The following is a 56,524-nucleotide window of genomic DNA, read 5'->3' as shown; positions in this document are numbered from 1 at the left end:
CATAAAAAAACGCCGGTTATTAACCGGCGTTTTCTTTTCGAATATCAAATAGCGGGCAACGGACAATCAGTCCAGCAGGGTTGCCCAGCTTTCTACCTCGTCACCGCCCCATTGAGCTTTCCACTCTTTCAGGGTTTTGTGGTTGCCACCTTTGGTTTCGATGACTTCACCGTTGTGCGGGTTCTTGTATTGCTTGACCTTGCGCGCGCGTTTAGTGCCAGTGGTTTTCACGGCGCCACGCGGCAGTTTGCTCATCTTGGCATCAGGGTCGAGCAGGGCAATGATGTCACGCAGCGATTTGGAATATTCGCCCATCAGGGTGCGCAGTTTGCCTTCGAACTCCAGTTCTTTTTTCAGCTTGTCATCCTGAGACAGGTTGGCCAGGCGGGCCTGAAGTTCCTTGATGGCTTCTTCGGTGGCACGGTACTCGTTGATCAGGGACATGGAGTGTTCCTTAATGCGTGTTCGGGAATGTGTGGAGCAATAGTAAACAGGCAACTCTCGCAAGTAAACATATGATTGATGTATTAACAGTTGGTTAAGCTGTGACAGTATTTCTCCAAGTGAACAGAAATTTACATAGGTTGCCGTTTCATCCATAAATCTTGTCAGAAGATTCCCCACGGGTAGGCCCAACGGCCCTATGCAGCACGTCGCAATCATTACTGCGTTTTTCTCAGCGTGCCGCTAGAATGAGCGCCTTTGCGAGTTCTGGAGTCTTATTCATGCGCACCTACCGTCTGGTGATCGCTTGCCCCGACCGTGTCGGCATCGTGGCGAAAGTCAGTAATTTCCTGGCCTTGTACAACGGCTGGATCACCGAAGCCAGCCATCACTCCGACGAGCAGACTGGCTGGTTCTTCATGCGTCATGAAATTCGCGCCGAGTCGCTGCCCTTCGGCATCGAGGCTTTTCGCGAGGCGTTCGCGCCCATCGCCGAAGAGTTCTCCATGACCTGGCGCGTGACCGATTCTGCCCAGAAGAAGCGGGTCGTGTTGATGGCCAGCCGTGAATCCCATTGCCTGGCTGACCTGCTGCACCGCTGGCACAGCGATGAGCTCGATTGCGATATTCCCTGCGTCATTTCCAACCACAATGACCTGCGCAGCATGGTCGAGTGGCACGGTATTCCGTTTTTCCATGTTCCAGTAGACCCCAAGGACAAGGCCCCGGCGTTTGCCGAAGTGTCACGCCTGGTGCAGGAACATGCAGCCGATGTGGTTGTGCTGGCGCGGTACATGCAAATTCTGCCGCCGCAACTCTGCCAGGACTATGCTGAGAAGGTGATCAACATCCACCATAGCTTCCTGCCATCGTTCGTCGGCGCCAAGCCGTACCACCAGGCGGCGCTGCGTGGCGTGAAACTGATCGGCGCGACTTGCCACTATGTGACCGAAGAGCTGGACGCCGGCCCTATCATCGAGCAGGACGTGGTGCGGGTTACCCACGCCGACAGCATCGAGGACATGGTCCGCTTCGGGCGTGACGTGGAAAAAATGGTCCTGGCCCGCGGCCTGCGCTATCACCTGGAAGATCGGGTTCTGGTGCACGGCAACAAGACAGTGGTGTTCGACTGATCGCAGGGCTACTCCCAGACCTGTCCAGCAACGTGAGGATCGACCCATGGGACGGCGCGGTACCCCTACAGCCTCACCTCCCCCTGTAGTGGGTCAGGGTTGCCTGGCCCGCTACGATCCCGACGCCTTGCAGGACACCGACGGTACCGACTTTCCCGGTGCCGCGGCGCTTTGGCAAGCGCTCAACCCACCTGACGGCGCCAGCGCTCCAGCAGCGGACGCGCCAGCAGGCACACGAACACCGGCCCTCCGGCGAGCAGATACAGGTAGTAAGTGATGGCACGCCAGATCAGGATCGCTGCCGCCGCCGTCGAGCTGCCCACCATGGGTGTCAGCAGGCTGGCCGAGGTCAGCTCGGCAGCGCCTGCGCCCCCGGGCATCATGCTGAACTGACCGGCGCTGAGCGATAGCATCTGGACCAGGAAGCTGGGAATCCAGGCCAGCTCCACGCCCAAGCCCCTGACCACGAGATACAGCACGCTAAAGCGCAGTCCCCAGTGGACGCATGTCAGGCTGAACACCAGAAACAAAGTGCGCTTGGGCAACTGCCAGGTTTGCGCCAAGGCCTGCACGAAACGAAGCAGCTTGCGTGCCCAGCGTCGTTTACGCGGTGCGCTGGTGCCCAGGCGCTGCAACAGCCGGCCGTTCAGACGCATCACCTTGCGCCGGTAGCGCAGCAACATCACCACGCCTGCCAGCACCGCGCATAGCAGTGCTGCACTGCCTAGCAACATGCTTTCCTGGCTGCGCCCAAGGCTGTGAAACAGCGCATAGCCTGCGATCGCCAGCATGGCGCAGAAGAAAAAAACCAAGTCATTGAGCTGATCCATCGCGAACACCGCGCCGCTGCGGGCTGCACTGATGCCCTCGCGGGCCAGCAAGGCCATCAGGGTCAAGGGGCCGCCGCCGCCACCTGGAGTGGTGCAGATGGCGAACTCGGTGGCCATGACCACACCCAATGTGCGCACCCGCGATACACGCGCTGCCTGATCGCCCAGCAGCAGGCGCATCCGGCAGGCGTTGATCACCCAGCACAGCAGGATCATGCCCACCAACGTCATGAGCAGCTGCGGATCGAAACGGCTCAGCTTGGGCAGCAGTTCGCTGCCGCCCAACAGTGCAGGCACCAACGCTGCGCCCAACAGCGCCAAGCCCAGCAGCAGCCAGCGGTTCACGCTGCCACCTGCCGCTCCAGCCAGGCTGACTTGGTCAAAGGTTCACGCCCGTCTTCGATCAGTTTTTCAAGGGTGCGCAACCAGTAGTCCCGTGAGTAGCGATGGCGCATGTCCACCGGATGCAACCCGAGGCGCAGGGTGTTGGCGCCTTGCCAACGTCGACATTGCCAGTCACTGAGCACCCGCGACACGCCACGGCGCCAGGCGCTGCGCGCGCTCCAGACCAGGCCGGGTGCATCGATGGCGGTAAAGTCCGGCAGGCGATAGAGGTGCTGCGGGGTGCTGGTGTACTTCAGCGGCAGTTGGCGCAGTGCTTGTCGTGTGCCCTGGCTCATCAACCAGGCGGGGGCCACGAAGCCAGCCACGGGCCAGCCTTGACGGTCGAACAGCGCCAGACCGTCTTGTAGTCGGGCGATGGCCTGGTGTTCGTCCAGCGCGTAGAACTCGCCTTCATGGGTATAAATCCGCCGCATGAAGTAGTCCAGGGGCGTGCGCGGCGTGGGACCTTCATCGGCATGGGCGTAACCATGCAGGGCCAGCTCGTCACCCGCGGCCAGACGGCGATCGAGCAACTGGCAGAAGCCGGGAGACTGAGTCAGCAGGTTACGTCGATGAAAATCGGGTACCACCAGCCAAGTCATGGGCACGTTACCCAATGCATCGACCGCCTGCACGAACGGCTCGTAGTCTGGCCAGGTCTCTGGGGCCACGTCATGCAGCACCAGCATCACGCTGCGGGAACGGAGAGAGGCCTCAAGCATGTGCCCGCACCTGCTGTTGGTGGCCCAGTACGGCCTGGTAATGCTCAAGCAGGCCGTTGACCACGTTGTCCCATGAGTAATGCTGCTCTACATGGCGCCTGGCCTGGGCACCGAGCTTGCGCGCACCCGCTTCGAACGCCTCGCGCACGGCCAGGGCCATTGCCCTGGCGTCGTTGGGTTGGCACAAGCGACCGCACTGGTCGTTGACGATTTCGCCGAAGGCGCCGGCACGCACTGCAACCACGGGCGTACCACTGGCCATGGCTTCGAGGATGACCAGGCCGAACGTTTCCTGGTCGCCGGCATGCACCAACAGGTCGGCGCTGGCCATCAGGCGAGCCACCTGGTCAGGTGGGCAGAACTGGCCGATCACGCTGACGTTGTCGGGCACATTGGCGGGCATATTGGACCCCACCAGCAGCAGGTGATAACCGCGCCCCAACTGCCGCATGCATTCAAGCAGAACGGGCAGGTTCTTCTCCCGTGAGCCACGGCCTGCATAGATCAGCAGCCGGCAGGTGTCGGCGATGCCCAGTTCGGCTCGCACCTGTGGATCGCGGCGTGCAGGATTGAAGGTTTCCAGGTCTACGCCCAAAGGCTGCACGTGGACATCACGTACTCCCAGGCGACGGAGCTTGTCTGCCATGACCTTGCTCGGTGCGAGCACTCGGTCGAAATTGCCATACAACTTGCTGACATAAGCCTCGACGTTGGGCGTGAACCAATTGCCCATGCGGTTGCTCACCAACAGCGGCAGGTCGGAGTGATAGAAGCCAATGACCGGCACGTCCAGCTGACGGCGAGCTTCCAGCGCCGCCCAGGCGGTCAGATACGGATCGCCGACTTCGATCAGGTCTGGCTTTAGCGTGCGCAGCGTGTTGCACCATGGCGCCAGGCGTACCGGAAAGCGGTAGCCTTTGCCAAAGGGCAGGGGTAGTGCAGGCACATGATAGACACCGCCTTCATGCCGAGCGCTGGCGCCGGGGATCAACAGGCTGTGACGGACACCTTGCACGGCATCCAGGCGGTGGTGTTTGGCATCAAGGTAAGTGCGTACGCCGCCGCTGGCCGGGGCGTAGAACATGGTGATGTCGGCAATGTGCACGATCTGCGTCCCTCCGGGATCGTCTTTCGGGTCTGTCACCGCGCGGTAACGAAACCGGCGTTGACATGCCATGAAGTTGACCTTTCAGAAGGGTAGTTTGTTCGATCAGCTTGTGCGGTTGGCCGCCCGGCAGCCGAGCGCTAGGCAATAGCGCTCGGTGGGTCGGTGCCGGGGCTGGGCCGGCTTCAGATACGGAAGGTGCCGACCAGGTGTTTCAGGCGGCTGGCCTGCTGCTCCAGGTCAGAACAGGCACGCAGCGTCGCCTGCAGGTTTTCCACGCCTTCCTGGTTGAGCATGTTGATTTCGTTGATATCCATGTTGATGGCTTCGACCACGGCCGTCTGCTCTTCGGTGGCCGTGGCCACGGACTGGTTCATGCCATCGATTTCGCCAATGCGCACGGTGACACTTTCCAGCCGCTCACCTGCCTGGTTGGCGATCTGCACGCTGTCCAGGCTGTGACGCTGGCTCTGGTCCATGGTTTCGACCGACTCGCGGGCACCCACTTGCAGCTCCTCGATCATGCCCTGGACCTGCTGCGCGGATTCCTGGGTGCGATGGGCCAGGTTGCGCACCTCGTCGGCCACCACTGCGAAACCACGACCTGCTTCACCGGCGCGCGCGGCCTCGATGGCGGCGTTGAGCGCCAGCAGGTTGGTCTGCTGGGAGATGCTGGTGATCACTTCGAGAATCTGGCCGATGTTGACGGTCTTGCTGTTGAGCGTCTCGATGTGGGCGCTGGACGTTACGATCAAGTCGGAAAGACGGTTCATGGCGGCGATGTTGCGATCGACCACCTGCTGGCCTTCTTCTGACAGGCGCCTTGCAGAGCTTGCGTGCTGGGACGCCTGCGCCGCGTTGCCGGCGATCTCCTGGGCGGCAGCGCCCAGCTCGTTGATGGCGGCCGCCACGCTGTTGGTGCGGTTGGACTGTTCGTCGGAATTGGCCATCGACGAGTTGGACGCACTGATGACACGCAACGCGACTTCGTTCACCTGCTCGGTGGCCGAGGACACTTCACGGATCGAGCCGTGGATACGCTCGACGAAGCGGTTGAAGGCGTTGCCCAGGATGCCGAACTCGTCGTGGTGGTGGATGCGCAGGCGCTTGGTAAGGTCGCCTTCACCCTCGGCGATGTCCTCCATGGCCCGTGTCATGGTGTGCAGCGGCTGCATCAGCACACGGATCAGCAGCCCCAGCAGGGCGATGATGATCACCACGGCCACCACGGTGGCAATCACGGCGGAAGTGCGGAATGTGCTGAGCATCGCGAAGGCCTTATCCTTGTCCAACGACAGGCCGATGTACCAGTTGGCCGAAGGCAAGCCGGTCACCGGTGTGAACGTCAGCAGGCGGGCCTGGCCGTCACTTTGCACTTCGGTGAGCTCGGACGTGAGCTTTGGTGTGCGCTCGGGGAACAGGTCTGACAATGATTTCATCACCAGGCCTTGATCCGGATGGACCAGGATCTTGCCTTGGTCATTTACCAGGAACGCATAGCCCATGCCGCCGAAATTCAGCGAGTTGATGATTTGCGCCAGGCCGTCCAGTGCCAGGTCACCCCCGACCACGCCCACCGAATCGGCCACCTTGTCGAGGATGCCGATGACCATCTTGTTGGTGGTCATGTCGATGTAGGGTTCGGTCAGCAGGGTGCTGCTGGCACTCATGCCATCCTTGTACCAAGGGCGTGTGCGGGGGTCGTAGCCGTCAGGCATCTTTGCATCCGGGCGTACGCTGAAGCTGCCATCGACCCTGCCCAGGTAGACGGTTAGGAAACTCGATATCAGCGCCTGCTGGCCCATCAGGGTTTCAGCGTTGGCCGGTTGCTGGGCAATATTCTGCGCCAGGTTTTCGACCAGTTTGATACGCCCCTCGAACAAACTGCGGATGTTGGTCGAAGTGGAAGCGCCCATCTCAGTCAGGTAGTCCTGAAGGTCCTCGCGAATCGCATTACGCTGCAGATAATCGTTGTAGAGGGTGAACAGGCTGAATGCGAGGATCACGATCAGTGATGCTGCCAGCAGAATCTTGTGGCTGAAACGAAGGCTTTTGTTCATGAAATCATCGGGTCCGCTAAGGTTTTGTATCAGGCGTTCGCAGCTGTAGGGCCCAGCCAGTGCAACATCCCGAAAAGTCCTTTTTCGGTTGTTCTCTCTGAGTAAGGCGAATATCACCCAGAGGTATCGGCCGGAGTAAGACAAAGCTTGAGCAGAGGATTAAAGAGATGTCGGAATCTTCATTTATCGTTGTAGGATCGAGCCCTGATGGCCAGCCCGTAGGGCAGGCGATGCGGCTTGCCAACCGGCACGGGCTGGTGGCAGGGGCCACCGGTACCGGCAAGACCGTGACCCTGCAACACTTGGCCGAAGCGTTCAGCGATGCCGGGGTGGCGGTGTTCGCGGCCGACGTCAAGGGCGACCTGTGTGGGCTGGGCGCCAAAGGCGCGCCCGAGGGCAAGGTGGCCGAGCGCATCGCCGGGATGCCTTGGTTGCGCCACCAGCCACAGGCCTATCCGGTGAGCGTGTGGGACATTGCGGGCCAGTCGGGTCATCCGTTGCGTACCACGATCAGCGAAATGGGGCCTTTGCTGCTGGGCAACCTGCTTGAGCTCACCGATAGCCAACAGTCAGCGCTATATGCCAGTTTCAAGGTGGCTGATCGCGAAGGCCTGCTGTTGCTGGACCTCAAGGACCTCAAAGCGCTGCTTGGCCACTTGAAGGACAACCCGCAGGTGTTGGGCGAAGACAGTGCGCTGGTGACCGGCGCGTCCGTTCAGGCGTTGCTGCGCAGGCTGGCCACCCTGGAGCAACAGGGGGCAGAGGCGTTGTTCGGTGAACCGGCATTGCAGCTCGAGGACATTCTACGGCCCGACCCGGATGGGCGAGGGCGCATCCATTTGCTCGACGCCAGCCGACTGGTGCATGAGGCACCCAAGGTCTATGCCACGTTTCTGCTGTGGCTGCTGGCCGAACTGTTCGAGCAACTGCCCGAGCGTGGCGATGCCGAAAAACCGGTGCTGGCGTTGTTCTTCGATGAAGCGCACCTGCTGTTCAAGGACACCCCCAAGGCATTGCAGGACCGCCTGGAGCAGGTGGTGCGGCTGATTCGCTCAAAGGGGGTAGGGGTGTATTTCGTCACCCAGTCCCCAGCGGATCTACCCGATGCAGTCCTGGCCCAACTGGGTTTGCGAATCCAGCATGGCCTGCGGGCTTATACGGCCAGGGAGCAGAAGGCGTTGCGTGCCGTAGCTGAGGGCTTTCGCCCCAACCCTTCATTCGATGCGTTGTCTTCGCTGACCGAACTGGGCATCGGGGAGGCCTTGGTCGGCACGCTTGAGGACAAGGGAACACCTGCCAGGGTGCAGCGGGTGCTGATTGCGCCCCCGCAATCGCGTATCGGCCCGTTGAGTGAGTCTGAACGCAGTGCGCTGATTGCGCGTTCACCCTTGGTTGGCCGTTATGACAAACCCATAGACCGGGACTCGGCTTACGAAAGGCTCAACCAGCGCAAAGGCGAAGCGGTGGAGCCCGCGCCGCAACCCAAGGCCGATGACAGCAGTTTTGCCGAAAAGGCGGGCGAATTCCTGCAAGGCGCGGCCGGGCAGGCGATCAAGTCGGCGGTGCGTCAGGCTGCCAATCAACTGGGGCGGCAGCTGGTGCGCGGGCTGATGGGCTCGTTGCTGGGCGGGAAGAAGAAGTAGCTGCGCGGTGTGAAGCCATCGCCCATAAAAAAGGCGCCCTACGGCGCCTTCTTATACGGACTGAGGTCAGCCGATTGCCTTGGACGCCAACCAGAACAGGCCGGCTGCAAGACCCATCGAGGCAGGCAGGGTTAGCACCCAAGCCATCAGGATGGTCTTCACCGTGCCGCCCTGCAGGCCGCTTTTGTTGGCGACCATGGTGCCGGCAACGCCGGAAGACAGTACATGCGTGGTGGAAACCGGCAGCGCAAACACGTTGGCCATGCCAATGGCGCAGGCCGCGGTGATCTGCGCCGACATGCCCTGGGCGTAAGTCATGCCCTGCTTGCCGATCTTCTCGCCGACGGTCAACACCACGCGGCGCCAGCCAACCATGGTGCCCAGGCCCAGGGCCAGGGCAACGGCCACGATCACCCAGAACGGGGCGTACTCAGTGGTGGCGGTCAGGTCCTTGCGCAGCTTTTCAAGGTCGGACTTTTCACGCGCGTCCAGGCCTGGCAGCTTGCCAACCTTCTTCGCGGTGTCGTCCAGGCACAGCAGGTAACGGCGTACTTCGACACGCTTGTCCGCGTCCAGGGCCCGGTAGTCGGTCACGCCCTGCAGCGAGGATTGCAGCGCGGCGATGGTCGGCTCGGTCTGCTGCGGATTGCAGCTGAACTGCTCAGGCAGGTCACTGGCCTTGGCCTTGCCCAGCGCCAGGAATTCACCCAGCGTGGCAGCGTTGCGCTCGTAGAACTGGCTCATGTGCAACGTGGCATCACGGGTGCGTTCGATCTGGTAGGTGGTGCTGTTCAGGTCGAGCACGAACTTGGCCGGTACGATGCCGATCAATACCAGCATGATCAGGCCAATGCCTTTCTGACCGTCATTGGAGCCGTGCACGAAGCTCACGCCCATGGCCGAAATCACCAGCACCAGGCGATTCCAGAACGGCGGGTGCTTCTTGTCGTCCAGTTTGCGGCGTTGTTCAGGCGTCTTGTGCATCTTCGACAGCGGGCGCCACCATTTCAGGCCAAGCAGGACCAGCGCAGCCACGGCAAACCCGGCAATCGGCGAAACCACCAGGGACATGGCGATATCGATGGCTTTCTGCCAATTGACGCCGTCACCCAGCGGAATGCCGTTGATAAGCGCGTTGGCCAGGCCCACCCCCAGGATCGAGCCGATCAGGGTGTGCGAGCTGGACGCAGGAATACCGAAGTACCAGGTGCCCAGGTTCCAGGTAATGGCCGCGGCCAGCAGCGAGAAGACCATGGCCAGGCCATGCCCGGTGTTCACATTGATCAGCAACTCTACCGGTAGCAGGTGCACGATGGCGTAAGCCACCCCGACCCCACCCAGCAGAACGCCAAGGAAGTTGAACACGCCGGAGAAGAACACGGCCAGGTGTGGCGGCATGGCTTTGGTGTAGATGACGGTGGCTACCGCGTTGGCGGTGTCATGAAAGCCATTGATGAACTCGAAGGCGAGCACGAAGGTCAAGGCGAGCAGCAGGCTCACCAATACCCAGGCATCCAGTCCGCTGAATAAATCGATCATGAAGGTTGTCTGGCGGTCGTAGGGGGGCCGGATTATGCCAGAAAACGTTGGCAATCGATGCACCCACCGCAGCCGCTGATCATGTCGCGCAGGTCAGAAAACGCCATTCGCAGCCGCAGGTGGGCCGGCATCATCTAAGGCAAATGCATTCAACGTCAGCGAAAAATCAACAAAATACGCGAAAAGGTGATGCCTTTATCGTTTTAAACGGCTGTATGAAATTTGTGAAATTCCGTTACAACCACTGCGCCAGAGCAGTCAGGCGCTTTGGGCACCCCTTGCGCAACTTGACGACTGGGCAAAGCACTCAAGGTGCGGCGCTGCGCAATTCCTTCTCCATGCGTTCCAGCTCCTGACTGAATGCCTGGTCGCGCATGTTGACACGTTTACGCCATGGTTTGCGTTCCGGTTCCGGCTGCGCCGCATAGGTGGTCACTTCGCCGCCATACACATCCTTGAAACGCTCGGCCTGGCGCTCGAGTTCTGCGCGCAATTCTTCTTTTGTCACATGCAGTACCTGAATTGATTTGAAAAGAGGACCGCCCTGTCGGCGTAACCGTTATGCGGTATCGACACGTTAACATGCCAGCGGGATCTACATCGGCGAGTCGTCCAACAAGACGATCGGAGTATATCAACACGCGAACAAGGCTAGCGCGATGGGATTGGCGCGATGGGCAATCAAACACATGTCGAAATTAAGAAAACCTCAACGTATGAAAGTTCGATACCCAACGATGCGAGTCGCACAAACAAAACGGCCCCACCAATTGGCAGGGCCGTTGCCTGGGACTTCTACGGTGGGTACCTGACCAGTCTCTCCAAAGAAGCCACAAGTGGCACTGGAAAGGTATAAGCAAACGTGTCGCCGGTCAATTGCGATTATCGGCCGGTTGTTCGATAATCGCACAAGTCGGCGATTTTTTTGAGGTGTGCGATGAAGGACGTTAAAACAGCCCGTGACGGTGGCCTGCCCGAAACAGCGCGCAGCCCGGCGCCAGCCCTGGCCCCGCCGATCGTGGCATCACCGGCCAAGCGCATTCAGGCGTTCACCGGCGATCCTGACTTCATGACCTCCTTAGCGCGCGGGCTTGCCGTCATCCAGGCATTTCAGGAACGCAAGCGGCACCTGACCATCGCGCAAATCAGCCACCGCACTGAAATCCCCCGGGCAGCCGTGCGCCGGTGCCTGCATACCCTGATGAAGCTGGGGTACGCGACCACCGACGGACGTACCTACTCCTTACTGCCCAAAGTGCTTACGCTCGGCCATGCGTACCTGTCATCGACACCCCTGGCCATTTCCGCGCAGCCTTACCTGGACCGAATCAGCGACCAGTTGCACGAAGCGGCCAACATGGCGACCCTCGAAGGGGACGATATTCTGTACATCGCCCGCTCGGCGACAGTAGAGCGCCTGATCTCGGTGGACTTGTCTGTCGGTGGGCGCCTCCCGGCGTATTGCACGTCCATGGGCCGCATCCTCCTGGCGGCCATGGACGACACCAGCCTGCGCGAATACTTCGACCGCGCCGACCTCAAGGCGCGCACCAGCCGTACCCTGCACGACGCCCCGTCGCTGTTCGCCTGCATCGAGCAAGTGCGTAGCCAGGGATGGTGCGTGGTCGACCAGGAACTCGAACAGGGGCTGCGCTCGGTTGCCGTGCCCGTCTACGACGCCTCAGGCCAGGTGCTGGCGGCGTTGAACGTCAGTACTCACGTCGGGCGTGTGCCGCGCAGTGAACTGGAACAACGGTTTCTTCCTGTTCTGCTGGAGGCTAGCCAAGAGTTGAGCCATCAGCTGTTTGGTTGAGAGTGCATGCTTGCCTGCGGATCATCAGCCCAGCCTGCCTGACAAAAGCGTTCGATAATCGCCCATTTCAGCCTTGAGCCAATTGTGGTGGATCCGCCTTTGTCCCTAACCTGATGCCCATCCGGCGGACAGGTTGCAGTGACCGATTGTGCCTCTATCCCCGGCGCCCATGGTCATTGCAGGAGAGGCAAGATGCGCGAGGTGTATATCTGTGATGCCGTTCGTACGCCCATTGGCCGATTCGGCGGTGCCTTGGCCGGCATACGGGCTGACGATCTGGCGGCGGTACCACTCAGGGCGCTGATCGCGCGCAACCCCGGTGTGCACTGGACGCAATTGGACGAGGTGTTTTTCGGCTGTGCCAACCAGGCCGGCGAAGACAACCGGAACGTGGCGCGCATGGCGCTGCTGCTGGCCGGGCTGCCGGAATGCGTGCCAGGCGTCACCCTCAACCGCTTGTGCGCTTCAGGCATGGAGGCCGTTGGCGCGGCGTTCCGCGCCATCGCCTGCGGCGAGATGGAGCTGGCCATCGCGGGCGGCGTGGAGTCGATGTCGCGTGCGCCATTTGTCATGGGCAAGGCACAAAGCGCTTATTCACGCAGCATGCAACTTGAAGACACCACCATTGGCTGGCGTTTCGTCAACCCGCTCATGAAAGCGCAATACGGTGTGGATGCCATGCCGCAAACGGCCGACAACGTGGCTGACGACTACGGTATCTCCCGCGCCGACCAGGATGCGTTTGCCTTGCGCAGTCAGCACAAGGCCGCAGCGGCGCAAGCTGCCGGGTTCTTCGCCGAGGAAATCGTGCCGGTGTGCATCGCGCATAAAAAGGGTGAGACCTGGGTAGAGCATGATGAGCACTTGCGGCCCAATACCACCCTTGAGGCCTTGGCCAAGCTCAACCCCGTCAATGGCGTGGGCAAAACGGTCACGGCGGGCAATGCATCGGGGGTCAACGATGGCGCGGCAGCGATGATCCTGGCATCTGCCGAGGCCGTGCACACCCATGGCCTGACCGCTCGCGCCAAGGTGCTGGGCATGGCCAGTGCGGGGGTAGCCCCGCGGGTCATGGGCATTGGGCCGGTGCCTGCGGTGGGCAAGCTGATCGAGCGACTGGGCATTTCCATCAGCGCCTTCGATGTCATCGAACTCAACGAAGCCTTCGCCAGCCAAGGGCTGGCCGTTCTTCGCGGGCTGGGGGTGGCGGACGATGCGCCCCAGGTCAACCCCAACGGCGGGGCCATCGCCCTGGGCCACCCATTGGGCATGAGCGGTGCGCGCCTGGTGCTGACGGCGCTGCACCACCTTGAGCGCACAGGCGGGCGCAAAGGCTTGGCCACGATGTGCGTAGGTGTCGGCCAAGGGCTGGCGCTGGCAATTGAACGCCTTTGACGAAACCAGCCCGCAGGTGCCTCAGGGATCAGGGCAGCCGCCAGCGCCTCGCTGCGCCGGGTTGCACACCACGCGGAACGACTGTGTAACCAGGTATGTCTAGACTTACCTTGTATCCTCCAGGAGCACGACTGACATGACCACCCCTCACTACACCGGCGAGGAGCGTAGCAAACGCATCTTCGCCATCGTCGGCGCCTCTTCAGGCAACCTGGTGGAATGGTTCGACTTCTATGTCTACGCCTTCTGCGCCATTTATTTTGCCCCGGCGTTCTTCCCCTCCGATGACCCGACCGTGCAGCTGCTCAACACCGCCGGCGTGTTTGCCGCAGGCTTTCTGATGCGGCCTATCGGCGGCTGGATCTTTGGACGCCTGGCCGACCGCCACGGTCGCAAGAACTCACTGATGATCTCGGTACTGATGATGTGCTTCGGGTCCTTGGCCATCGCGTGCCTGCCCACCTACGCCAGCATCGGTACCTGGGCCCCGGCATTGCTGCTGCTGGCGCGCTTGATTCAAGGCCTGTCGGTGGGTGGCGAATATGGCACCACGGCGACCTACATGAGCGAAGTGGCCCTGCGTGGCCAGCGGGGCTTCTTTGCATCGTTCCAGTACGTGACCTTGATTGGCGGCCAGTTGCTGGCAGTATTGGTGGTGGTGATCCTGCAGCAGTTACTGACCGAAGACGAGCTGCGCGCCTGGGGCTGGCGAATTCCTTTCGTGGTCGGTGCGGTCGCTGCCGTTATCTCCTTGATGCTGCGCCGCTCGCTGCACGAAACCAGCAGCGCAGAGACGCGCCAGGACAAGGACGCCGGGAGTATTCGCGGTCTGTTCGGCAATCACCTGGCGGCCTTCATCACGGTGCTGGGCTATACCGCCGGCGGCTCGCTGATCTTCTACACCTTTACCACCTACATGCAGAAGTACCTGGTCAACACGGCCGGCATGACCGCCAAGCACGCCAGCTACGCAATGACTGGGGCGCTGTTCCTGTTCATGGTGATGCAGCCGTTGTTCGGCATGTTGTCCGACCGCATTGGCCGGCGCAACTCCATGCTGCTGTTCGGCGCGCTGGGCACGGTGTTCACGGTGCCATTGCTCATGGCGCTCAAGACGGTCAGCAGCCCATTCATGGCGTTCGTGCTGGTGAGCCTGGCGCTGTGCATCGTCAGCTTCTACACCTCCATCAGCGGCCTGGTGAAGGCCGAGATGTTCCCACCCCAGGTACGGGCATTGGGCGTGGGGCTTGCGTATGCGGTGGCCAACGCCATGTTTGGCGGGTCAGCGGAGTACGTGGCTTTGGGCCTCAAAACCCTGGGCATGGAGAACACGTTCTACTGGTACGTGACGGCAATGATGGCCATTGCCTTCCTGTTCAGCCTGCGCTTGCCAAAACAAGCCAAGTACCTGCACCACGATCATTGAGGGCCGACACAGGACGTCAGGCTCGGTGGGCCGTCTGCTGTAACGGGACGGCCTGCCGGCGATGTCAGTGTCGCATGGCCTTACGCACCGCCACGGGGCCGGCGGCGCGCTCGACCTGACGCTTGAGCGAAGGGCACAGGCCCATCAGGAACGCCGCCTCGGCCACCACGAACAGCGGCCCGATGATCAAGCCGCTGATGTCATCGACGAACGCTGGCTTGCGCCCCTCGTAGTGGTGACCGACGAACTGAATGATCCAGCCCACCACGAACGCCCCCACGCCTACCGACAGCCACAGCGCCGTGGTCTGCACCGCCAGCAGGTGACCCAGCCACAGACACAGGCCCAGCAGGACGCCCATCACCAGCCCGAAGCGAAGCTCAAGACGCAGGTAGAACCAGGTAGCCGCCGCCGAGACAAACAGGGCAGGGGATAACCAGATGCCGCCCAGGGACACGCCTGGCCGCGACAACAGAATGGCCACGGACAGGACGATCAAGGGTATGCCGACGAAATGGGTGACGATATTGCGTGGGTCGCGATGATAGCCCGCGTAACGGATCAGGTGCTCGGCGAGGGTGTTCATGGTGCTGCCTCCTGGTGGGCTTGCCGGGGTGTGCCCGATATAGCTCAGGATAGCTGTGGTCACCATCATCATCAGCCTGGCGAATGCCAAGGCCGCGCCTTGCTCACCACCCACCGCGTCTGTTGGGGCCTGGCCGGTGGTGAGCAAGCGGGCGGGTATCAGCCGCGGGGCGTCTGTACCGAGGCCTGTTGGCTGGCCTGCCCGGTGCGCTCGTACCAGCCACCACCGAGCGCCTTGTACAGGTTGACCTCGCTGGTCAACTGCGAAAGGCGGTCACCAATCAGCGCCTGCTGCGCACTGAACAGGTTGCGCTGGGCGTCGAGGAAGGTCAGGTTGCTGTCGATGCCGATACGGTAACGACGCTCGGCCAGGCGGTAGTAGTCCTGGTTGGCTTGCACCAGGTCTTGCTGGGCCTGCAATTGCTCCTCGAAGGTCTTGCGCGCGGCCAGCCCGTCGGACACTTCCTGGAACGCAGTTTGAATGGACTTCTCGTAGCGGGCGACGTTGATGTCCTTCTGGATTTTGGCGTAGTCCAGGCTCGCTTTCAGGCTCCCGGCGGTGAAGATCGGCAGGTTGATCTGCGGCTGGAACAGCCAGGTGCCCGACCCCCCCTTGAACAGCCCGTCCATGTCAGTGCTCAAGGTGCCTGCATTGGCCGTGAGGCTGATGCTGGGGAAGAAGGCCGCGCGGGCAGCGCCGATGTTGGCGTTGGCCGCCTTGAGCAGGTGCTCGGCCTCCTGGATGTCAGGGCGGCGCTGCAACAGGTCCGACGGCAGGCCCGCCGGTACCTCGGCCAGCTGATCGGCATCCAGGCGCAGCGGCTCAGGCAGGTTGGTGGGGATGCTGGTACCCAGCAGGACGGTCAGACTGTTCACGTCCTGGGCAACCAGGCGCTGGTACTGCGAGTACTTGACCCGGGCACCTTCGACAGCCGTGCGGGCCTGGCTCAGGTCCAGCGCCGACGCCACGCCCACCTCGTTGCTGCGGCGGGTGAGGTTGTAGCTTTCCTGATAGTTCTTCAGGGTTTCCTCGGTCAGCTTGAACAGCGCCTGGTCGGCCTGCCAGGTGTAGTAGGCGTTTGCCACGCTCGCTACCAGGCTGATCTGGGTGGAGCGACGCGCCTGCTCGCTGGACAGGTAGGTCTCCAGCGCCTGCTCCGACAGGCTGCGCACGCGGCCGAACAGGTCGAGTTCATAGGCACTGACGCCCAGGGTCGCCGAATACTGGCTGGTGATGTCCGACTGGCCCGTCTGCGACATGTTCGCCGGGATGCGCTGGCGGCTGCCGCTGCCGTTGGCCGATACCGCCGGGAACAGGTCCGCACGCTGGATGCGGTACTGAGCGCGGTAGGCGTCGATGTTCAGCGCCGCGACGCGCAGGTCCCGGTTGTTGACCAGTGCGGTCTGGATCAGTTGCTGCAGCGCCGGGTCGTTGAAGAACTGCCGCCAGCCCTGTTCGGCGGCAGCGACGTCCGCCGATTGGGTAGGCGAGTAGGCCGGGCCTTGCGGCCACTGGGCAGCCACCGGTGCTTCCGGGGTCTGGTAGTCGGGGATCAGCGAGCAGCCGCCGAGAATGAAAGCGGTGACTGCCAGGGACAACAAAGACTTGGTCATTGCCCAGCCTCATAACGTGGAGTTTCAGGGGTGTCATCTTTTTTCGGCTCTTTGCTGCCGAACAGCGACGACACTGCGACGAAGAACAACGGTACCCAGAAGATGGCTAGTACGGTCGCACTGATCATGCCGCCGATCACGCCGGTACCAATGGCGTGCTGGCTGCCGGCGCCGGCGCCGCTGGCGATGGTCAACGGTACCACGCCGAGGATGAAGGCCAGCGAGGTCATGATGATCGGACGCAAACGCATGCGGCACGCCTCGATCGCCGCGTCGTACAGGCTGCGGCCCTGCTCGTGCAATTCCTTGGCGAACTCGACGATCAGAATGGCGTTCTTGGCCGCCAGGCCGATGGTGGTCAAAAGGCCGACCAGGAAGTACACGTCATTGGACAGCCCGCGCAGGCTGGTAGCGATCAACGCACCAATGATGCCCAGTGGCACCACCAGCACCACGGCGATCGGGATCGACCAGCTTTCGTACAGCGCTGCCAGGCACAGGAACACGAACAGCAGCGACAGGGCGAACAGGGCCGGCATTTGCGAACCGGAGAGCTTCTCCTCGTAGGACATGCCCGTCCAGGAGAACCCTACGCCGCTTGGCAGTTCACCCGCGATGCGCTCGACCTCGGCCATGGCCTCACCGGTACTGTAGCCAGGTGCAGGGGCACCGAGGATTTCCATGGCTTCCACGCCGTTGTAGCGCGAAAGCTTGGGCGAGCCGTAGGTCCATTCACCTTTGGCGAAGGACGAGAACGGCACCATTTCGCCGTCGGCGTTGCGCACATACCACTTCTGCAGGTCTTCCGGGCTCATCCGGGCATTGGCTTCGCCCTGGATGTAGACCTTCTTGACCCGGCCGCGGTCGATGAAGTCGTTGACGTAGCTGGCACCGAAGGCAATCGACAGGGTGTTGTTGATGTCCGAGATGGTCACGCCCAGGGCGCTGGCACGCTCGTCATCGATGGTCAGCTGGTACTGCGGCTCGTCGTTCAGGCCGTTGGGGCGTACACCGCTGAGCACCTTGCTCTGCGAAGCCTTGGCCAGGAACTGGTTGCGAGCCTCCATCAGCTTGGCATGGCCGACACCGCCGCGGTCTTGCAGGAATACGTCGAAGCCGGTGGCGTTACCCAGCTCGAGCACCGCTGGCGGGGCGAACGCGAAGACCATGGCGTCGCGGAAGCTGAAGAAGTGCTGCTGCGCCCGCTGGGCGAGGCCGAATACGCTGTTTTCCGCCGTACGCTCACCCCAGGGCTTGAGCATGATGAACGCCATGCCCGAGCTCTGGCCGCGGCCGGCGAAGTTGAAGCCGTTGACGGTGAACACCGAGGACACCGTGTCGGCTTCGTCCTTGAGCAGGTATTCGCGCATCTGGTCGACCACTGCCTGGGTACGCTCGGCACTGGAACCGGCCGGCGTCTGGACCTGGGCAAACAGTACACCCTGGTCTTCCTCGGGCAGGAACGCAGTCGGAATGCGGGTGAACAGGAAAATCATGCCAGCCACGATCAGGGCATAGGCCAAGAGGAACGGAATCTTGTTGCGCAGGATGGCCCCCACGCTGCGCTCGTAACCGTTGACGGTGCGATCGAAGTTGCGGTTGAACCAACCGAAGAACCCGCCCTTGGCCTCATGGTGCTGGCCCTTTTTCAAAGGTTTGAGCATGGTGGCGCACAGCGCCGGGGTGAAGACCAGCGCCACCAGCACCGACAGGCCCATGGCCGAGACGATGGTGATGGAGAACTGACGGTAGATCACACCGGTGGAGCCGCCGAAGAACGCCATGGGCAGCAATACGGCCGACAACACCAGGGCGATACCCACCAGCGCGCCCTGGATCTGCTCCATGGAGCGCTTGGTGGCCTCCTTGGGTGGCAGCCCTTCTTCGGACATCACCCGCTCGACGTTTTCCACCACCACGATGGCATCGTCCACCAGCAGGCCGATGGCCAGCACCATGGCGAACATGGTCAAGGTGTTGATGCTGAAACCAGCGGCGGCAAGGATGCCGAATGTGCCCAGCAATACCACCGGTACGGTCATGGTGGTGATGACGGTGGCGCGGAAGTTCTGCAGGAACAGGTACATCACCAGGAACACCAGCACGACGGCTTCGATCAGGGTATGGATAACCCCGCTGATCGATTCGGTGACCACCGGCGTGGTGTCATACGGGAATACCGCCTTGACCCCTGGCGGGAAGAACGGCTCCAGGTCGGCAATGGTCTGGCGCAAGGCCTTGGCCGTGTCCAGTGCGTTGGCGCCCGTGGCCAGCTTGACGGCCAGGCCCGAGGCGGGCTTGCCATTGAACTGGGCGCTGACGGCGTAGTTCTCGCCGCCCAGGCTGATCTGGGCGACATCACCCAGGCGGACCTGGGAGCCATCGTTGTTGACCTTGAGCAGGATCTTCTCGAACTGCTCGGCAGTCTGCAGGCGGGTCTTGCCGATGATGGTGGCGTTGAGCTGCGTCCCAGGCATGGCAGGCAGGCCGCCGAGCTGGCCGGAGGACACCTGTACGTTCTGGGCTGCCACGGCGGTCTTGACGTCCACCGGGGTGAGTTGGAACTTGTTCAACTTGGCCGGATCGAGCCAGATGCGCATGGCGTACTGGGCGCCGAACACCTGGAAGTCACCCACACCGGCCGTCCGCGAGATCGGGTCCTGCATGTTGGAGACGATGTAGTTGGCCAGGTCGTCCTTGGTCATGCTGCCGTCTTCGGACACCAGGCCGATCACCATCAGGAAGTTCTTCACGGCCTTGGTGACGCGGATACCCTGTTGCTGCACTTCCTGCGGCAGCAGGGGGGTGGCCAGGTTGAGCTTGTTCTGCACCTGAACCTGGGCGGTGTCGGGGTTGGTACCCTGCTCGAAGGTGGCGGTAATGGTCATGCTGCCATCGGAGTTACTTTCCGACGACACATAGCGCAGGTTGTCGATACCGTTGAGCTGCTGCTCGATCACCTGCACCACGGTGTCCTGCACGGTTTGCGCCGAAGCGCCCGGGTAGGTCACGGCAATGGCGATGGCCGGTGGGGCAATGCTGGGGTACTGGTTGATCGGCAACTTCAGGATCGACAAGGCGCCGACCAGCATGATCACCAAGGCGATCACCCAGGCGAAGATCGGGCGATCAATAAAGAACTTCGACATGGTTTACTCCGCTTTGGCGTCTGCTTTCGCTGCGTTGCCCTGGTTCGGGCTGTCCGGCTTCTTGACGTTGGTGGCTTCGCTGACCTTGACCTCGGCGCCTGGGCGCACGTACTGCAAGCCTTCGGTGATCAGGCGGTCGCCTGGGTTGAGGCCTTCCTCGATCAGCCAGTCGCTGCCCACGGTCCGGCTGGCCTTGAGCTGGCGCAGTTCGACCTTGTTGTCCTTGTTGACCACCAGCGCGGTAGGGGCGCCCTTGAGGTCGCGCGTCACGCCCTGCTGCGGTGCCAGGATGGCGTTGGCGTTCACGCCGGCCTTGAGCCGTGCATGCACGAACATGCCAGGCAGCAACGTGTGGTCAGGGTTGGGGAAAATGGCACGCAGGGTTACCGAGCCGGTGGTTTCGTCCACGGCCACTTCGGAGAACTCCAGGCGGCCTTCCTGCTTGTACAGGGTGCCGTCTTCGAGCACCAGTTGCACGGACGCTGCGTTGTCGCCGGCGCGCTGCAGTTGGCCGCTTTCCAGCTCGCGCCGCAGCTTGAGCAGCTCGGCGGTGGATTGGGTCACGTCCACGTAGATCGGGTCCAGTTGCTGGATGGTGGCCATGGCATTGGTCTGGCCGCTGTTGACCAGCGCACCTTCGGTTACCGCCGAACGACCGATGCGGCCACTGATGGGGGCCAGGACCTTGGTGTAGCGCAGGTCGATCTGCGCACTCTTGAGCGAGGCCTCGGCTTGCAGGCGCTTGGCATTGGCGTCGTCGTATTCCTGCCGGGAAACCGCCTGCTCCTCGATTAGCTGCTTGTAGCGATCAGCCAGAGAGCGGGTAGCCTGCAGGTCCGCCTGGGCCTTGCTCAGGTTGGCTTCATACACGGCCGGGTCGATCTGATACAGCTGCTGGCCCTGCTTGACCTCGCTGCCTTCCTTGAACAGGCGCTTGAGGATGATCCCGTTGACCTGTGGACGAACTTCGGCGATCCGGTAGGCATTGGTGCGGCCCGGCAGCTCGGTGGTCAAGGTGAAGGCTTGCGGCTGTAGGGTCACTACACCGACTTGAGGCGCCTGCTGCTGCTGTTGCTGCTGCTGCTGCGCGGCTTGGTCTTCTTTATTGCAGCCACTGAGCAGGGTTGCGAGGGCTACGGCTGAAACCAGGGCGGTAACGGCTGGCTTGAATTGCATGAGAATCCTCGGATCGCAGGAGCAGGGAGACGCTCAAGAGTAATGGAATGTCTTGATCTGGATAAATGGCTATCCGGTGGATAAATAGCTTGCTAAGGAATATACTTACATTCATGGTTGTTTGTAAATACCGCCGGGTTGTCCATGGCTACCGCCACAGCCCTTGATTAGCTTGATCCGCCAGGTGCCCCCAAGAGGCGCCCCGGAGCCTTCCCGCACGCGTCGCCGCGTTCGGGCCAGATGAGGTTGTACTGCCATGGTCCGTCGAACCAAAGAGGAAGCCCAGGAAACCCGCGCCCAGATCATCCAGGCGGCGGAAAGGGCTTTCTACAAGCGCGGGGTTGCGCGAACCACCCTCGCGGACATCGCCGAACAGGCGGGCGTCACGCGAGGTGCAATCTACTGGCACTTCAATAACAAAGCCGAACTGGTGCAGGCACTGCTCGACAGCCTGCATGAAACCCATGACCATCTTGCACGCGCCAGCGAAAGCGAAGACGAACTCGACCCGCTCGACTGCATGCGCAAATTGCTGCTGCAAGTGTTCAACGACCTGGTGCTCGACGCCAGGACACGCCGTATCAATGAGATTCTGCATCACAAGTGCGAGTTCACCGATGACATGTGCGAAATCCGCCAGCAGCGCCAGGTGGCGGTAGTGGACTGCCATACAGGCATTACCCTGGCCTTGGCCAATGCCGTGCGCCGCGGCCAACTGCCGGTGGAGCTGGATGTGGAGCGGGCCGCGGTGGCCATGTTTTCCTACGTCGACGGGTTGATCAGGCGTTGGCTGTTGCTGCCCGACAGCGTGGACCTGCTGGGCAACGCCGAGAAATGGGTCGACGCCGGGCTGGATATGCTGCGCTTGAGCCCGGCGATGCGCAAATGAGACTTTGTGAAGGTTTGTGAGGGCTTGATTCCCAGGGGACGGGCCAGTGATCTGCACCTGAGCCTACCTGCGTGCCACCTCAGTGCCCGCGCAGTGGCCGATCAGGCAGCAACACCGCCACCACCAGTGCAATGACGCCAACCCCTGCGCTGGCCATCAACAGATGCCGGAACGTGACCGCCAGGTGTGCCTGCAGTTCGGGGCTCACCGGGTTGGCCTTGAAAGTCCCTATCAGCGGATTGTCCAGCAACGCCAGCCCGCCTTGGTGCAGCAAGGCCAGCAACAGGCTCGACATGCACGCCACGCCCATGGCGCCACCGAGGGACCGAAACAGGTTGGTGGTGCTGGTGGCGACCCCCATGTCCTGGATCTGCACGGCATTCTGTGTGCCTACCAGTGACGTCGGGAACTGCATCCCGCACGCGATTCCTGTCAGCAGCATGAACAGTGCACTGGCCAGTCCGGCCTGTGGCGGGGTGATCGCCAAGGCCAGGATAGACACGGGCATCAGCAGGGCGCCAACCAGGATCTGCGGCTTGTAGCGGCCAAGCCGCGTTGTCAGTCGTCCTGCGGTAAAAGCACCGATGGGTAACCCCATGGCCAACGGCAGCAGATGCAAGGCGGCGCTGTCGGCACCGGCACCGGTGAGGCCTTGGTAGCGCAAGGGCATCAGCATGGTCAGGGAAATGGCCTGGAAACTGGCGAAGAAAATCACCCCCCAGCACAGCACCGCGGCGCGATTATTGAATAGCTTCAACGGCAGCAGTGGCTCGACGCAGCGACGCTCCTGGAGGATGAACATGGCCATGGCGACCACGGTGCAGGTGATCAGGCCCAGCACGCTGGGGGCCGTCCAGGCCTGCCCCTGGCCGACCAGGGTGATGCCGAGCAGCAGGCTGCCCAGCCCCACGATCAGCAGCAGCGCGCCCGGGTAATCCACTTGTGCGGGCCGATGCTGCACGGGCAGACCGGCCAGAGCGCGCTGGATAGCCCACAGCGCGGCGATGCCCAGCGGCAGGTTGATCCAGAATACCCAGCGCCAGGACAGGTACTCGGTCAGCCAGCCGCCCAGTACCGGCCCCGCCACGCTGGCCAGGGCATACATGCTGCTGAAATAGCCCTGATAACGCCCACGTTCGCGCGGAGGCACGAAGTCGCCGATGATCGCCTGACTCACCGATACCATGCCGCCGGCGCCGATGCCTTGCAGCACTCTGGCCAGGACCAGTTGCGGCATGTCCTGAGCCAGCGCACAGCCGATCGAGGCGACGGTGAATACGCCAATCCCGGTCAGGATCATGCGACGCCTTCCATAGAGATCGCCCAGCTTTCCGTAGATCGGCACGGCCACGGTCATGGCTACCATATAGCCGGAAATGACCCAGGCTAGCAGACCGACATCGTTGAACTGCGCGGAAATCGCAGGCAATGACACTGCCACGATGGTTTGATCCAGCGCGCCGAGAAAGATGGCCAGCATCAAGGCGGTCAGGATCTGGCGCAGGGCAATCGCGGGCAGGGCAGGGGGCACGGCAATTCCTTGTTTTTGAGCAGTTAAAGCATGGCAGTGTAACCTGAGTTACGTAGCTTCCTATGTACTCTGGGCATTGCCTATGCACGATCGGCATCAGAGCATTCATCCAGCAAAGGCTGGCCCCGTGATATCTTTGGTATGCCAATCCCGCTCTAAACCCCTGTTTGCACCAGCTTGGTGCGACCTCTTGGGGGTTAATCGGATTCCCCTGGCTCCTAAACCTTTATTCCTCTGCCTGCATGTGGAGCATGACCCCGAATTGAGTGGTCCATGAATTGTGCAGGTACGCCTGATACAGAGGCCGGTAGTTACCGTTCAGAAATTTCTACAATTGCGGAGTGATCATGCCCAAGGCTTCCCACCAAGATCTGCGTATTGCCTTCCGCGAGCTGCTCGCTTCAGGTTCTTGCTACCACACCGCCTCGGTGTTCGACCCCATGTCTGCGCGTATTGCCGCAGACCTGGGTTTTGAGGTCGGCATCCTTGGAGGGTCGGTGGCATCGTTGCAGGTACTGGCTGCGCCGGATTTTGCCCTGATCACACTCAGCGAATTCGTCGAGCAGGCCACGCGAATTGGTCGCGTAGCCCAATTGCCGGTACTGGCAGACGCTGACCACGGATACGGCAATGCGCTTAACGTGATGCGCACGGTCACGGAGCTGGAGCGCGCCGGTGTGGCGGCGTTGACGATCGAAGATACGCTCTTGCCGGCCCAGTTCGGCCGCAAGTCCACCGACCTGATATCGGTAGAAGAAGGCGTGGGCAAAATTCGCGCGGGGCTTGAGGCGCGCGTCGATTCGTCCCTGTCGATCATCGCCCGTACCAACGCTGGCGTGCTGAGCACCGAGGAAGTGATCGTGCGGACCCAGAGCTACCAGAAAGCGGGCGCTGACGGCATCTGCATGGTAGGGGTGAAGGACTTCGACCAGCTCGAACAGATCGCCAGCCACCTGACCGTACCCTTGATGCTGGTGACCTACGGTAATCCCAACCTGCACGACGACGAGCGCCTGGCAAGCCTTGGCGTGCGCATCGCCGTCGACGGTCACGCGGCTTACTTCGCCGCCATCAAGGCGACGTACGACTGCCTGCGCCAGCAGCGTGGCCAGCAGCACAAGTCCGATAACTTGAGCGCCACCGAGCTTTCGCATACCTACACCCAGCCCGAGGACTACATCCGCTGGGCCAAGGAATACATGAGCGTCGAAGAGTAAGCGGGCGCTTACAGGTCCCGGTCCCAGGCCGGTTCCTCCTCAAAGCGCTGGACGAGAAAGTCCAGCAGGGTGCGCAAGGTCGCCGGCATGTGCTTGCGTGAGGTATAGACCGCCGTCAGGTCCAGGGCCTGCGGCCTGGCCTCGGGAAGCAGGCGCACCAGTTCTGCGCTGCGCAGGGCGGCGGCCGCCTGGTAGGACGGGAGCAAGGCGATGCCGGCCCCTGCTGCTACGGCCCTTTGCAAAGTCAGGGATTCGTTGGCACTGATGTTGCCCTTGACCGGCACCGCAACCGGTTGGCCGTCGACCTCGAATTGCCACACGCCATTGCCGTAATAGCTGTGTGTCAGGCAATTGTGGTGCGCCAGGTCCTCGACCCGCTCGGGCGTGCCGTGTTCGGCCAGGTAGGCGGGCGCGGCGCAGATCACCGAGCGGCATACGCTCAGGCGGCGGGCAACCAGGCTGGGGTCCAGGTCATTGCTGTTGCGGATGGCCAGGTCGATGCGTTCGTCCACCAGGTTCACGGTGCGATCGAGCATCTGCAGATCGACTTTTACCAAGGGGTACTGGCGCACGTAGGCGGCCACGGCATCGGCCAGCTGCGCCTGTCCAAATGACGTACTGACGCTGATACGCAATGTCCCTCGCGGTGTCTGGTCTTGCTGTTGTACGGCCCCTTGCAGTTCGCTGGCCAGCTCCAGCAATTGCCTGCAGCGCGGCAGGATGTCCTGGCCCGCGGCAGTGAGGCTGAGCCGGCGCGTGGTGCGCTGCATCAACCGCGCCCCCACCCACGCTTCGAGCTGTGCCAGGTACCGAGAGATCACGGGCCGCGAGAGCAGCAGGTGCTCGGCCGCCGCCGACTGACTGCCAAGGTCCACGACCGTGACGAAAACGCGCATAGCGGTTAGACGATCCATCATTTGCCCGATTTTAGAAACAAACCATGTGCAAGCATGGCATTTTTCTGCAGGGTATCGCCCCTTAAGCTCCCAGGCATTCCCATTCTGACGGATGCCTGCGATGACACTGCTTTCTCCCTTGCGTGGCCTGGTGCTCGGATGCCTGGCCTGTGCCGCCCCACTGCTGGCAGCCGCCCCCCTGCAACTGGACGTTTACAACCCTGGCGCCGATGCGCCGTTCGCGGTCAGCTCCGTGATCGTAAGCGGTCAACGTGACGCCGTGTTTATCGATGCACAATTTGGCAATGACCACGCCCGGCAACTGGTGCAGCGACTGCGCGCCAGTGGCAAGCGCCTGACGACGATCTACATCAGCCAGGGCGACCCCGATTACTACTTCGGCCTGGCAACCCTGACCCAGGCGTTCCCGGACGCCGAGGTAGTGGCCTCGGCCGCCACTGTCGAACACATCCGCAACACCATGGAGGCCAAACTGGCGTACTGGGGGCCTGAAATGGGGGCGGACAAACCTGAACGGCTGGTGCTGCCCAAGGCGCTGGCAGGCAACCGTCTGCTGCTCGAGGACCAAGTGCTGGAGGTGCGCGGCCTCGAAGGACCGCAGCCAGACCGCAGCTTTGTCTGGATACCTTCGATCAAGGCAGTGGTTGGCGGCGTCGTGGTTTCGCAGAACATTCATGTGTGGATGGCCGACACACAATCGGCACCCTCGCGTGCCCATTGGCTGCAAACCCTGGCGGACATCCAGGCACTTGCGCCGCAAACCGTGGTGCCCGGCCACTTTGTCGGTGCCAGTGATTACTCACCGCAGTCCGTTGGCTTTACCGCCGATTACATCCGCACCTTCGAGGCGCAGGCGCGAGTGGCAAGGGATGCGGCGGCGCTGGTCGAGGCCATGAAACGACACTATCCGGGGTTGGGCGATCAGAGTGCGCTTGAGCTCAGCGCCAAGGTGGCCAAGGGCGAGATGCAATGGCCGCTTCAGTGACTGTGCGCATTACGCTATGCAGCGCTGCGGTGACCTCGTTGTCGCTACACCGCGCTTGACCGCAGCCGGGCCATGTCACGGATAGGCGGTGCGCCGTAAAGGCGGCTGTACTCACGGCTGAATTGCGACGGGCTCTCGTAACCCACCCGATAGGCCGCCACGGCGGCCTCCAGGCCATCGTTGAGCATCAGGCGCCGGGCTTCCTGCAAGCGCAGTTGCTTCTGATACTGCAGCGGGCTCATCGAAGTTACCGCCTTGAAACGATGGTGCAGGGTAGAAACACTGAGGTTGACCTCGCGGGCCAGGTCCTCGATGCGCAGTGGCCGCTGATAGTTGTCGTTGAGCCAGCTGATGGCCTGGCACACGCGGTGGGTCTGGCTATTGGCCAAGGCAATTTCGTACAGCCGATAGCCCTGCGGGCCGCGCAGCAGGCGGTAGAGAATCTCTCTGCGCACCAGCGGGGCCAGCATGGCGATGTCGCGTGGCGTGTCGAGCAGGCGCAGCAGACGCAGCAAGGCATCGAGCAGCGCGCCGTCGGTTTTTTCCACATACAGGCCGCGCCCATAGGGGCGATTGGGTACCAGCATCGGACCGCTGTCGGCGATCAGCTGGCTGATCTCGGCAGGGTCCAGGTCCATGCGCAAACCCAGGCTCGGGCTCTGCGGGCTGGCGTCGAGCTTGACCGCGCTCAGGGGCAAGGTGACCGACACCACCATGTAGTGCAGCGGGTCGTAGGCGTACTGTTCGTCCCCGAGAAACAAGCTCTTGCTGCCTTGGGCCAGAATGCACAGCGCAGGTTGCGCCAGGGTGGGTACGGAACGAATGTTCTCGGTGTAGCGCACCAGGAAAAGGTTGTCGATGGCTGAGGCCGGCCCATAGGGGTCGCCTGCATGGCGAGCGATCAAGTCGGCCAGCTCCTGGCGCTGAACCTCCAGGTGCGGATCTAGGGACGGGGCGATGGGCATGGGGCTTTCCTCTGCTGACCGACGCAGCATAGGTTTGGGCAATCGTCGAAGCTAGTCGAATACTGCAGATCGATTGCCTGATCCTGCCGCGTTGCAGAATCAGGCAATCGGTGTGCAGTAATGGCCTAACGCGCAGACGCGCCCAGGCCCTAGCCTTGCAAGCCAGGTATTGGACTGCTTGAGGGAGATTGTGCAATGAGGCTACAACAACCGGTCACCCACCTTGCCTTGATTCGGGCCAGCAGCGGGCGCTCGGCCGAACTCGGGGCACGCTTGCGCGACCTGTTGGCGCCGTCGCTGGATACCCCGGGTTGCCTGAGCTTTTCGGTGCAGCGCTCGCAGGCCGATGACGACTTATGGTTATTGAGCGGTAGCTGGCAGGATCAGCAGGCGATGAATGGTTACTTCGCTTCGCCAACGCTCAATGTGTTCGGTGAGTTGGTGCAAGCCCAGGTGGTGAGCAGCCTGGATCTGCACACGTTCGGCTGAGCCGGTGCTGCGGGCGCCCAGGCCAGTGATTGCCGCGTCAACGAGCCAGTGGGTACCATCTCGGTTTCACTCACAAGGCGTATGGCAAAGATGGCACGTAGAGAGTTTCCCCAGTACGAAGCCGTGTCGGCAATGGTGCCGGCCGAAGGCGGTGGCTACCACGCAGCCATTGCCGTGAAGGCCATGGGCATGGGCGGCGCACCGCGCTTTCACAAGGTGCTCGATGGGCAAGTGTTCAAGGGCGCCGTGGCTGCCGACGAGGCGGCCACGGGCCAGTTGCAACGCCTGCAAGGGGTCAGCGAGGCGGGTGAGCTGATCTGGTGATCAGGCTTTGGGCCTGGGCATCTTGAACAGGTTGCCCAGCTCGAAGTAGTCCGCCGGGCCACCGCCACGCAGGATGGGCTCGGCTGCCGCGGTGTCGTAGATGCCGTCCTTGAGCAGGCGCTCGGCGATGTGCACCGCCACCACCTCGCCCAGGATCAACCAACTGGGTACCAGTGCCTGGTCGGCGCGCTGCAGTTGCACGATCTGCGTCACCTTGCATTCGAACGCCACGGGGGTTTCCCCTACCCGTGGCACCTTCACCACGCTCGAGGGTGTGGCCGTCAGACCGCTGAGGTCGAACTCGTTCACTTCCGGCGCTACAGCAGAGCAGCTCAGGTTCATCTGCTCGGCCAGAGGGCGGGTGGCCAGGTTCCAGACGAACTCACCGGTTTGCTCGATATTGTTCAGGCTGTCTTTGCGCCCGACGCTGCAGAAACCGATGATCGGTGGAATGTAGTTGAAGGCGTTGAAGAAGCTATAAGGCGCGAGATTCAGACGGCCTTGCTGGTCCTGCGAGGATATCCAGCCGATCGGGCGAGGGCCGACGATGGCGTTGAACGGATCATGGGGCAGGCCATGGCCTTTGGCGGGTTCGTAGTAATACATCTGCGCTGGGCTTGCCGGCCCACCTCCTGGTTTGAGAGGCGACCAGTGTGCCAAGGCTGAGGCCAACTGGGAATGCTGGAGCCCGGCGAAAGCCGGGCTGGATACGCATGGTTGCTATCAGCTGATGCGATGAGCGTTGGTGCGGTCGAAGCCGTCTTCGGCGAAGCGCTGGCCGCCGGTGCGGTCGAAGCCGTCTTCGGCGAAGCGTTGGCCGCCGGTGCGGTCAAAGCCATCCTCGGCATAGCCGGTGGCTTGAGCGGGCGCTGCCGCGAAGGTATGCGCATGGGTGCGATCGAATCCGTCTTCGGCGGATGCGCCTGCGGCAAATGCGCAAAGGGCGAGGGTCAGGATGAGTTTGCTTTTCATGGGGATGCTCCAGTAAGTGGGTTGTCTCGATAAATTTAATGTTACGCCGATTAATGCGATTAAAAAGCGCTAAAAATAGTCATTAATGATCGGTTTATTCGATTGTTTTGGGTGCGCAGCTGGATTGGTATGTAGCCAATCAGTGGGTTCGCACAGCAGGTACTTGCGCTGGTGCTGAGGGATTCAATATGCCGGGGTGTGATTAATAGGCCATTAAGCCAAGCGCGTCTGATGAACGTCGTGCCAGTGCGGGCGGCGTGGAGGTGCAAGCTGGGCCTGCAAGGAAGGGCTGGCGCCTGGATAATCCAACCAGGCTCGGGGTGTCCAAACGCAATCGGGCGCCCTTTAGGCGCCCGAAGCAGTGCTAAGCGTGGGATGGCTTAGTCAGTGGTGATACGCGAATGCTGCTTGGTGTCCTTCATGGTGGCGTACACCAGCAGCGAGCAGGCGATGCAGCCTGTGACGTACCAGTAGAAACCGCTTTCCATGCCGGCGCTCTTGAACCACAAGGCCACGTATTCGGCCGTACCGCCGAAGATGGACACGGTCAAGGCGTAGGGCAGACCAACGCCCAGGGCACGGATCTCGGTCGGGAACAGTTCAGCCTTCACCACTGCGTTGATCGAGGTGTAGCCGCTGACGATGATCAACGCCGCCATGATCAGGAAGAACGCGCCCCACCAGGTCTGGATGGTATGCAAGGTGCTGAGGATCGGCACCGTGAACAGCGTACCGAGCACCCCGAAGGCAATCAGAATAGGGCGCCGGCCGATCTTGTCCGACAGCCCACCCACCAAAGGTTGCAGGCACATGAACAGGAACAGCGTCGCGGCAGAGATAGTGGTCGAATCGCTGATGCTCATCCCGACTGTATTGACCAGGTATTTCTGCATGTAGGTGGTGTAGGTGTAGAAGGCCAGGGTACCGCCCATGGTCAGGCCGACCACGGTCAGCAGTTCCTTGGGGTGGCGCATCAAGGTGCGCATCAGGCTTTCCTTGGCTTTCTCCTTCTTGGTGAACGACGCGGTTTCTTCCATGCCCCGTCGCAGGTAGAGGGCAACCACCGCACACAGGGCACCGATCACGAACGGCACGCGCCAGCCCCAGGCGTACAGTTGCTCGGTGGTCAGGGTCTGTTGCAGAACGATCAGGACCGCCAGGGCGATGAGCTGGCCCGAGATCAGCGTCACGTATTGGAAGCTGGAGAAGAAGCCCCGACGCTCCTTGCTCGCCATTTCACTCAGGTAGGTGGCCGAGGTGCCGTATTCACCCCCCACCGACAACCCTTGCATCAAGCGAGCGACCACCAGCAGGACCGGCGCTGCCACACCGATGGTTTCATAGCCGGGGGTGAGGGCAATCACCAGCGAGCCTGCGCACATCAGCAGCACCGAGGCCATCAGTGCAGCCTTGCGCCCCTTGCGGTCGGCATACATGCCCATCAGCCAGCCACCAATCGGGCGCATCAAAAAGCCCACGGCAAAGATGGCAGCGGTATTGAGCAGTTGAGCCGTGGAATCGCCGGCCGGGAAGAAAGCCTTGGCGAAATACAGCGAGAACGCTGCATAGACGTACCAGTCGTACCATTCGACCATGTTGCCGATCGAACCGCTGAAGATCGATTTGAGGCGACTGGCAGTGGTTCTTGGCGCGGCAGGCGTTGCGGCCGCCCCGTTAGGCAGGGAGGTAGCGTTATCCATCAGGGACACCTTCTCATTGTTGTTGTGAAAGCGCGCAGGGCGCAGCTTGCAGGGGCTTTTGCAGAAGGTGTGCCAAAACGAAGCGCGATTGCTTCATCCGGGTGCACGCTGACGTGGAACCCGTATGGATCATGGCGTTGAGCAGAAGTTGAGATGCACTCAGTACGGCGTGCGCGCAAAGGCGGTTCACCTATATAAGCAAGATTCCGCTCATCAGTGCGTAGATGTAGGCGAGTTTCCGCTTATGGCGCGTTGACGAATTCGTCCCGCACCAGCCCATGGCGCTGCATTTTCTCGTTCAAGGTACGGCGGGGCATTTGCAGGTCCTGCATCACCGCCTTGATCTCGCCGGCATGTTGGCGCAGGGAAGCACGCAGGCACTGCGCCTCGAATGCTTCCACGCGCTCAGCCAGCGACTGCCCGACAGGCGCCTGTTCTGGCATGGGCGAACCGAGCCCCAGCACGTGGCGCTCCGCCGCGTTGGCCAGTTCACGCACGTTGCCTGGCCAATCATGGGTCAGCAGTTGCGCCAACTGCTGACCCGACTGGGGCAGGGCTGTGCGGCCGATTCGGGACGCGGCTGCCTGCGCGAAGTGCTCGAATAACAGGACGATGTCTTCCCGTCGTTCGCGCAAAGGCGGCAGGCGCAACTCTGCAACATTCAGGCGGTAGGCCAAGTCCTCGCGAAAGCGGCCGGCCCGGGCTTCATCGAACAGGTCGGGCTTGGTGGCAGCGATGATGCGCAGGTCCACGCCGATGCTCTGGTTCGCGCCCAGGCGCTCGATCTTCTGGTCCTGGATCACGCGCAGCAATTTGGCCTGTTGCGCCAGGGGCATGCTTTCGATTTCATCGAGAAAGACCGTGCCGCCATCGGCGTATTCCAGCCTGCCGATGCGTTTGCCCTGGGCGCCGGTGAAGGCGCCGCTTTCATGGCCGAACAGCTCGGCCTCGAACAAGGCTTCGGGAATGGCGGCGCAGTTGAGCGCGACGAAAGGTTTGCTGGCGCGTGGGCCAAAGTCGTGCAGGCAGCGGGCGACCTGCTCCTTGCCGCTGCCGGTTTCGCCGCGAATCAGCACGTTCACCGGCAAGGCGGCCAGGTCCAGCACTTGCCGGCGCAACTGCTGCATACCCGGTGATACCCCAAGCAGCGTGGCTTCAAGCCGCGTCCTGAGGTCTGCCTGCTGATGCAGGCGTCGATTTTCCAGCACCAGCTGGCGCTTTTCCAGCGCGCGGCGAAGGCTGCCGAGCAGGTGCTGTGGAGTGAAGGGCTTTTCCAGGAAGTCGTAGGCGCCGCTGCGCATGGCCTCGACCGCCATGGGTACATCACCGTGACCGGTAAGCAGGATCACGGGCAGGTCCGGATCGTCGGCCTGCAGCCGTTCGAGCAGTTGCAGGCCGTCCATGCCAGGCATGCGCACGTCGCTGATGATCACGCCTGGATAGTCCTGGCCGATGTGCGCCAGGCCCTCATCGGCATGGGCAAAGACCTGGACTTCGAAGCCTGACAGGCTCAGCCATTGCTCGACGGCCGTGCGAATACTGGCTTCATCGTCTATGACCATCACTGAGTTCAACATGCAGGCTCCTGATCGCGAGGCAAGGTGATGCTAAGGCGCGCGCCGCCCGGTACGTTTTCGGCCAGCAGCTGCCCACCGGCGTCGTGCACGATGCCATAGGAGATCGCCAGGCCCAAGCCCAGGCCATCACCTACGGGCTTGGTGGTGAAGAAAGGGTCGAAGATCCTGGGCAGGTCCTCGGCCGCGATACCACCCCCCGAATCGAGCACGCTCAGGCGCCAATGCTGCGCATCGGGCTCGATGCGGATTTCCAGCCGCCGGTAGCGCCTGTCTGCCATCGCGTCCAACGCGTTGCTCAGAAGGTTGATCAGCACCTGTTCCAGGCGGATGGCGTCGCCGCGCACCCACGCCGGACGTGCCAGGTACAGGGCCAACTGCACGTCCAGGGCATGCAGGCGCGCCTGCAACAGGTCCAGCGCCTGGTCGACCACGCCGGCCAAGTCCAGGCGCTCGCGCAAGCCGCCTGGGCTGTTACGGGCAAACGTCTTCAGGTGCCCGGTCAGCGATGCCATGCGCGTCAACATCTGCTCCAGTGGTTCCAGGGCCTGACGAGCCTCGTCGTAGCGCCCGTGGTCCAGCAGCAGCTTCAGGGTTTCCAGCTGCATGCGCTGGGTCGTGAGGGGCTGGTTGATTTCGTGCGCCATGGCGGCGGACATCTGCCCCAGGGCCGCCAGCTTGGCCGTTTGCACTAGCCCCTCCTGAGCCGTGCGCAGCTCGCGGGTGCGTTCCTCGACCTGGCGCTTGAGCTCCTCGCGGCTGCGTTGGCGCAGGCGTGACAGGCGCAGGCGCTGGCTGACCAGCAAGGCGGCGAATACCAGGCTCAGCCATACCGCTGCAGCACCCAGGCCGGCATTGCGCGCGTCGGTTCCCACCTGGGGCTTGCGCAGCAGGTGCAGGGTCCATTGCTCGCTTTCCAGCGGCAGGCTTTCCCACAAGAACTCGGTCTCGCCTTGTGGGGCCTGCACCCGGCTGAGGGTGCTGTTTTCAGCGAAACGCGTCAGCACCTGGTGCATCAGCGGTATCAACGGGTGCTTGTCGTACTGACGGGTCTGCGCCAGTTCGGCCCGGTCAGCGCCATCCAATGGGCGCAGTTCCCGGTAACGCCAGCCGTCCTGGTTGGCGATGAAGGTAATGCCACGGGCATCGCTGACCAGCAATATGTCGCTGCCCTGGCGCCACTCGCGCTCAAGCTCGGGAAATTCCAGCTTGACCACCATGGCGCCGAGAAAGCGACCCTGTTCGTCGTTCACCGCGCTGGACAGAAAGTAGCCGGGTACCCCGCTGGTCACGCCAACGGCATAGAAGCGGCCATTACCCAGGCTGCGGGTTTGCTTGAAATAAGGGCGAAAGCCGTAGTTGGAACCCACATAGCTGGTGGGTAGCCGCCAGTTGCTGGCTGCCACCGCCAGCCCGTTGCGGTCGAGCAGTTCGAGGGTGGAAGAGTTGGCTGCACCGTTGATGCGCTCGAGCTTGCGGTTCAGGGCATCCTGGGTTCGCGCCTGGATCGGGCCGCGCAAAGCGTCGATCAGTTCCGGGTCCAGGGCCAGTACTGCAGGCAGGGCCCGATAGCGGTCGATGAGGGTGTGCAAGGCATTGGCATACAGCCCCAGTTGCTGGCTGGCCTGGCGGGCGTCCGCTTCCATGGCCTGGCGTTTGGCCTGGTGCATGGCCCAGCTGGCACAGAGGACGGTACCCAGCACGATCACCAGGGTGATCAGCCCCAGACGCAGGGCGCGAAAGGAAAAAGGCATTGGGAGCAGATCCGCGTGGGTGGGGAAGGAGCCTGCTTTGGCGAAACCGGAGCGCTGCACCGCCGCCCCAGTCTGTCCGCGAAAAGGCCGTCAAGGATCGACACTTACAGCAGTTCGAAGCCCTGCTGTTGCACCGCCTCGGAGTCCAGGCCCACCTGGACGTTGAACGCCCCGGGCTCGGCAACGCGCTGCAGCTGGCCATTATAGAACTTCAGGTCTTCTTCGCTAATGCTGAAGGTCACGGTCCGTGTTTCGCCGGGCTTGAGCATGAGCTTCTGGAAGTTCTTCAGCTCCTTGACCGGGCGGCTCATCGAGGCGGACACATCCTGCACGTACAACTGCACCACCGTCTCGCCGGCCACCTTGCCGGTATTGCGCACCACGATGCTGGCTTGCAACGTGTCCCCGCGCTTGAGCTTGTTGCCAGAAAGCGCGAGCCCCGACAGTTCGAACGTGCTGTAGCTCAGGCCGTAACCGAAGGGATACAGCGGCCCGTTGGGTTCTTCGAAGTACTGGGAGGTGTAGTTGCCGGGTTTGCCAGGTGTGAACGGACGGCCAATACGGGTGTGGTTGTAGTACATCGGAATCTGCCCGACCGAGCGTGGGAAGGTGATCGGTAGCTTGCCGGAGGGGTTGTAGTCGCCGAACAGCACGTCGGCAATGGCGTTGCCACCTTCGGTACCGGCGAACCAGGTTTCGAGCAGGGCATCGGCCTGCTCGCGCTCCCAGCCGATGGACAGCGGCCGGCCATTCATCAGCACCAGCACCAGCGGCTTGCCGGTGGCCTTCAAGGCCTCGATCAGTGCACGCTGGTTGGCCGGTACCTGCAGCGTGGTGCGGCTGGAAGATTCATGGGACATGCCGCGCGATTCGCCGACCACCGCCACGACCACGTCCGCCTGCTGCGCGGCCTTGACCGCTTCGTCGATGAGCACCGCAGGTGGGCGAGGGTCGTCGACGATTTCCGGCGCATCGAAGTTGAGGAAGTTCAGGTAGTCGAGAATGGCCTTGTCACCGGTGACGTTGGAGCCCTTGGCGTAGACCAGCTTGCCCTTGCCCTCGATGGCGCGGCGCAGCCCTTCGCGCACCGTGACCGAGTGGGTGGGGCGCCCGTCTGCTGCCCAGCTGCCCATCATGTCGATCGGTGCGTCGGCAAGGGGACCGACCAGGGCGATGGTGGCATCTTTACTGAGCGGCAGCGTCTGCCTGCGGTTTTCCAGCAGCACCAGGCTGCGGCGCGCCACGTCGCGCGCAGCGTCGCGGTGCAGGCGGTCCTCGCCGTAGTAGTCTTTGAGGTCGTTCTGCGCCGCGCCGATGCGCACGTAGGGGTTCTTGAACAGGCCCATGTCGTACTTGGCGCCCAGCACTTCGCGCACGGCCTGATCCAGCTCTGCCTGGCTCACGTCGCCCGCCTTGAGCAACCCTGGTAGCTCCTCGCCGTACAAGGTGTCGTTCATGCTCATGTCGATGCCCGCCTTGATCGCCAGCTTGGCCGCCTCGCGACCGTCGCGCGCCACGCCATGGCGGATCAGCTCCTGGATGGCGCCATGATCGCTGATGGTCACGCCCTTGAAGCCCCACTCCTTGCGCAGCACGTCGTTCATCAGCCAGGTGTTGGAGGTGGCCGGCACGCCGTTGATCGAGTTCAGCGCAACCATCACACCACCGGCGCCGGCATCGATCGCGGCGCGGTAGGGCGGCAGGTAATCGTTGTACATCTTCGGCAGGCTCATATCGACCGTGTTGTAGTCACGCCCGCCTTCCACTGCGCCGTAAAGGGCGAAATGCTTGACGATGGCCATGATGCTGTCCGGGTTGGCCGGGCTGCTGCCCTGGAACGCGCGGACCATTACCTGGCCGATTTTCGCGGTCAGGTACGTGTCTTCGCCAAAGCCCTCACTGGTGCGACCCCAGCGCGGATCCCGGGCGATGTCGACCATCGGCGCAAAGGTCATGTCCAGTGCGTCGGCAGCCGCTTCGATGGCCGCTGTGCGGCCGACCTTGGCGACGGCGTCCATGTCCCAGGTGGCGGCCATGCCCAGGCCGATGGGAAATATGGTGCGCTCGCCATGTACCGTGTCATAAGCGAAAAACATCGGGATCTTCAGCCGGCTGCGCATGGCCGCGTCCTGCATCGGCCGGTTTTCCGGTGCCGTGCGCGAGTTGAAGGTGCCGCCGATGCGTCCGGCGGCGATCTCCTCGCGGATCTTCTCCCGGGGCATTTCAGGGCTGATGCTGATCAGGCGCAACTGCCCGATTTTTTCGGCCTCGGTCATCTGGCTGATCAGATGGTCGATGAAGGCCTGTTTGTTCTCGAGCGGCGGCGCGGAAGTGGCGGCGACAGCCGCCTGGCTGACCAGGCCCATGGCCAGGCCCAGCAGAGACAGTTTCATCATGAATTCCGTAAGGGGGCCGATGCATGGTCAACGGTGACACATGCATGGGCGAGGTTTTCGGGCGGCTGTTGTTGTACGATTTGCACGCAGATCTTCCTGCGGCGGATTATGCCTGAATCCGCCGCGTGCTGACGAAGCCCCGTACACCGGGAAAACAACTATAAGAACGCTCACGAGAACACGGCATGACCCCGCTTGAACCCTACCAGCAGCGTCAGCTCGCTGAAGCCATGGCCGGTGTTGGCCGGCGCACGGATGTCGCGTTGCTGGCGGTGCTTGCCCGCCGCGCCGATGATTACGCCTATTTCCCACTATTCTGGTCCGCCGTGCTGGCGCTGGCACTGCCAGGCGTGCTGCACGCGGTGCTGGGCTGGCCCAGCGTGCGCGGCCTGATCGTTGCCAATGTGCTGCTGTTCGTAGGCCTCTGCGTGCTGTTGCGCAGCCCGCGCCTGGAACGCTGGACCGTACCGCGGGCTTGGCGCCGCTGGCGAGCGTCGCGCCTTGCCACTCGTCAGTTTCTCGACCTCGGCGCTCAGGCCTTTACAGGCGCCGGATGCGTAATGATCTTCGTCAGCGAGGCCGAGCAGTACGCACAACTGCTGATGGACAAGCAGGCCGCACTCTGCCTTGACGACGCGCTGCGCGTTACGCTCACTGACCGTCTGGCCAGCCAGGTTCGTCAGGGGCAAGCGCTGCAGGGCATGATCGAGTGCGTCGAGGCGTGCGGCCATCGCCTTGGCCAGCAGGCGCCACGCGCACTTGCGTGCAGGCATCTGCCCCAGCCGCTGGTAATCCTCGACTAACGCAACCCTGGCCGACTGTGCGGGGGTGTAGAATACGGCCCCCGCTATTGGAGATACCGTTTGCCCATGTCTGCCCTTTCTACTTCACCGGATGCGCGCGTCCAGTTTCTCGACCTGCTTCGCACCGGCCTGCAGGGCAACACCGTGGTCAAGCTGGTACTGGCGCGGCCTGTCGGCACCGACCCGACCCTGCAACGCATCATCGCCAAGCCCTTGCTGGTCAAGGGACAGGCGAACCTGTCCCTGGTCTACCGCCACCAGACCCGCGACATCACCCGCAACCTGCCGCTCGATGATGCTCTGCAGTGCATCGCCGAACTGTTGCCAGAAGGCTTTCGCAATGCCCACCTGTTCGATGCAGAGGGTGAGCTGCAACTGACCTTCAGCAAGAAGGGCAAGCCCATGCTGCAGCGCCATGGCGCCCAGGCGCCCCGGGAAACCGTTGGCAGCAACGGGCATGACCGTGAGAAAAAGCGCTACCTGGACATTGCCCGACCGTTTCTGCGTGACCTTGGCGTCACGGACGCCCAGGGCGCACTGATCCCGTCGATGTCGCGCAAGTGGAAGCAGATCAACAAGTTCATCGAGGTCTTCGACCACGCCCTGGCCAATGCCCCCTTGTCGAGCGAGCAACGCCTGCGGGTGGCCGACTTCGGCTCGGGCAAGGGTTATCTGACCTTCGCCATGCACGATTACCTGCGCAATACGCTGGGCCGCGATGCCCAGGTAACGGGCGTTGAGCTGCGCCAGGACATGGTCGAGCTGTGCAACGCCGCCGCCGCGCGGCTTGAACACCCAGGGCTGGAGTTTCAGTGCGGCGATGTGCGCAGCGTGGTGCCCGATGCCATCGAGGTGATGATCGCGCTGCACGCCTGCGACGTGGCGACCGACTACGCCATCCATACCGGCATCCGCTGCAACGCGGCAATCATCATGTGCTCACCGTGCTGCCACAAGCAGATCCGCCCGCAGCTGCAAAGCCCGGGCCTGCTGCAACCGATGCTGCAATATGGCCTGCACCTGGGCCAGCAGGCCGAAATGCTCACCGACAGCCTGCGTGCACTGTACCTGGAGGCCTGCGGCTACGAGACCAAGGTGTTCGAGTTCATATCCCTGGAGCACACCAACAAGAACAAGATGATCCTGGCCGTCAAGCGGCGCCAGCCAGCGGATCAGTCAGCCTTGCTGGAGAAGATAGAACAGCTCAAGGCGTTCTACGGGGTGAAGGCGCATTGTCTTGAAACGTTGCTGCGGGCGGATGGGTTGCTTTGAACCTGATGCGCCCCAGCCTTGGATATGCTCATCCTTGCTTCGCTGCTCATGAGCGCGTTTTTATGCTGCAGCCATGCTTGATCAACCAGCTTGGGCAATCAATCACACAGTCGTGCTTGCCAGCCCCAGCGGATGCGTCTGGGCGTCGAAGAAGTGCAGGGCCGTGTCCGGCATGTCTTCGAAGCGGCTGGTGAAATGACGCTTCTGGTTGATGACCGATGCCTCTCCCAAAGGGCGTATGGCAATCGCCAGGTGGCTGGGCCGGGCTGAGCGGATGGCGTCGAGCAGGTGCCGGTCGTTGCTGTCCAGGTGCTGACCGAACAGGCACATGCCCCGGTGTTCACTGGCCAACTGGCCCAGGCTCCAGCTCAGGTAGTCCGAACTACGGATGGCACGCAGCTTTTCGTCGCTGCGCTCTTCGTTGACGAACAGCGGCACTTCACCTGGCACATTCACGGCGAACCCTTCGAGCATTTCAACGCTGCTGGCACTGCGTTGCCGGGTAGTGCCGTCAGGCAGCTTGAGCAGGTGCATGCCACCGTGCAGGTGCAGCACCCGCGTGCCTTGACCCGCCGTTCGGCGCACGTCGAAAAAACCCTGCTCGTCGAACAGTTCGGCAAAGCCCTTCGGATCGTGCTGCACGGCCCAGACCAGCAGCAGGTCATAGTTGCTGGTATAGACGTTGCGGTAGCCGCGCAGGGCCTGGTTGAGGGTGCTCAGGGCGGCTTCGGGCATTGCCGACCAAGGCATGTGCACGGTGCGCACGGCGTGGATCAGCGCCTCCTTGATGGAGTAATAGCGGTTCAGCGGCGCGGTCGAGTTGATGGCCAGCGCAGCGTTGGTACGCACCGTGGTGTTGAGGGCGGTCAGCACTGGTTCGAACAGCTCGGAGCTCAATGACTTGAACAAGGCCTGATCGCTGATGGCCAAGCCCTTCTTACGCCCGGCCCGTTGCGCCTCCTCGTACAGCGAGAAATACCCGAACGGCTTCCAGAAGGCCCGGCTTGCGCCGTTACCGACCATGAGGGTTTCACAGGGGTACTGGTCGGCAAGGTCTGACCAGGGGAGAAGAGTGGCGTCTAGTGCGGGCATGCTGGAGTCCGTAAAGCGGGATCCGGCAGACTTTACCACGTCAAGCCTAGGCCATGAGTGCGCCGCGCCAGTGCTGGCAGCGCGTTGCAGGCTGCATCGGTGAGCTTGACGGCAACTGCAGGGGATTGAAAGTGAACACGAGCGGACTTGAATCCCTCCAAGGTCTTGAGTGGCCACGGGGCAGCGCCTAGCCAGCACCGGCCACACCGACACGTAGATCGTCATGTCTTTACCTGAACAGGAGATCTGTCATGGACACCTATCATGTAAGCCCTGCCAATGACGGGTGGGAACTGAAGAAGGCAGGTGCTGCGCGCGCTTCAAAGCACAGCGCGACCAAGCAAGAACTGGTGGGGTCGCTGGCCACATTCTTCGAGGGCAAGACAGCCTCGGTGAAGATTCACAAGGCCGATGGCACCATCGAGCAAGAGCGCACCTACCCTCGCTCCGCTGACCCGCGGCGCACCAAGGGTTGATACTGGTCAGCGCCGCGCTGCTTGGCATCGACATACACCAGTGCCATGGGCGCGGCCTCTATAAGTGGTTGCTTGCCAGCTTTCTGATCGGCAAGCGCATTCGTGCCAGTGTCGCGATCCAGGCCTACCGGCTGCTGGTCGATACCCATGGCCTGGACACCCCAGGCAAGCTGGCGAGGTGCCCGCATCACACGCTGGTGAAGCTTCTGGGTCAGGCCGGTTACGCCCGCTACGACGAATCCACGGCCCGGCGGCTGCATCGCTTGGGCAGTGGGCTTGAAGCGGAAATGGATGAGGTGTTGCTCAATGCGGCGGTGGACATGGCGCACGCCAATACATGGCTGCTGGGATTTGAAGGCGTGGGGCCCAAGACGCTCGAGATTTTTATGCGGGAAGCGGCGGTGGTACTGCAGCATCAACGTGTGCAGTGAGGATGGGCGGTAGAGGAAGCGTAAGCCATGTGAACGCTGGCTTGAAGATGGAGCGGGTAGAGGGAATCGAACCCTCAACTAAAGCTTGGGAAGCTTTCGTTTTGCCACTAAACTATACCCGCATCTGAGCTGCACTTTTTACCAGAACGTTCGGCAAATTAGAAGCCCGCGTTATAAAAAATGTCTTTTCCCTCCGTGCTCCTGCGCCTTTTCCCTACGTCACAAGGCTCACCTATACGGCAGCGATTTCCTCGAGCGTGAGTTCTCGGTATGCCCCCGGCGGCAGGTTCATGTCCAGCGCGATCGCGCCCATGCGCTCCCGGTGCAGCTTGACCACCTTGTTGTCATAGAACCCGAACATGCGTTTGACCTGGTGGTAGCGCCCTTCGACGATGGCGAGCCGGGCCAGGCGCGGCCCGAGGATCTGCAGGTCGGCCGGTTGGGTCGTCAGGTTTTCGAAAGCAAAGTGAAACCCCTCCTGAAACCGGGCCACATAGTGCTCGCCGATTTCGTCCTGGGTTTCGACCAGGTAATGCTTGGGCAGCTTGGTGGCCGGTTGGGTCAGGCGCCGGGACCACTGCCCGTCGTTGGTCAGGATCATCAGCCCGGTGGTATTGAAGTCCAGGCGCCCGGCGATATGCAGGCCCTGCGCGAGCGCGTCGGGCAGCAAGTCCATGACGGTTGGATGCTGGGGATCGTGGGTGGCGCTGACGCAACCGGGCGGCTTGTGCAGCATCAGGTAGCGTGGCGGGAGGCCCGCCTGCAGCACCTCATCGTCCAGCTCGACCCGGCTGAACGCCCGTACTTCCGTTAGCGGGTCGCTGGCCACTTGGCCATCGAGCCGCACGCGACGTTGAGCCAGCATCAGGCGCGCTTGCTGGCGGTTGCAGGTCGGTAGGTTGGCAAGAAAACGATCAAGGCGCATGGTCGTCACCTGCGGGCGATGCCAATTGGGCCTCGACGCCTGCGCAGCTTGGGCACAGGCAGGCACGGTCGCGCAGTTCGGCAGGCAAGGCCTGCAATACCGCCGGGTCGATGCGCACGTTGTAGCACCAGCAAGCCTGGGTGGCCTGCGCAGGATCGGCCAGGGTGCACCGGTTGAGGGCACCGCAGGCGGGGCAACGTTGATCGTCGTTCATTTCAGGTTTCACTGCAGACACGGTTGCGGCCAGCCTGTTTGGCACGATAGAGGGCGCCGTCGGCGCGGGTCAGTAGGGTGTGCAAGGTATCGCCTGGCTGCAGATGACTCACCCCGATGCTGGTGGTCAGGCGCAGGGGCTGGTCCTCGTAACTGAAGGTCAGTTGCTCGGCGCGGCGCCGGATCTTTTCGGCAGCCTCGTTCGCCTGGCGGGCATCGGCCTCACGCAGCAGCACGATGAACTCCTCGCCTCCCCAGCGGCAGAGTATATCGGACTGGCGAATGCTGCCTTGCAGGACATTGGCAAATTGGCGCAGCACTTCGTCGCCTGCCAGGTGACCATAGGTGTCGTTGAGGGCTTTGAAGTGGTCCAGGTCGATCAGCAACGCCACCAGCGGACTGTTGTCACGCTGGGCCTCGCGCAGCGCCTGGGCGGCCAGCAGGTCGAAGCTGCGCCGATTGGGCAGCCCGGTCAGGCTGTCGAGCGTGGCCAGGGCTTCGGTGCTGGCCTGGTGGCGGCGCACCATCGCATGCATCAGGGCTACCACCACAAGGGTGATCATGGCGCAGATCGCCAGGTTCAGGTACAGCGAATGACGGATCCGGTCCAGCGCCCCGGTCTCGCGTTTGTCCACCAGCAGGTACCAATCCAGTTCCGGCAAGTGGCGCACGTTCAGAAAATGGCTGTGGCCTTCAAGGTCGCGGTATTCATGACTGCCTTCGCCAGGCACCGGCTGGCGTGCCAGCACGCCGCCCAGGTCCGGGCTGTCGACCAGCGACTGGCCGACGCGCAGGCCCTGCGGGCCACCGCCTGAGCCTGTCATCAACACCTTGCCCTGGGCGTCGACGAAGACCACGGATCGCTGATAGCGGTGTTGGTACTGGTCGATCATCCTGACCACGGTGGAAACGCTCAGCCCCACCCCTGCCGCGCCGATGAAGCGATCCTGGTAGTCGTGCACCTTGTAGTTGATGAACACGGTCAGGTTGTCCTGATTGGCCATGTCCAGGTCTACATTGATCTCGTAAGGTGCCGCCTGGTCGCGCAGGCGGAAGTACCAGGCATCGCGCCAGGCCTGTGGCTGGACCTGCTTGAGCACGCCCTTGGCCTGGTAGTAGGTCAGCGTGTGTTCGGAGACGAAAAAGGACGTGAAGATGCCCTGCTTGCCCGTTACCTCGCCCAGATAGCGGGTCATGCGCTGGGCATCCTGCTCACCGGCCAACACCCAGTCTCGAAGGAAAGTGTCCTGGGCCATCATCGAGGCGATCAGAACAGGGCGGATCAGGTCTTTCTGGATTTCCGAATAGACCGTGTCGGAGGTCAGCGGCAATTCGGTATTGATGATGCCGTCACGTATGGCGCTGCGCGAGGAGAAATAACTCAGCAGCGACGTGGCGAGGAAACCGCAGGCCAGCAGCATCAGCAGGGCGGCGACTAACGAACGCTGCGATGATGGAGCGGAGCGTGAAGGCATGATCTTCCCATGATGTGTGCCGGGCCGCACATTCTAGTGTTCCGGGCTTCAAATGACTGCAAGATTTTGTCCAGAAGCCGCAGCTGTATCAAATTATTACCAGTATGGCACTGCACGGGTTGACGCTTGTCTTATTCCATGTCGATCAACGTGTCGTGCATCGACGCTCGGCAGCGTTCGCTGCGCGGGCACCTCAGCGGTCCGGGAGGCCGCCTATGTCCTATCGAATTCTGCTTGTGGCCCTGCTCGGGCTGACGCTTGGCGCCTGTGCGCCGTACGCTGGTCGGTCGACCTACTACCGCTCCGACTATTACGTCACTGACCGATATGTCTCGCCTGGTTACGCGCCCGGCTACTACCGGTACGGTCGTTATCCGGTGGCGCCCCAGCCGCGCTACTACTACCAACCGGTGCCTCGTTACCATGCGCCGCCCGGCTACCGACCGTTGCCGCCGCCCGACGTGCGCCGCTGGCACGGCAACCCGCGCTACGATTACGGTCATCGCCAGCGCTGGGACTACAGGCGCGACCGCGATCGACACGACTACCGCAACGACGGTCCGCGGCACCAGGATGGAGGTCGGCATCAACGCGGCTGGGGCGACAGGGGTGGGCGAGGCCATTGATCAGGTGAGGAGCGCCCGCGCCCGACGCGCCGCTAGTGCAGGTCCGCCAGCGGATGATGGCCTTCCCACGGCGCTTGAAAGTGTGCCTGCACCACGGCTGCGGGCACGTGGTCCACATCCGGCCAGTGCCAGCGCGGTTGGTGATCCTTGTCCAGCAGGCGGGCACGCACCCCTTCGCCGAACTCCGGATGACGACAGCAGTTCAGGCTCATCGCGTATTCCATCTGCAACGCCTGCGCCAGTGACAGGTGTCGGGCCCGCTGAATTTGCTCCCACACCAGATGAGCCGTCAGCGGACAGCCGCCCAGCATGCGCTCGGCGGCTGCCGACAGCAGCGGGTCGTCGTGCTGGCGCAGGCTCGCCACTGCCCGCCAGGCAGCGCCCGCGCAGGTGACATCCAGCAGCGCGTCGATAAGCACGCGCCGCGGCAACCACTGGGCCGCCGGCAGTGCCCGGCGGGCGCAATGCGCCTCAGCCCTGAGCAGGCTGTTGAGTTGCAACGCGGTCTGCTCCTGCCAGTTCATCTGCAGCAGTTCGTCGATCAACGCCGCTTGCCGGTCTTCACCCATGAAACGGTCAGCCAACCCCAAGTCCAGCGCATCGCGCGCATTGATAGGCGCACCGGTGAGCCCCAGGAACAACCCCAGCTTGCCCGGTAAGCGGGCCAGGAACCAGCTGGCCCCCACGTCAGGGTACAGACCAATGCTGATCTCAGGCATGGCCAGTGCGCTGCTGGGGGTCACGATGCGTACGTTGGCACCTTGGAGCAAACCCATGCCGCCGCCCAGCACATGGCCATGGCCCCAGCACAGCAGTGGCTTGGGGTAGGTGTGCAAGGCATGGTCCAGGCGATATTCGGCGGCGAAGAACGATGCAGCCAGCGGTGGCACGCTGCCAGGCTGCTCGCGGCACGCCTGGGCCAGCGCCCGCACGTCGCCCCCGGCGCAGAATGCCTTGGCGCCATTGCCGCGCAGCAGCACACAGGCGATGCCTGGGTCTTGCGCCCAGCTGTGCAACTGCTCGGCCAGCGTCTCTATCATCGGCAGGTCGAGGGCATTGAGCGCCCTTGGCGCATCAAGGGTAGCGATGCCCAGGCGAGCGCCATCGGCGCCTGTCAGTACTTGGCAATGAATGCTCATGGCTTACCTCATTCAAGTCACCGCTCAAGTATGGCCTGCCTGGTCGATCCCGCCGGGCACTGGTCGGATCGTTTGACAAGCGTCGGTGTCACCCCTAGTGTCGCCCCATTGTTTACGGAAGCCCCCATGACTGACGACGATCGCATCAAACTCGAACCCAGTTGGAAAGCCGCCTTGCGTGCCGAGTTCGAGCAGCCCTACATGCAGCAGTTGCGCGAGTTCCTGCGCGGTGAATATGCCGCCGGTAAACAGATCTACCCGCCTGGCCCGCTGATCTTCAATGCACTCAACTCCACCCCCCTGGATCAGGTCAAGGTGGTGATTCTCGGCCAGGACCCCTACCACGGCCCAGGGCAGGCCCATGGCCTGTGCTTCTCGGTGCAGCCTGGCGTGCCCACGCCGCCGTCGCTGGTGAACATCTACAAGGAGCTGCACCGCGACCTGAACATTCCCATCCCCAACCATGGCTACCTGCAAAGCTGGGCCGAGCAGGGCGTGTTGCTGCTCAATACCACCATGACCGTGGAGCGGGGCAACGCGGCCTCCCATGCCAAGAAAGGCTGGGAATTCTTCACCGACCGTATCATCGAGGTGGTCAGCGAGCAGTGTGAGCATGTGGTGTTTCTGCTGTGGGGGGCTCATGCGCAGAGCAAACAGAAGCTGATCGACGGCACCAAGCACTTGGTGCTCAAGTCGGTGCACCCCTCGCCGTTGTCGGCGTACCGTGGGTTTCTTGGCTGTGGGCATTTTAGCCGTGCCAACGGCTTTCTCGAGCAGCGCGGGCTTGCGCCCATCAACTGGGCGTTGCCACCGCTGTGAGCCAGACGGGGCCGTCAGGCCCCGACAGGTCATGCGGGCCGCTTGCTCATCCAGTAACGGAACAAGGGCTCGGCCAGGAACAGCACGAAGAGCAGGCGCATCACTTGCAAAGCAGTCACCAGCGGCACCGACAGTTGCAGCGTTTCGGCCGTCAGGCTCATTTCAGCGATGCCGCCGGGCATCATGCCCAGCGTCAGTGAGCGCAGATCCAAAGCTGTCAGCAGGCTCAAGCCCCAGGCGGCAGCGCCAGCCAGGGCCATGCTCAAGGCTGTGGCCACCAGCGTGCGCCCCAGAAATGCCGGCGCGCGGCGGAAGAATGCACGGTTGAAATGGCAGGCCAGGCCGCTGCCGATCAGCCATTGACCGATCTGACTGGCGCCATTGGGCAGGGCGATCTGCAAGTTGCCGGCAAGGCTGAAGGTGGCTGCCACCAGCAGCGGCCCGAACAGCCATGGGTTGGGCTGTTGCAGCCGCTGCCAGAGCCAGCCAGCTGCCACGCCCAGCGGTGCGATGAGGGCCAGCCAGGCCCAGCTGACGCTGCCGGTGTGGTTGAGCGCTACGCCATCGCCCAACAGCAGCTTGAACAGCGCCGGCACGCACAGCACCACCGCCAGCACGCGCAGGCTTTGGGCTGCGGCCACCTGGCTCAATACCGCGCCATTGCGCGCACCCAGGTTGACCATTTCACCGGAACCGCCTGGCATGCTGGCAAAGAACGCAGTGGCGCGGTCCTCACCCGAGCGGCGCAGCAACCACACCCCAAGCACGCTCGAAACGGTAGTGAACAAAGCGCCGAAGAAGATCAAGGCGAAGTGACTGCCCACTTGCTCGATGACCTGGGGCGTGAAGTGCAGGCCGATGCCAAGGCCAATGATGCATTGCCCGCAGCGCCGGCCATTGGGTATTTCTGGCAGCTGCCAAGGGCTCAGGCAACGTACCGCGATGATCGCCAGCAACGAGCCGACCATCCACGGCAAAGGCCAGCCGACCTTGCTGGCGGCGAAACCGCCAGCAAGGCCGACCAGCCCAGTTGCCCAGTACAGCGGCAACCCACGATCAGGCATCGGCCATGGCCCGGCGCTGCAGGCTACGCTTGCGCCAGATGCGCACCATAGGCAGTGCGAGCATGAGCGCTACCAGTGCCCAGACACCCATGCTGATCGGGCTCGACCAGAGAATGCCTAACTCGCCGTTGGAAATTGACAATGCCCGGCGCAGGTTCTGCTCCATCAGGCCACCCAGGATGAAGCCCAGCAGAATCGGCGAAAGTGGGAAGTCCAGCTTGCGCAGGATGTAGCCCATGATGCCGATGCCGACCATCAGGAACAGGTCGAAAGTGGTGGCATGCACGGCATAGACACCGATCCCGGTGATGATGGCGATCACCGGCACCAGGGCCCAGTTCGGCACGGCCAGGATGCGGGTGAAGATGCGGATCATCGGGATGTTCAGGATCACCAGCATGATGTTGGCGATGAACAGCGACGCGATCAGGCCCCAGACGATGTCAGGTTGCTGTTCGAACAGCAGCGGGCCTGGGGTGATGTTGTAGAGCGTCAGCGCGCCGATCATCACCGCCGTGGTACCTGAACCGGGCACGCCCAGGGTCAGCATGGGCACCAGGGCGCCACAGCAGGAAGCGCCAATGGCGGTTTCCGGTGCCGCCAGGCCACGGGCGTCACCCTTGCCGAACTTGCCGCTGGCACCGGCCATGCGTTTTTCGGTCATGTAGGCCACTGCACTGGCCAGTGTGGCACCAGCGCCTGGCAACACGCCCATCACAAAGCCCAGCAGGCCGCAGCGAATGTTCACCACGAACACCGACGCCGCTTCCTTGAAGTTAAACAGCATGCGCCCGGTGGCCTTGACCGCCTGGTGACCGTGGTGGGTCTTTTCCAGCAGCAACAGAATCTCGCTGATCGAGAACAGGCCCAGCACCAGCACGACGAACTGAATGCCGTCGGCCAGGTGCACGCTGTCACCGGTGAAGCGGTACACGCCACTGTTGGCGTCGATGCCCACCGCCGACAGGAACAGGCCGATCAAGGCGGCGATGAAAGTCTTGAGCGGCTTGTCGCCGGCCATGCCGCCCAGGGCCACGATGGCGAACACCATCAGCACGAAGTACTCGGCCGGGCCGAAGGCGATTGCCCACTTGGCCAGCAGCGGGGCGAACAGCACCATGCCGCAGGTGGCGATGAAGGCGCCGATGAACGAGCTCCAGGCCGACAGGGACAGGGCCACGCCCGCCAGGCCCTGGCGGGCCATCGGGTAGCCGTCCAGGGTGGTCATCACGGTCGATGCTTCGCCCGGAATGTTCAGCAGGATCGAGCTGATCCGCCCACCGTACTCGCAGCCCAGGTACACCGCAGCCAGCAGGATCAGTGCCGACTCCGGGGGCAAGCCCAGGGCGAAGGCGATGGGGATCAGCAGGGCCACGCCATTGATCGGGCCCAGGCCCGGCAGCAGGCCGACGACGGTACCGATCAGCGTGCCGGACAGGGCCGTGACCAGGTTGTAAGGGGACAGGGCGACGCCGAAGCCCTGGCCCAGGTAGCTCAAGGTATCCATGTGTCAGTTCTCCAGTACGCTCAGCAGGCCAAGGGGCAGGGGCACGTCCATGACGCGGTCGAACAGCCAGTAGAGGAAGAGGCTCATGCCGACCACGACGATGGCGCTGTGCAGCCAGCGACCGCCATACAGGCGTGCCATGGGCACACCGGCCAGGATGGCGCTGAGGATGAAGCCAAGGGATTCGAAGGTGGCCGCGAAGATCAGCAGCAGGCCGATGCAGGCGGCGATCTTGGTCAAGGTCGCCTTGTCCAGCGCCGGCTCGTCGTCTTTGTGCACGATCGGCGTGGGGCGGATCGCCATGTACAGCAAGCCCAGGCTCATCAGGCCGAGCATCAGCAGCGGGTAGGCACGCGGGCCTACCGGCTCATAGGAAAACGCCGCCTGATAAGGCCAGGCCATCACGGCCAGGGCGGCGCAGACGGCCAGCAGAATCAGGGCGAAGATGCGTTGCAGGATCATGGAGGAATCCTCGGTAAGTAGCGATGGGAGCGGCACACCCGTGAACCTGGGCCAAGGCCCAGGCTAGGCACGGCAGCGTCTGCCTGCTCCCGCCAGGAAAGCCCAGTGGTCTGGATTACTGGACCAGGCCGAATTCCTTGGCCAGCATCTTGTAGTCAGCGACTTGCTTCTTGACGTAGCCATCGAGCTCTTCACCCGTCATGGCGAAGGGGAACAGTTCGCGCTGGTCACGCAACTTGGCGAAGTCTTCGGAGGCCAGCATCTTGTCGAACGATGCTTTCCACCAGGCGTAGTCTTCGTCGCTCACTTTCGGGCCGAGGTAGAAGCCGCGCACCACAGGCCAGACGATGTCGTAGCCCTGCTCCTTGGCGGTGGGGATGTCCTTCATGGCCGGGTCGTCCAGGCGCTTTTCCGAAAACACGGCCAGCAGGCGCATGTTGCCGCTCTCGATGTGCGGCATGGAGTCGGAAATGTCGGTGGAGCCTACCTGGATATGGCCACCGAGCAGTGCGGTGGCAATTTCGCCGCCGCCTTCGAGTGCCACGTAGCGCAGGTCGCGTGGGTTGATGCCGGCTGCCTTGGCGATCAGGGCGGTTTGCATCCAGTCTTGGCTACCTACGGTGCCACCGGAGCCAATCACCACCTTGCTCGGGTCTTTCTTCAGGGCAGCGACCAGGTCGTCGAGGGTTTTGTAGGGCGAGTCGCTCTTGACCGCGATTGCGCCATAGCTGGTGCCGACGGCAGCCAGCCATTTCACTGCATTTTCATCGAAGCGACCAAACTTGCCCTGGGCCAGGTTCAGCAGCGAACCGCTCGACCAGGCCACCAGAGTCCCGGCATCGGCAGGGCGCTGTGCCACCACGGCGTTGTAGGCCACGGCGCCGACACCGCCCGGCATGTAGGTCACGCGCATGGGCTTGCTCAGGATCTTCTCCTGCACCAGGGCGCTTTGCACCAGCTTGCAGGTCAGGTCGAAGCCACCGCCAGGCGAGGCCGGGGCGATGCACTCGGGGCGTTTGGGTTCGGCGGCCAGGGCATTGCCTGCCAGTAGTAGGCAACCGGTTGCCAGTACGATATGGCGCAGTGAAAAGGTCATGGTCTATCTCCGTAGGCGTTGTTGTTATCGGGTTACCACAGGGCGACGCTGTAGCTCACCAGCAGCCGCACTTCGTCGGCGTCACGGGCGAAATTGGAGCGGAAGGTCGCGTTTCGCAGGCGCACCGCCACATTCTTGAGCGGGCCGTTCTGCACCACGTATTTCAGCTCGGTATCGCGTTCCCATTCCTTGCCCTCGCCACCGCTGGCACGGCTGACGTTGTCGCCGCTGATGTAGCGGGTCAGGAACGTCAGGCCGGGCACGCCGAGTGCGGCAAAGTTGTAGTCGTAGCGGGCCTGCCAGGAACGCTCGTCGGCATTGGCGAAGTCGTTGATCTGGACGAAGTTGACCAGGTATGGGTCGGCGCCATCGACATAGGGGAACGCGCTGTCGCCGGTCAGCTGCTGCCAGCCGGCGCTGAACTTGTGCCCGCCCAAGGCATAACTGACCATGCCGTTGAAGGTGGTGTTGTCGATGCTGCCGGCCCTGGCAGCGCCTGCGTCATCGCTCAGCGCCAGGCGCAGGTCGAAGGCCAGTGCGCCTGGGCCCACGGCTTGGGTGGCGAGCAGGCCGATGAAGTGCTGGCGGTAGATGTCGTCCAGTTGGGCGAAGTGGTAGCTGCCGGTCAGCCGGTCGTTGAACTGGTAGTCCAGCCCGGCCAGGGACAGGTTGTCTGCGCTGAACGAGCCACCGAAGCGGCCGTTCTTGTTGTTCAGTGCCAGGTCTTCCCAGTTGGTGTCGTCACGGTCCTTGGCCTTGTCCAGGCGCCCGCCGGTGATGGTCAGGCCCTTGATTTCCTTGGAGGTGAGCAGCCCGCCTTCGAATGTCTGCGGCAGAATGCGGCCATCGTTTGGGCGCAGGGTGGGCAGGGAAGGGATCAGCGTGCCGATCTTGAGTTCGGTTTTGGAAATCTTGGCCTTGGCGGTCAGGCCGAGCTTTGAGTACTCGTCGGCAGCTTTGCCGTTGTCATGGGTCGGCAGCAGTCCGCTGCCGGTACGGTCTGGGCTTGAATCGAGCTTGATGCCCATCATGCCGAGCGCATCTACGCCGAAGCCTACGGTGCCTTCGGTATAACCGGATTCGAGGTTGAGCATGAACCCCTGGGCCCATTCGTCGCGCTTGGATTGTTGCGCACTGGTGCCATCGCGAAAGTCGCGATTGAAGTACATGTTGCGGGTTTCGAAGGTGGCCGTGCTGTCTTCGAAAAAGGCGGCCTGGCTGAGCGGGGCGACGCCGGCGAGCGCGAGGGCGCTGGCAATGGCGCTGGGGCGTGCGGCAAAGGAACGAGCAGGTGCGAATGCCTGCGGCTGCAATGACAGCATCGTTGTGGCTCCGTTTCTTGTTCTTATTCGATTGCACCTTGCTGGTGCTTTATTCGGCGCTCGGGGCGACCGTGGTGCGATGCTAGGTAACGAACCTTTCGCTAACCTTTCAGCGTGAAAGGTTTGTCGAGCCGGCTTCACAGGTCGCCGCGGCGGGGTACACTCCGCGCCATCGCCCCACCGAACAGGGACAATCCGATGCGTGTGTTGCTGGTAGAAGACCATCTGCAATTGGCTGACAGCGTGGCCCAGGCCCTGAAAGGTCTAGGCCTGACGGTGGATGTGCTGCATGACGGGGTAGCTGCCGACCTTGCGCTTGGCAGTGAGGACTACGCCGTGGCCGTGCTCGACGTGGGCTTGCCGCGTATGGATGGCTTCGAGGTGCTGGCACGCTTGCGCGGGCGTGGCAAGACCGTGCCGGTACTGATGCTCACCGCCCGTAGCGACGTCAAGGATCGGGTCCATGGCCTGAACCTGGGGGCTGACGATTACCTGGCCAAGCCGTTCGAGTTGACCGAGCTTGAGGCACGGGTCAAGGCGCTGCTGCGCCGTAGTGTGCTGGGGGGCGAGCGCCAGCAGCGCTGCGGGCCGCTGGTGTATGACCTCGATACCCGGCGGTTCACCTTGGGTGAAGCGCCGTTGTCCCTGACCTCCCGCGAGCAGGGGGTGCTCGAAGCCTTGATTGCCCGGCCGGGCCGGGTGATGAGCAAGGAACAGTTGGCGGCCCAGGTGTTCGGCCTGGACGAGGACGCCAGCCCCGATGCCATCGAGATCTACGTCCATCGCCTGCGCAAGAAGCTCGATGGCCATCCGGTGGCCATCGTCACCTTCCGCGGCCTGGGGTACCTGCTCGAGCATCGCGATGCGTGAAAACATCAGCCTGCGTGGGCGCCTGCTGGGCAATCTGGCGTTGCTGCTGGTGGTCCTGATGCTGGCCAGTGGGCTCAGTGCCTACTGGAACGGCCGTGAGGCAGCGGACACCGCCTACGACCGAACCCTGCTGGCGTCCGCCCGCACCATCGCCGCGGGCCTGTCGCAACGCGACGGCTCGTTGAGCGCAGATGTGCCCTATGTAGCGCTCGATACCTTTGCCTACGACAGCGCTGGACGCATCTACTACCAAGTCCTGGACATCAACCAGCGGCTGATTTCAGGGTATGAAAAGCTGCCGCCTCCGCCGCCTGGCACCCCCCGCACCGATGACTATCCCGCCCTGGCGCGATTCTATGACGCGACGTATCTGGGACAGAACGTGCGAGTGGTCAGCCTGCTCAAAGCGGTGAGCGAGCCGAACATGAACGGCATGGCGGAAATCCGCGTGGCCGAAACGGATGAGGCGCGGGTGAGCATGGCTCGCGGCCTGATGGGCGATACGTTGCTGCGCCTGGGCATGTTGGCCTTGGGCGCTTTGGTGATGGTGTGGTTCGCTGTCAGTGCGGCGCTGCGACCGCTCGAGCGCCTGCGCACAGCGGTCGAAGAGCGCCAGCCGGACGATCTGCGCCCGTTGCCGGTGGTGCAGGTGCAGCCTGAGCTGCGGCCACTGGTAGGGGCGCTCAACCATTTCACCGAACGTCTGCGTGCACAGTTCGAGCGCCAGGCGCAGTTCATCGCCGATGCTGCCCACGAGCTGCGTACGCCCTTGGCGGCGCTCAAGGCGCGGGTGGAGCTGGGTTTGCGCGCCAGTGAACCGCAGCAGTGGCATCAAACGCTGGAAGCGGCGGCCCAGGGCACCGACAAATTGACGCACCTGGCCAACCAGTTGCTTTCACTGGCACGTGTGGAAAACGGCGCGCGCGCAATCGCCGAGGGGGGCGCCCAGCGCTTGGACCTCAGCCAGCTGGCGCGCGAGCTGGGCATGGCCATGGCGCCGTTGGCGCACAACCGCGGGGTTGCGCTGGCCCTCGAGGCGCAGGCGCCGGTATGGCTCAAGGGCGAGCCAACGTTGCTCAACGAGCTGTTGAGCAACTTGGTCGACAATGCCCTGGCCCACACCCCCAAGGGTGGCAACGTCATCCTGCGCGTGCTCGCGCCTGCGGTGCTCGAGGTGGAAGACGACGGCCCCGGCATTCCAGAGGCCGAGCGCGAGCGGGTGTTCGAGCGTTTTTATCGCCGTAGCGCCCAGGGCAGCGGGTTGGGCCTTGCGATCGTGGGAGAGATCTGCCGGGCTCACCTGGCGCAGATCAGCCTGCATGATGGTGACAACGGCGGGCTGCGCGTGCGGGTGAGTTTCATCGCTGACTGAGCGCAGGCGGCCGGAGTAGCCGGCGGCCAGACAGTGTGAAGCCCTCAGCGCAACAAGCTTCGGGCTTCGAGCAGGTCCTCGGCGTGCAGCTCGCTGCCCATGGGCAGGCCCAGGTGTCGGTAGGCTGGCAAGGCTGCCAGCGGCCTTTCCCGACCACGTTGGCTGACACAGCGAGCGATCTGGACCACATCGATGTAGTCGATGCGGTCGGTCTGCCGATCCAGGTCCTGAACCAGGCCAGGCAGCTTGACCAGCTGTTCGGGGAACTCCCAGGCCTTGAGTATCTTGTCGCCCAGGACGGGCTGGATCAGTTCGATGACATGGTGCAGGCAGACCGGATCGGACAGCAGTTCGTTGTGCTCCTCGGCGTAGATCAGTACCGGCAGCGCGCCGATCTGGTTGACCAGGCCGCCCAGTGCCGCCTGATCAGGCTTGAGCCGCGTGTAGCGCCGGGCCAACTCGTAGCTCATCCCCGCGACTTCGAGGCTGTTGGCCCAGATTTCGCGCAGTTTCTGCTCCACGGCAGGCGAGCGCGCATGGAAGATCTGCTCGATGACCAGGCCGATGGCCAGGTTGCAGCTGTAGTTGATGCCCAGGCGGGTGATCGCCGTGTGCAGCTCGGTCACCTCGACCGTGGCTCGCAGCAGCGGGCTGTTGACCACCTTGATCAGGCGTGCCGACAAGGCGGCATCGCGGCCGATCACCCGGCTCAAGGCCGCCACGCTGATCTCGCTGTCTTCCGCAGCCTCGCGGATGCTCAAGGCAACCTCAGGCAAAGTCGGAAGTACCAGGTCATCCTTTTCAATGGCATCCAGCAATTGCGCCTGGACCATTTCGGCCAGCTTGTTCATGGACATGTCTACCGCGGTGGTGAAGCGGCCCCGCTGTCGTGGCAGGGCGGGGCTGGTCAGCGCTGGATTTCCCTGTCGCGGTCCAGTTCGTAGGGCAGGGGCAGCACCTGCAGGCGCGGGCCTTCGAGATGACCCAAGTGCAGGTTGCCATCTTCCACGGCATCGGCTGCGATCACGGCGAGCAGTTCACAGCCAGTGCCGGTACTGGCCGCCATCACCACGTCGCCCACCGAGGAGCCATGCACGGGGGAGAACAGCTGCTCCCCGGCTGCCGGCAGGGCTTGCTGATCGATGGCCAGGCGGTACATGCGACGCTTGAGCTTGCCCAGGTACTGCATGCGCGCAACGATTTCCTGGCCGGTGTAGCACCCTTTCTTGAAGCTGACACCATCTACGGCTTGCAGGTTGATCATTTGCGGAATGAACTGCTCGCGGGTAGGGCCCAGCACCTGGCCGATGCCGGCGCGTATCTGCCCTAGCAGCCATGGGTTGAGGTCAACTTCGGGCAACGTACCGGCCAGGGTCTTGCGCACCTCGCCTGACAGCTCCGCCGGTGCCCAGAGTTCAGCGCGACCTGTGCTGACCGTTACAGCGATCAGCCCTTCTCGCCGTGCAGTGCTGCCGGCTTCAGGTGCCAATTCCAAACCCAGCGCCGCAAGCGCTGCCTGGCCGTCGTGCAGGCCGAAACGCACCCAGGCGGCGCTCTCGTCGGTCAGGGTGGCCTTGGAGAATACGGCGTACTTCTTCAGGTCGGCCAGTTGCGGCTCCAGCAGTTCACTGGCCATGGCCAGGAGGTAACCGTTGCCTTCGGGCAGAATCCTGAAACTGGACTGCATGCGCCCCTTGACCATGCAACGTGCGCCAAAGCTGGCGTATTCGGGGCTGAGGTAGTTGATGTTGCAGGTCAGCTGGCCCTGCAGGAACTTGCCTGCATCGGAGCCGCGGACAGCGAGAATGCCTTCGTGGGACAGAGGGCAGAAGAAAGCGGTATCGGCCATGGGTCATCGCGGTGGCTTAAAGTCTGGGGCCATCATAGAACGCCGGTAACAAAATAGGTAGGTGACTTAGACCAACAGCTGGCTGTCGCTTCGCGCGGCTGACTGTATACTGGCGGGCCACTCGAGGAGGGCCCCATGGTCGAACAAACTGAACTCAACCGGCTTTTCTGGCACAGCCGCCGAGGCATGCTGGAACTGGACGTCCTGCTGGTGCCTTTCACCCAGGAGGTCTACCCCACCCTCAACGAAGCCGATCGTCAGTTGTATGTTCGGCTGCTGAGCTGTGAGGACCAGGACATGTTCGGCTGGTTCATGGAGCGTACCGAGTCCGAGGACCCGGAGTTGCAGCGCATGGTTCGCATCATCCTGGACCGTGTCCAACCCAAGTGAGTGGTTCGAATGCCGCTGGCAGGGCTCACGCCTGTTGCTGGCGGCCTACCTGATCTGCCAGGTACTCGCCTGGTTCGCCGTGCTTGTCAGCCCATTACCGTCCTGGTTGGGGCTGCTGGTGGTCGCCGCGTGCATCGTCCATGCGGCCTGGGCTATTCCGCGTCGTATTCTGTTGACCCATGTTCAGGCTGTCACCGGGCTGCGCCTTGATGGGGCCGGCTGGTGGGTGTTTTCCCGCGCTCGGGGGTGGCAGCCGGTACGGCTGTGTCGTGACAGCATCGCGTTGCCGTGGCTCGTGGTGCTGAGATTCATCCCTGTTGGGGCGTGGTGGGGGCGCAGCCAGTGTGTGCCCAGGGATGCGCTTGGGACAGATGAGCATCGGCGTTTGCGGGTAAGGTTGAAGTTCAGCCGCAGGCGCTGGGTGGCGCCCATACAGCCCTAACGACCGAGCCGAGCGCCGCGTCTCCTCGCTCTCGCTCTCGCTCTCGCTCTTGCTTTTAAGCGCGCGGTAGCCCAGGCGCCGCAGATCGCGACTTCAGGAGGCCGAGCGCAGGGCTTGCGGAGGGAGGTGACAGGCATGGATGCCTGTC

50 protein-coding genes, 1 tRNA gene and 3 pseudogenes are annotated in these 56,524 nt (G+C 62.7%); 20 read left to right on the top strand and 34 right to left on the bottom strand.

The genetic code is table 11. The features are described from left to right. Positions 1-66: 66 nt before the first annotated feature. Positions 67-444, bottom strand: coding sequence for a histone-like nucleoid-structuring protein MvaT (gene mvaT, locus FS777_RS14115; protein ID WP_023534419.1), 378 nt, complete (start codon positions 442-444; stop codon positions 67-69). Positions 445-725: 281 nt separating this feature from the next. Here mvaT and purU point away from each other — a divergent pair, with 281 nt between their 5' ends. Beyond that, a complete protein-coding gene (purU, locus tag FS777_RS14110; RefSeq protein ID WP_023534293.1) occupies positions 726-1,577 on the top strand; it encodes a formyltetrahydrofolate deformylase in 852 nt (283 codons plus the stop codon). Between the two features lie 182 nt (positions 1,578-1,759). On the opposite strand, the gene FS777_RS14100 is transcribed toward purU, so the two are convergent. The 5 genes and pseudogenes from FS777_RS14100 to FS777_RS21940 form a co-directional block, all read right to left on the bottom strand. Further along, on the bottom strand, positions 1,760-2,752 hold the full coding sequence (locus FS777_RS14100; protein WP_078478055.1) for a lysylphosphatidylglycerol synthase transmembrane domain-containing protein: 993 nt from the start codon (positions 2,750-2,752) through the stop codon (positions 1,760-1,762). Then, entirely contained in the window at positions 2,749-3,513 is a 765-nt protein-coding gene (locus tag FS777_RS14095) for a DUF2334 domain-containing protein (protein ID WP_058637123.1), read from the bottom strand. Before FS777_RS14095 ends, FS777_RS14100 begins: the two co-directional genes overlap by 4 nt. Next, positions 3,506-4,597, bottom strand: coding sequence for a glycosyltransferase family 1 protein (locus FS777_RS14090; RefSeq protein WP_058637229.1), 1,092 nt, complete (start codon positions 4,595-4,597; stop codon positions 3,506-3,508). Before FS777_RS14090 ends, FS777_RS14095 begins: the two co-directional genes overlap by 8 nt. A 206-nt stretch (positions 4,598-4,803) precedes the next feature. Further along, positions 4,804-5,400, bottom strand: a pseudogene (locus FS777_RS21945) (methyl-accepting chemotaxis protein); the annotation flags it as partial. Positions 5,401-5,661: 261 nt separating this feature from the next. Beyond that, positions 5,662-6,534 (bottom strand): annotated as a pseudogene (locus FS777_RS21940) (cache domain-containing protein); the annotation flags it as partial. Between the two features lie 311 nt (positions 6,535-6,845). On the opposite strand from FS777_RS21940, the gene FS777_RS14080 reads away from it, so the two are divergent. Further along, on the top strand, positions 6,846-8,321 hold the full coding sequence (locus FS777_RS14080) for a helicase HerA-like domain-containing protein (RefSeq protein ID WP_078478058.1): 1,476 nt from the start codon (positions 6,846-6,848) through the stop codon (positions 8,319-8,321). Positions 8,322-8,387: 66 nt separating this feature from the next. On the opposite strand, the gene FS777_RS14075 is transcribed toward FS777_RS14080, so the two are convergent. Both FS777_RS14075 and FS777_RS14070 read right to left on the bottom strand, forming a co-directional pair. Beyond that, a complete protein-coding gene (locus tag FS777_RS14075) occupies positions 8,388-9,860 on the bottom strand; it encodes an inorganic phosphate transporter (RefSeq protein ID WP_058603246.1) in 1,473 nt (490 codons plus the stop codon). Between the two features lie 307 nt (positions 9,861-10,167). Continuing rightward, positions 10,168-10,368, bottom strand: coding sequence for a hypothetical protein (locus FS777_RS14070; protein ID WP_078478059.1), 201 nt, complete (start codon positions 10,366-10,368; stop codon positions 10,168-10,170). Positions 10,369-10,797: 429 nt separating this feature from the next. Between FS777_RS14070 and pcaR the strand changes: the two genes are divergently transcribed. The 3 genes from pcaR (at position 10,798) to FS777_RS14055 (ending at position 14,494) form a co-directional block, all read left to right on the top strand. Beyond that, positions 10,798-11,673 (top strand): pca regulon transcriptional regulator PcaR, encoded by an 876-nt coding sequence (gene pcaR, locus FS777_RS14065; protein ID WP_230375064.1) that lies wholly within the window; start codon positions 10,798-10,800, stop codon positions 11,671-11,673. 192 nt (positions 11,674-11,865) lie between these two features. Further along, positions 11,866-13,068: a 3-oxoadipyl-CoA thiolase gene (pcaF, locus tag FS777_RS14060; RefSeq protein WP_145256089.1), complete on the top strand. Its 1,203-nt coding sequence runs from the start codon at positions 11,866-11,868 to the stop codon at positions 13,066-13,068. A gap of 136 nt (positions 13,069-13,204) precedes the next feature. Next, positions 13,205-14,494, top strand: a complete 1,290-nt coding sequence (locus tag FS777_RS14055; RefSeq protein WP_145256083.1) for an MFS family transporter — start codon at positions 13,205-13,207, stop codon at positions 14,492-14,494. Positions 14,495-14,558: 64 nt separating this feature from the next. Here the strand turns inward: FS777_RS14055 and FS777_RS14050 are convergent, their stop codons facing one another. The 4 genes from FS777_RS14050 to FS777_RS14035 all read right to left on the bottom strand — a co-directional run bounded on the left by FS777_RS14050 (position 14,559) and on the right by FS777_RS14035 (position 21,018). After that, positions 14,559-15,080, bottom strand: a complete 522-nt coding sequence (locus FS777_RS14050; RefSeq protein ID WP_058637227.1) for a DUF962 domain-containing protein — start codon at positions 15,078-15,080, stop codon at positions 14,559-14,561. A gap of 158 nt (positions 15,081-15,238) precedes the next feature. Then, a complete protein-coding gene (locus FS777_RS14045) occupies positions 15,239-16,693 on the bottom strand; it encodes an AdeC/AdeK/OprM family multidrug efflux complex outer membrane factor (RefSeq protein ID WP_058637117.1) in 1,455 nt (484 codons plus the stop codon). Then, a complete protein-coding gene (gene ttgB / locus FS777_RS14040; RefSeq protein ID WP_058637116.1) occupies positions 16,690-19,842 on the bottom strand; it encodes a multidrug efflux RND transporter permease subunit TtgB in 3,153 nt (1,050 codons plus the stop codon). The genes FS777_RS14045 and ttgB overlap by 4 nt, the downstream gene beginning before the upstream one ends. 3 nt (positions 19,843-19,845) lie before the next feature. Beyond that, on the bottom strand, positions 19,846-21,018 hold the full coding sequence (locus tag FS777_RS14035; protein ID WP_058637115.1) for an efflux RND transporter periplasmic adaptor subunit: 1,173 nt from the start codon (positions 21,016-21,018) through the stop codon (positions 19,846-19,848). A 256-nt stretch (positions 21,019-21,274) separates the two neighbouring features. On the opposite strand from FS777_RS14035, the gene ttgR reads away from it, so the two are divergent. Then, positions 21,275-21,907 carry an efflux transport transcriptional regulator TtgR gene (gene ttgR / locus FS777_RS14030; protein WP_058603239.1) on the top strand — a complete coding sequence of 211 codons (633 nt, stop codon included), beginning with the start codon at positions 21,275-21,277 and terminating at the stop codon, positions 21,905-21,907. 79 nt (positions 21,908-21,986) lie between these two features. Here the strand turns inward: ttgR and FS777_RS14025 are convergent, their stop codons facing one another. Continuing rightward, complete coding sequence (locus FS777_RS14025; RefSeq protein WP_145256080.1) at positions 21,987-23,438, bottom strand: MDR family MFS transporter; 1,452 nt, start codon at positions 23,436-23,438, stop codon at positions 21,987-21,989. Positions 23,439-23,785: 347 nt separating this feature from the next. Here FS777_RS14025 and FS777_RS14020 point away from each other — a divergent pair, with 347 nt between their 5' ends. Continuing rightward, the gene (locus tag FS777_RS14020) at positions 23,786-24,655 is read left to right on the top strand and encodes an oxaloacetate decarboxylase (RefSeq protein ID WP_058603237.1); all 870 of its coding nucleotides are present in this window, start codon (positions 23,786-23,788) and stop codon (positions 24,653-24,655) included. An 8-nt stretch (positions 24,656-24,663) separates the two neighbouring features. On the opposite strand, the gene FS777_RS14015 is transcribed toward FS777_RS14020, so the two are convergent. Continuing rightward, positions 24,664-25,569, bottom strand: a complete 906-nt coding sequence (locus FS777_RS14015; RefSeq protein ID WP_058637225.1) for a LysR family transcriptional regulator — start codon at positions 25,567-25,569, stop codon at positions 24,664-24,666. A gap of 103 nt (positions 25,570-25,672) precedes the next feature. Between FS777_RS14015 and FS777_RS14010 the strand changes: the two genes are divergently transcribed. Beyond that, complete coding sequence (locus FS777_RS14010; RefSeq protein WP_145256078.1) at positions 25,673-26,557, top strand: MBL fold metallo-hydrolase; 885 nt, start codon at positions 25,673-25,675, stop codon at positions 26,555-26,557. 44 nt (positions 26,558-26,601) lie between these two features. Here the strand turns inward: FS777_RS14010 and FS777_RS14005 are convergent, their stop codons facing one another. Continuing rightward, complete coding sequence (locus tag FS777_RS14005) at positions 26,602-27,522, bottom strand: AraC family transcriptional regulator (RefSeq protein ID WP_145256075.1); 921 nt, start codon at positions 27,520-27,522, stop codon at positions 26,602-26,604. A 195-nt stretch (positions 27,523-27,717) separates the two neighbouring features. On the opposite strand from FS777_RS14005, the gene FS777_RS14000 reads away from it, so the two are divergent. Both FS777_RS14000 and FS777_RS13995 read left to right on the top strand, forming a co-directional pair. After that, positions 27,718-28,011 carry an antibiotic biosynthesis monooxygenase family protein gene (locus FS777_RS14000; protein WP_078478066.1) on the top strand — a complete coding sequence of 98 codons (294 nt, stop codon included), beginning with the start codon at positions 27,718-27,720 and terminating at the stop codon, positions 28,009-28,011. Positions 28,012-28,092: 81 nt separating this feature from the next. Then, positions 28,093-28,335 carry a hypothetical protein gene (locus FS777_RS13995; protein WP_058603233.1) on the top strand — a complete coding sequence of 81 codons (243 nt, stop codon included), beginning with the start codon at positions 28,093-28,095 and terminating at the stop codon, positions 28,333-28,335. Here the strand turns inward: FS777_RS13995 and FS777_RS13990 are convergent, their stop codons facing one another. The 6 genes and pseudogenes from FS777_RS13990 to bglX all read right to left on the bottom strand — a co-directional run bounded on the left by FS777_RS13990 (position 28,336) and on the right by bglX (position 36,731). Further along, positions 28,336-28,941 carry a flavin reductase family protein gene (locus FS777_RS13990; RefSeq protein WP_078478067.1) on the bottom strand — a complete coding sequence of 202 codons (606 nt, stop codon included), beginning with the start codon at positions 28,939-28,941 and terminating at the stop codon, positions 28,336-28,338. A gap of 120 nt (positions 28,942-29,061) precedes the next feature. Next, positions 29,062-29,307: pseudogene (locus FS777_RS13985) on the bottom strand (hypothetical protein); the annotation flags it as partial. A gap of 380 nt (positions 29,308-29,687) precedes the next feature. Beyond that, positions 29,688-31,007 carry an MFS transporter gene (locus FS777_RS13980; RefSeq protein WP_058603230.1) on the bottom strand — a complete coding sequence of 440 codons (1,320 nt, stop codon included), beginning with the start codon at positions 31,005-31,007 and terminating at the stop codon, positions 29,688-29,690. 242 nt (positions 31,008-31,249) lie between these two features. Beyond that, positions 31,250-32,584: a sigma-54 dependent transcriptional regulator gene (locus tag FS777_RS13975; protein WP_145256066.1), complete on the bottom strand. Its 1,335-nt coding sequence runs from the start codon at positions 32,582-32,584 to the stop codon at positions 31,250-31,252. Beyond that, on the bottom strand, positions 32,578-34,335 hold the full coding sequence (locus FS777_RS13970; protein WP_145256062.1) for an ATP-binding protein: 1,758 nt from the start codon (positions 34,333-34,335) through the stop codon (positions 32,578-32,580). The genes FS777_RS13975 and FS777_RS13970 overlap by 7 nt, the downstream gene beginning before the upstream one ends. Before the next feature lie 104 nt (positions 34,336-34,439). Continuing rightward, positions 34,440-36,731: a beta-glucosidase BglX gene (bglX, locus tag FS777_RS13965; RefSeq protein ID WP_058637105.1), complete on the bottom strand. Its 2,292-nt coding sequence runs from the start codon at positions 36,729-36,731 to the stop codon at positions 34,440-34,442. A 185-nt stretch (positions 36,732-36,916) separates the two neighbouring features. Here bglX and FS777_RS13960 point away from each other — a divergent pair, with 185 nt between their 5' ends. Next, positions 36,917-37,534, top strand: coding sequence for a hypothetical protein (locus FS777_RS13960; protein WP_078478072.1), 618 nt, complete (start codon positions 36,917-36,919; stop codon positions 37,532-37,534). Between the two features lie 66 nt (positions 37,535-37,600). Next, on the top strand, positions 37,601-38,806 hold the full coding sequence (locus tag FS777_RS13955) for an SAM-dependent methyltransferase (RefSeq protein ID WP_078478073.1): 1,206 nt from the start codon (positions 37,601-37,603) through the stop codon (positions 38,804-38,806). Positions 38,807-38,908: 102 nt separating this feature from the next. Here the strand turns inward: FS777_RS13955 and FS777_RS13950 are convergent, their stop codons facing one another. After that, positions 38,909-39,898: a DUF4917 family protein gene (locus FS777_RS13950; RefSeq protein WP_058637102.1), complete on the bottom strand. Its 990-nt coding sequence runs from the start codon at positions 39,896-39,898 to the stop codon at positions 38,909-38,911. Between the two features lie 251 nt (positions 39,899-40,149). Here FS777_RS13950 and FS777_RS13945 point away from each other — a divergent pair, with 251 nt between their 5' ends. Then, positions 40,150-40,374 carry a DUF2188 domain-containing protein gene (locus tag FS777_RS13945; RefSeq protein ID WP_078478074.1) on the top strand — a complete coding sequence of 75 codons (225 nt, stop codon included), beginning with the start codon at positions 40,150-40,152 and terminating at the stop codon, positions 40,372-40,374. Further along, positions 40,371-40,805 (top strand): DNA methylase, encoded by a 435-nt coding sequence (locus FS777_RS13940; RefSeq protein WP_145256058.1) that lies wholly within the window; start codon positions 40,371-40,373, stop codon positions 40,803-40,805. Before FS777_RS13945 ends, FS777_RS13940 begins: the two co-directional genes overlap by 4 nt. 48 nt (positions 40,806-40,853) lie before the next feature. Here the strand turns inward: FS777_RS13940 and FS777_RS13935 are convergent. The 4 genes from FS777_RS13935 to FS777_RS13920 all read right to left on the bottom strand — a co-directional run bounded on the left by FS777_RS13935 (position 40,854) and on the right by FS777_RS13920 (position 43,418). Continuing rightward, positions 40,854-40,927: transfer RNA gene (locus tag FS777_RS13935), tRNA-Gly, on the bottom strand. Between the two features lie 110 nt (positions 40,928-41,037). After that, positions 41,038-41,730: a pseudouridine synthase gene (locus tag FS777_RS13930; RefSeq protein ID WP_058637100.1), complete on the bottom strand. Its 693-nt coding sequence runs from the start codon at positions 41,728-41,730 to the stop codon at positions 41,038-41,040. Further along, positions 41,720-41,944, bottom strand: coding sequence for a cysteine-rich CWC family protein (locus tag FS777_RS13925; protein ID WP_058603200.1), 225 nt, complete (start codon positions 41,942-41,944; stop codon positions 41,720-41,722). Before FS777_RS13925 ends, FS777_RS13930 begins: the two co-directional genes overlap by 11 nt. A gap of 1 nt (position 41,945) precedes the next feature. Then, the gene (locus FS777_RS13920; protein ID WP_058637099.1) at positions 41,946-43,418 is read right to left on the bottom strand and encodes a diguanylate cyclase domain-containing protein; all 1,473 of its coding nucleotides are present in this window, start codon (positions 43,416-43,418) and stop codon (positions 41,946-41,948) included. A 215-nt stretch (positions 43,419-43,633) separates the two neighbouring features. On the opposite strand from FS777_RS13920, the gene FS777_RS13915 reads away from it, so the two are divergent. Then, positions 43,634-44,044, top strand: coding sequence for a hypothetical protein (locus tag FS777_RS13915; protein WP_058637098.1), 411 nt, complete (start codon positions 43,634-43,636; stop codon positions 44,042-44,044). A 32-nt stretch (positions 44,045-44,076) separates the two neighbouring features. Here FS777_RS13915 and FS777_RS13910 read toward each other — a convergent pair whose 3' ends face one another. After that, entirely contained in the window at positions 44,077-45,183 is a 1,107-nt protein-coding gene (locus tag FS777_RS13910) for an enoyl-CoA hydratase/isomerase family protein (protein WP_058637097.1), read from the bottom strand. Positions 45,184-45,309: 126 nt separating this feature from the next. Here FS777_RS13910 and ung point away from each other — a divergent pair, with 126 nt between their 5' ends. Further along, positions 45,310-46,002, top strand: coding sequence for a uracil-DNA glycosylase (gene ung / locus FS777_RS13905; RefSeq protein ID WP_023534412.1), 693 nt, complete (start codon positions 45,310-45,312; stop codon positions 46,000-46,002). Positions 46,003-46,031: 29 nt separating this feature from the next. Here the strand turns inward: ung and FS777_RS13900 are convergent, their stop codons facing one another. From FS777_RS13900 to FS777_RS13880, 5 genes are all read right to left on the bottom strand, one after another. Then, on the bottom strand, positions 46,032-47,066 hold the full coding sequence (locus tag FS777_RS13900) for an AbrB family transcriptional regulator (protein WP_058637095.1): 1,035 nt from the start codon (positions 47,064-47,066) through the stop codon (positions 46,032-46,034). After that, positions 47,059-48,573 (bottom strand): tripartite tricarboxylate transporter permease, encoded by a 1,515-nt coding sequence (locus tag FS777_RS13895; protein WP_078478077.1) that lies wholly within the window; start codon positions 48,571-48,573, stop codon positions 47,059-47,061. The genes FS777_RS13900 and FS777_RS13895 overlap by 8 nt, the downstream gene beginning before the upstream one ends. Before the next feature lie 3 nt (positions 48,574-48,576). After that, the gene (locus tag FS777_RS13890) at positions 48,577-49,035 is read right to left on the bottom strand and encodes a tripartite tricarboxylate transporter TctB family protein (protein WP_058603193.1); all 459 of its coding nucleotides are present in this window, start codon (positions 49,033-49,035) and stop codon (positions 48,577-48,579) included. 115 nt (positions 49,036-49,150) lie between these two features. Then, positions 49,151-50,131: a tripartite tricarboxylate transporter substrate binding protein gene (locus tag FS777_RS13885; RefSeq protein WP_058603192.1), complete on the bottom strand. Its 981-nt coding sequence runs from the start codon at positions 50,129-50,131 to the stop codon at positions 49,151-49,153. A 32-nt stretch (positions 50,132-50,163) separates the two neighbouring features. Continuing rightward, on the bottom strand, positions 50,164-51,453 hold the full coding sequence (locus FS777_RS13880) for an OprD family porin (RefSeq protein WP_145256055.1): 1,290 nt from the start codon (positions 51,451-51,453) through the stop codon (positions 50,164-50,166). A gap of 198 nt (positions 51,454-51,651) precedes the next feature. Between FS777_RS13880 and FS777_RS13875 the strand changes: the two genes are divergently transcribed. Further along, on the top strand, positions 51,652-52,323 hold the full coding sequence (locus FS777_RS13875; protein WP_078478079.1) for a response regulator: 672 nt from the start codon (positions 51,652-51,654) through the stop codon (positions 52,321-52,323). Further along, positions 52,316-53,695, top strand: coding sequence for a sensor histidine kinase (locus tag FS777_RS13870; protein WP_058639953.1), 1,380 nt, complete (start codon positions 52,316-52,318; stop codon positions 53,693-53,695). The genes FS777_RS13875 and FS777_RS13870 overlap by 8 nt, the downstream gene beginning before the upstream one ends. A 44-nt stretch (positions 53,696-53,739) precedes the next feature. Here the strand turns inward: FS777_RS13870 and FS777_RS13865 are convergent, their stop codons facing one another. Both FS777_RS13865 and FS777_RS13860 read right to left on the bottom strand, forming a co-directional pair. Continuing rightward, entirely contained in the window at positions 53,740-54,546 is an 807-nt protein-coding gene (locus tag FS777_RS13865; protein WP_058603188.1) for an HDOD domain-containing protein, read from the bottom strand. A gap of 56 nt (positions 54,547-54,602) precedes the next feature. Then, a complete protein-coding gene (locus tag FS777_RS13860; RefSeq protein WP_145256052.1) occupies positions 54,603-55,544 on the bottom strand; it encodes a folate-binding protein YgfZ in 942 nt (313 codons plus the stop codon). 135 nt (positions 55,545-55,679) lie between these two features. Between FS777_RS13860 and FS777_RS13855 the strand changes: the two genes are divergently transcribed. Together FS777_RS13855 and FS777_RS13850 are read left to right on the top strand one after the other, a co-directional pair. Beyond that, positions 55,680-55,934: a succinate dehydrogenase assembly factor 2 gene (locus FS777_RS13855; protein ID WP_058603186.1), complete on the top strand. Its 255-nt coding sequence runs from the start codon at positions 55,680-55,682 to the stop codon at positions 55,932-55,934. Further along, positions 55,918-56,376, top strand: coding sequence for a protein YgfX (locus FS777_RS13850; protein WP_145256049.1), 459 nt, complete (start codon positions 55,918-55,920; stop codon positions 56,374-56,376). Before FS777_RS13855 ends, FS777_RS13850 begins: the two co-directional genes overlap by 17 nt. Positions 56,377-56,524 lie beyond the last annotated feature (148 nt).

The organism is Pseudomonas sp. DE0157 (genome assembly GCF_007678615.1).
Lineage (GTDB): Bacteria > Pseudomonadota > Gammaproteobacteria > Pseudomonadales > Pseudomonadaceae > Aquipseudomonas > Aquipseudomonas parafulva_B.
Note: the sequence above shows the minus strand (reverse complement) of the source record. Positions and strands in the feature narration are given on the sequence as shown.

Bases quoted from the DNA above. Each gene is read 5' to 3' on its own strand.
- FS777_RS13860 (WP_145256052.1), bottom strand. From the start codon at position 55,544: ATGGCCGATACCGCTTTCTTCTGCCCTCTGTCCCACGAAGGCATTCTC.
- FS777_RS13955 (WP_078478073.1), top strand. From the start codon at position 37,601: ATGTCTGCCCTTTCTACTTCACCGGATGCGCGCGTCCAGTTTCTCGAC.
- FS777_RS13875 (WP_078478079.1), top strand. From the start codon at position 51,652: ATGCGTGTGTTGCTGGTAGAAGACCATCTGCAATTGGCTGACAGCGTG.
- FS777_RS13880 (WP_145256055.1), bottom strand. From the start codon at position 51,453: ATGCTGTCATTGCAGCCGCAGGCATTCGCACCTGCTCGTTCCTTTGCC.
- FS777_RS14055 (WP_145256083.1), top strand. From the start codon at position 13,205: ATGACCACCCCTCACTACACCGGCGAGGAGCGTAGCAAACGCATCTTC.
- FS777_RS14075 (WP_058603246.1), bottom strand. From the start codon at position 9,860: ATGATCGATTTATTCAGCGGACTGGATGCCTGGGTATTGGTGAGCCTG.
- FS777_RS13995 (WP_058603233.1), top strand. From the start codon at position 28,093: ATGGCAAAGATGGCACGTAGAGAGTTTCCCCAGTACGAAGCCGTGTCG.
- FS777_RS13915 (WP_058637098.1), top strand. From the start codon at position 43,634: ATGTCCTATCGAATTCTGCTTGTGGCCCTGCTCGGGCTGACGCTTGGC.
- FS777_RS14090 (WP_058637229.1), bottom strand. From the start codon at position 4,597: ATGTTCTACGCCCCGGCCAGCGGCGGCGTACGCACTTACCTTGATGCC.
- FS777_RS13930 (WP_058637100.1), bottom strand. From the start codon at position 41,730: ATGCGCCTTGATCGTTTTCTTGCCAACCTACCGACCTGCAACCGCCAG.
- ung (WP_023534412.1), top strand. From the start codon at position 45,310: ATGACTGACGACGATCGCATCAAACTCGAACCCAGTTGGAAAGCCGCC.
- purU (WP_023534293.1), top strand. From the start codon at position 726: ATGCGCACCTACCGTCTGGTGATCGCTTGCCCCGACCGTGTCGGCATC.
- FS777_RS14000 (WP_078478066.1), top strand. From the start codon at position 27,718: ATGAGGCTACAACAACCGGTCACCCACCTTGCCTTGATTCGGGCCAGC.
- bglX (WP_058637105.1), bottom strand. From the start codon at position 36,731: ATGATGAAACTGTCTCTGCTGGGCCTGGCCATGGGCCTGGTCAGCCAG.
- FS777_RS13900 (WP_058637095.1), bottom strand. From the start codon at position 47,066: ATGCCTGATCGTGGGTTGCCGCTGTACTGGGCAACTGGGCTGGTCGGC.
- FS777_RS13870 (WP_058639953.1), top strand. From the start codon at position 52,316: ATGCGTGAAAACATCAGCCTGCGTGGGCGCCTGCTGGGCAATCTGGCG.
- FS777_RS14020 (WP_058603237.1), top strand. From the start codon at position 23,786: ATGCCCAAGGCTTCCCACCAAGATCTGCGTATTGCCTTCCGCGAGCTG.
- FS777_RS13855 (WP_058603186.1), top strand. From the start codon at position 55,680: ATGGTCGAACAAACTGAACTCAACCGGCTTTTCTGGCACAGCCGCCGA.
- FS777_RS13890 (WP_058603193.1), bottom strand. From the start codon at position 49,035: ATGATCCTGCAACGCATCTTCGCCCTGATTCTGCTGGCCGTCTGCGCC.
- FS777_RS13925 (WP_058603200.1), bottom strand. From the start codon at position 41,944: ATGAACGACGATCAACGTTGCCCCGCCTGCGGTGCCCTCAACCGGTGC.
- FS777_RS14095 (WP_058637123.1), bottom strand. From the start codon at position 3,513: ATGCTTGAGGCCTCTCTCCGTTCCCGCAGCGTGATGCTGGTGCTGCAT.
- FS777_RS13970 (WP_145256062.1), bottom strand. From the start codon at position 34,335: ATGCCTTTTTCCTTTCGCGCCCTGCGTCTGGGGCTGATCACCCTGGTG.
- FS777_RS14015 (WP_058637225.1), bottom strand. From the start codon at position 25,569: ATGGATCGTCTAACCGCTATGCGCGTTTTCGTCACGGTCGTGGACCTT.
- ttgB (WP_058637116.1), bottom strand. From the start codon at position 19,842: ATGTCGAAGTTCTTTATTGATCGCCCGATCTTCGCCTGGGTGATCGCC.
- FS777_RS14035 (WP_058637115.1), bottom strand. From the start codon at position 21,018: ATGCAATTCAAGCCAGCCGTTACCGCCCTGGTTTCAGCCGTAGCCCTC.
- FS777_RS13885 (WP_058603192.1), bottom strand. From the start codon at position 50,131: ATGACCTTTTCACTGCGCCATATCGTACTGGCAACCGGTTGCCTACTA.
- ttgR (WP_058603239.1), top strand. From the start codon at position 21,275: ATGGTCCGTCGAACCAAAGAGGAAGCCCAGGAAACCCGCGCCCAGATC.
- FS777_RS13920 (WP_058637099.1), bottom strand. From the start codon at position 43,418: ATGCCTTCACGCTCCGCTCCATCATCGCAGCGTTCGTTAGTCGCCGCC.
- FS777_RS13960 (WP_078478072.1), top strand. From the start codon at position 36,917: ATGACCCCGCTTGAACCCTACCAGCAGCGTCAGCTCGCTGAAGCCATG.
- FS777_RS13895 (WP_078478077.1), bottom strand. From the start codon at position 48,573: ATGGATACCTTGAGCTACCTGGGCCAGGGCTTCGGCGTCGCCCTGTCC.
- FS777_RS13945 (WP_078478074.1), top strand. From the start codon at position 40,150: ATGGACACCTATCATGTAAGCCCTGCCAATGACGGGTGGGAACTGAAG.
- FS777_RS13950 (WP_058637102.1), bottom strand. From the start codon at position 39,898: ATGCCCGCACTAGACGCCACTCTTCTCCCCTGGTCAGACCTTGCCGAC.
- FS777_RS14080 (WP_078478058.1), top strand. From the start codon at position 6,846: ATGTCGGAATCTTCATTTATCGTTGTAGGATCGAGCCCTGATGGCCAG.
- FS777_RS14010 (WP_145256078.1), top strand. From the start codon at position 25,673: ATGACACTGCTTTCTCCCTTGCGTGGCCTGGTGCTCGGATGCCTGGCC.
- FS777_RS14050 (WP_058637227.1), bottom strand. From the start codon at position 15,080: ATGAACACCCTCGCCGAGCACCTGATCCGTTACGCGGGCTATCATCGC.
- FS777_RS13975 (WP_145256066.1), bottom strand. From the start codon at position 32,584: ATGTTGAACTCAGTGATGGTCATAGACGATGAAGCCAGTATTCGCACG.
- pcaF (WP_145256089.1), top strand. From the start codon at position 11,866: ATGCGCGAGGTGTATATCTGTGATGCCGTTCGTACGCCCATTGGCCGA.
- FS777_RS13865 (WP_058603188.1), bottom strand. From the start codon at position 54,546: ATGAACAAGCTGGCCGAAATGGTCCAGGCGCAATTGCTGGATGCCATT.
- mvaT (WP_023534419.1), bottom strand. From the start codon at position 444: ATGTCCCTGATCAACGAGTACCGTGCCACCGAAGAAGCCATCAAGGAA.
- FS777_RS13990 (WP_078478067.1), bottom strand. From the start codon at position 28,941: ATGTATTACTACGAACCCGCCAAAGGCCATGGCCTGCCCCATGATCCG.
- FS777_RS14005 (WP_145256075.1), bottom strand. From the start codon at position 27,522: ATGCCCATCGCCCCGTCCCTAGATCCGCACCTGGAGGTTCAGCGCCAG.
- FS777_RS13910 (WP_058637097.1), bottom strand. From the start codon at position 45,183: ATGAGCATTCATTGCCAAGTACTGACAGGCGCCGATGGCGCTCGCCTG.
- FS777_RS14045 (WP_058637117.1), bottom strand. From the start codon at position 16,693: ATGACCAAGTCTTTGTTGTCCCTGGCAGTCACCGCTTTCATTCTCGGC.
- FS777_RS13980 (WP_058603230.1), bottom strand. From the start codon at position 31,007: ATGGATAACGCTACCTCCCTGCCTAACGGGGCGGCCGCAACGCCTGCC.
- pcaR (WP_230375064.1), top strand. From the start codon at position 10,798: ATGAAGGACGTTAAAACAGCCCGTGACGGTGGCCTGCCCGAAACAGCG.